This is a genomic window from Hymenobacter psychrophilus (assembly GCF_900107135.1).
Taxonomy (GTDB): Bacteria; Bacteroidota; Bacteroidia; order Cytophagales; family Hymenobacteraceae; genus Hymenobacter; species Hymenobacter psychrophilus.
Genome location: NZ_FNOV01000017.1, coordinates 1 through 55532, shown reverse-complemented (window position 1 = coordinate 55532; position 55532 = coordinate 1). Strand labels below are relative to the sequence as shown.

General features: G+C 62.6%; 53 protein-coding genes (1 of these 53 running past the window's edge). 35 read left to right on the top strand and 18 right to left on the bottom strand.

Going from position 1 to position 55532, the window contains the following annotated elements; translation table 11 throughout:
- The 4 genes from BLW21_RS19195 to BLW21_RS19180 all read right to left on the bottom strand — a co-directional run.
- On the bottom strand, positions 1 to 136 hold the beginning of the coding sequence (locus tag BLW21_RS19195; protein WP_092743439.1) for a DinB family protein. 452 nt of this gene lie to the left of the window's left edge; the window shows 136 of its 588 coding nt (coding positions 1-136); its start codon is at positions 134 to 136; the stop codon falls past the left edge of the window.
- Between the two features lie 190 nt (positions 137 to 326).
- The gene (locus BLW21_RS19190; protein ID WP_092743437.1) at positions 327 to 1310 is read right to left on the bottom strand and encodes a pyruvate dehydrogenase complex E1 component subunit beta; all 984 of its coding nucleotides are present in this window, start codon (positions 1308 to 1310) and stop codon (positions 327 to 329) included.
- A 94-nt stretch (positions 1311 to 1404) separates the two neighbouring features.
- Positions 1405 to 1833 (bottom strand): hypothetical protein, encoded by a 429-nt coding sequence (locus tag BLW21_RS19185; RefSeq protein ID WP_092743436.1) that lies wholly within the window; start codon positions 1831 to 1833, stop codon positions 1405 to 1407.
- A gap of 55 nt (positions 1834 to 1888) precedes the next feature.
- Positions 1889 to 3706, bottom strand: a complete 1818-nt coding sequence (locus tag BLW21_RS19180) for a tetratricopeptide repeat protein (protein WP_139255327.1) — start codon at positions 3704 to 3706, stop codon at positions 1889 to 1891.
- Between the two features lie 161 nt (positions 3707 to 3867).
- Between BLW21_RS19180 and BLW21_RS19175 the strand changes: the two genes are divergently transcribed.
- Complete coding sequence (locus BLW21_RS19175) at positions 3868 to 4086, top strand: PspC domain-containing protein (protein ID WP_092743432.1); 219 nt, start codon at positions 3868 to 3870, stop codon at positions 4084 to 4086.
- Positions 4087 to 4232: 146 nt separating this feature from the next.
- On the opposite strand, the gene BLW21_RS19170 is transcribed toward BLW21_RS19175, so the two are convergent.
- The 4 genes from BLW21_RS19170 to hutH form a co-directional block, all read right to left on the bottom strand.
- On the bottom strand, positions 4233 to 5306 hold the full coding sequence (locus tag BLW21_RS19170; RefSeq protein WP_245711969.1) for a glycosyltransferase family 2 protein: 1074 nt from the start codon (positions 5304 to 5306) through the stop codon (positions 4233 to 4235).
- Positions 5296 to 5631 carry a YbaB/EbfC family nucleoid-associated protein gene (locus BLW21_RS19165; protein WP_092743430.1) on the bottom strand — a complete coding sequence of 112 codons (336 nt, stop codon included), beginning with the start codon at positions 5629 to 5631 and terminating at the stop codon, positions 5296 to 5298. The genes BLW21_RS19170 and BLW21_RS19165 overlap by 11 nt, the downstream gene beginning before the upstream one ends.
- Before the next feature lie 77 nt (positions 5632 to 5708).
- Positions 5709 to 7667 carry a T9SS type B sorting domain-containing protein gene (locus BLW21_RS19160; protein WP_092743428.1) on the bottom strand — a complete coding sequence of 653 codons (1959 nt, stop codon included), beginning with the start codon at positions 7665 to 7667 and terminating at the stop codon, positions 5709 to 5711.
- A gap of 108 nt (positions 7668 to 7775) precedes the next feature.
- Positions 7776 to 9275: a histidine ammonia-lyase gene (gene hutH, locus BLW21_RS19155; RefSeq protein WP_092743426.1), complete on the bottom strand. Its 1500-nt coding sequence runs from the start codon at positions 9273 to 9275 to the stop codon at positions 7776 to 7778.
- Positions 9276 to 9507: 232 nt separating this feature from the next.
- On the opposite strand from hutH, the gene BLW21_RS19150 reads away from it, so the two are divergent.
- On the top strand, positions 9508 to 9702 hold the full coding sequence (locus BLW21_RS19150; RefSeq protein ID WP_092743424.1) for a hypothetical protein: 195 nt from the start codon (positions 9508 to 9510) through the stop codon (positions 9700 to 9702).
- Between the two features lie 102 nt (positions 9703 to 9804).
- Here BLW21_RS19150 and hisS read toward each other — a convergent pair whose 3' ends face one another.
- From hisS to BLW21_RS19135, 3 genes are all read right to left on the bottom strand, one after another.
- The gene (gene hisS, locus BLW21_RS19145) at positions 9805 to 11235 is read right to left on the bottom strand and encodes a histidine--tRNA ligase (protein ID WP_092743422.1); all 1431 of its coding nucleotides are present in this window, start codon (positions 11233 to 11235) and stop codon (positions 9805 to 9807) included.
- Between the two features lie 91 nt (positions 11236 to 11326).
- Entirely contained in the window at positions 11327 to 11689 is a 363-nt protein-coding gene (locus BLW21_RS19140) for an STAS domain-containing protein (protein WP_139255326.1), read from the bottom strand.
- A 147-nt stretch (positions 11690 to 11836) separates the two neighbouring features.
- Positions 11837 to 12493, bottom strand: coding sequence for a TIGR02117 family protein (locus BLW21_RS19135; protein WP_092743418.1), 657 nt, complete (start codon positions 12491 to 12493; stop codon positions 11837 to 11839).
- Between the two features lie 54 nt (positions 12494 to 12547).
- Between BLW21_RS19135 and BLW21_RS19130 the strand changes: the two genes are divergently transcribed.
- From BLW21_RS19130 to BLW21_RS19110, 5 genes are all read left to right on the top strand, one after another.
- Positions 12548 to 12949 (top strand): hypothetical protein, encoded by a 402-nt coding sequence (locus BLW21_RS19130; RefSeq protein ID WP_175471055.1) that lies wholly within the window; start codon positions 12548 to 12550, stop codon positions 12947 to 12949.
- A gap of 138 nt (positions 12950 to 13087) precedes the next feature.
- Positions 13088 to 13873 carry an MbnP family protein gene (locus BLW21_RS19125; protein WP_092743414.1) on the top strand — a complete coding sequence of 262 codons (786 nt, stop codon included), beginning with the start codon at positions 13088 to 13090 and terminating at the stop codon, positions 13871 to 13873.
- A 138-nt stretch (positions 13874 to 14011) separates the two neighbouring features.
- On the top strand, positions 14012 to 15034 hold the full coding sequence (locus tag BLW21_RS19120) for a hypothetical protein (protein WP_092743412.1): 1023 nt from the start codon (positions 14012 to 14014) through the stop codon (positions 15032 to 15034).
- Positions 15035 to 15124: 90 nt separating this feature from the next.
- Positions 15125 to 16255, top strand: a complete 1131-nt coding sequence (locus BLW21_RS19115; RefSeq protein ID WP_092743410.1) for a cytochrome-c peroxidase — start codon at positions 15125 to 15127, stop codon at positions 16253 to 16255.
- A gap of 210 nt (positions 16256 to 16465) precedes the next feature.
- Positions 16466 to 16861, top strand: coding sequence for a hypothetical protein (locus BLW21_RS19110; protein WP_092743408.1), 396 nt, complete (start codon positions 16466 to 16468; stop codon positions 16859 to 16861).
- Between the two features lie 315 nt (positions 16862 to 17176).
- Here BLW21_RS19110 and BLW21_RS19105 read toward each other — a convergent pair whose 3' ends face one another.
- Positions 17177 to 19693, bottom strand: a complete 2517-nt coding sequence (locus BLW21_RS19105) for an outer membrane beta-barrel protein (protein WP_175471054.1) — start codon at positions 19691 to 19693, stop codon at positions 17177 to 17179.
- Between the two features lie 795 nt (positions 19694 to 20488).
- Here BLW21_RS19105 and BLW21_RS19100 point away from each other — a divergent pair.
- The gene (locus BLW21_RS19100) at positions 20489 to 21733 is read left to right on the top strand and encodes an efflux RND transporter periplasmic adaptor subunit (RefSeq protein ID WP_092743404.1); all 1245 of its coding nucleotides are present in this window, start codon (positions 20489 to 20491) and stop codon (positions 21731 to 21733) included.
- A 53-nt stretch (positions 21734 to 21786) separates the two neighbouring features.
- Positions 21787 to 23259, top strand: coding sequence for a TolC family protein (locus BLW21_RS19095; RefSeq protein ID WP_175471053.1), 1473 nt, complete (start codon positions 21787 to 21789; stop codon positions 23257 to 23259).
- A 5-nt stretch (positions 23260 to 23264) separates the two neighbouring features.
- On the opposite strand, the gene BLW21_RS19090 is transcribed toward BLW21_RS19095, so the two are convergent.
- Positions 23265 to 23864: a hypothetical protein gene (locus BLW21_RS19090; RefSeq protein WP_092743400.1), complete on the bottom strand. Its 600-nt coding sequence runs from the start codon at positions 23862 to 23864 to the stop codon at positions 23265 to 23267.
- Between the two features lie 326 nt (positions 23865 to 24190).
- Between BLW21_RS19090 and BLW21_RS19085 the strand changes: the two genes are divergently transcribed.
- The 13 genes from BLW21_RS19085 (at position 24191) to BLW21_RS19025 (ending at position 38682) form a co-directional block, all read left to right on the top strand.
- A complete protein-coding gene (locus BLW21_RS19085) occupies positions 24191 to 24859 on the top strand; it encodes an ABC transporter ATP-binding protein (RefSeq protein WP_092743463.1) in 669 nt (222 codons plus the stop codon).
- Positions 24860 to 24975: 116 nt separating this feature from the next.
- Positions 24976 to 26220: an ABC transporter permease gene (locus tag BLW21_RS19080; protein ID WP_092743398.1), complete on the top strand. Its 1245-nt coding sequence runs from the start codon at positions 24976 to 24978 to the stop codon at positions 26218 to 26220.
- Positions 26217 to 27416 carry an ABC transporter permease gene (locus BLW21_RS19075; RefSeq protein WP_092743396.1) on the top strand — a complete coding sequence of 400 codons (1200 nt, stop codon included), beginning with the start codon at positions 26217 to 26219 and terminating at the stop codon, positions 27414 to 27416. Before BLW21_RS19080 ends, BLW21_RS19075 begins: the two co-directional genes overlap by 4 nt.
- Positions 27417 to 27490: 74 nt before the next feature.
- On the top strand, positions 27491 to 28747 hold the full coding sequence (locus BLW21_RS19070; protein ID WP_139255324.1) for a TonB family protein: 1257 nt from the start codon (positions 27491 to 27493) through the stop codon (positions 28745 to 28747).
- Positions 28748 to 28944: 197 nt separating this feature from the next.
- Positions 28945 to 30195, top strand: a complete 1251-nt coding sequence (locus tag BLW21_RS19065) for an ABC transporter permease (protein ID WP_092743392.1) — start codon at positions 28945 to 28947, stop codon at positions 30193 to 30195.
- Positions 30192 to 31394 carry an FtsX-like permease family protein gene (locus tag BLW21_RS19060; protein ID WP_092743391.1) on the top strand — a complete coding sequence of 401 codons (1203 nt, stop codon included), beginning with the start codon at positions 30192 to 30194 and terminating at the stop codon, positions 31392 to 31394. Before BLW21_RS19065 ends, BLW21_RS19060 begins: the two co-directional genes overlap by 4 nt.
- Positions 31395 to 31487: 93 nt before the next feature.
- The gene (locus BLW21_RS19055; protein WP_245711968.1) at positions 31488 to 32381 is read left to right on the top strand and encodes a DUF5694 domain-containing protein; all 894 of its coding nucleotides are present in this window, start codon (positions 31488 to 31490) and stop codon (positions 32379 to 32381) included.
- A gap of 125 nt (positions 32382 to 32506) precedes the next feature.
- Complete coding sequence (locus BLW21_RS19050; RefSeq protein ID WP_092743389.1) at positions 32507 to 33211, top strand: head GIN domain-containing protein; 705 nt, start codon at positions 32507 to 32509, stop codon at positions 33209 to 33211.
- Between the two features lie 61 nt (positions 33212 to 33272).
- Positions 33273 to 34649 (top strand): sigma-54-dependent transcriptional regulator, encoded by a 1377-nt coding sequence (locus BLW21_RS19045; RefSeq protein ID WP_092743387.1) that lies wholly within the window; start codon positions 33273 to 33275, stop codon positions 34647 to 34649.
- Positions 34650 to 34696: 47 nt separating this feature from the next.
- Positions 34697 to 36169, top strand: coding sequence for a hypothetical protein (locus tag BLW21_RS19040; RefSeq protein WP_092743385.1), 1473 nt, complete (start codon positions 34697 to 34699; stop codon positions 36167 to 36169).
- 26 nt (positions 36170 to 36195) lie between these two features.
- Positions 36196 to 37494 carry a sensor histidine kinase gene (locus BLW21_RS19035; RefSeq protein WP_092743383.1) on the top strand — a complete coding sequence of 433 codons (1299 nt, stop codon included), beginning with the start codon at positions 36196 to 36198 and terminating at the stop codon, positions 37492 to 37494.
- 67 nt (positions 37495 to 37561) lie between these two features.
- A complete protein-coding gene (locus tag BLW21_RS19030; RefSeq protein ID WP_092743381.1) occupies positions 37562 to 37897 on the top strand; it encodes a thioredoxin family protein in 336 nt (111 codons plus the stop codon).
- Positions 37898 to 37923: 26 nt separating this feature from the next.
- Positions 37924 to 38682 (top strand): YdcF family protein, encoded by a 759-nt coding sequence (locus tag BLW21_RS19025; RefSeq protein WP_092743379.1) that lies wholly within the window; start codon positions 37924 to 37926, stop codon positions 38680 to 38682.
- A gap of 59 nt (positions 38683 to 38741) precedes the next feature.
- Here BLW21_RS19025 and BLW21_RS19020 read toward each other — a convergent pair whose 3' ends face one another.
- A complete protein-coding gene (locus BLW21_RS19020; RefSeq protein ID WP_092743377.1) occupies positions 38742 to 40139 on the bottom strand; it encodes an NAD-dependent succinate-semialdehyde dehydrogenase in 1398 nt (465 codons plus the stop codon).
- A 323-nt stretch (positions 40140 to 40462) separates the two neighbouring features.
- Here BLW21_RS19020 and BLW21_RS19015 point away from each other — a divergent pair, with 323 nt between their 5' ends.
- The 7 genes from BLW21_RS19015 (at position 40463) to BLW21_RS18985 (ending at position 45630) form a co-directional block, all read left to right on the top strand.
- Positions 40463 to 41023 carry an RNA polymerase sigma factor gene (locus BLW21_RS19015; protein ID WP_317040246.1) on the top strand — a complete coding sequence of 187 codons (561 nt, stop codon included), beginning with the start codon at positions 40463 to 40465 and terminating at the stop codon, positions 41021 to 41023.
- On the top strand, positions 41023 to 41937 hold the full coding sequence (locus tag BLW21_RS19010) for an anti-sigma factor (RefSeq protein ID WP_092743373.1): 915 nt from the start codon (positions 41023 to 41025) through the stop codon (positions 41935 to 41937). Before BLW21_RS19015 ends, BLW21_RS19010 begins: the two co-directional genes overlap by 1 nt.
- A gap of 126 nt (positions 41938 to 42063) precedes the next feature.
- A complete protein-coding gene (locus BLW21_RS19005) occupies positions 42064 to 42609 on the top strand; it encodes a heme NO-binding domain-containing protein (RefSeq protein ID WP_175471052.1) in 546 nt (181 codons plus the stop codon).
- Between the two features lie 89 nt (positions 42610 to 42698).
- Positions 42699 to 43034: an arsenosugar biosynthesis-associated peroxidase-like protein gene (locus BLW21_RS19000; protein WP_092743369.1), complete on the top strand. Its 336-nt coding sequence runs from the start codon at positions 42699 to 42701 to the stop codon at positions 43032 to 43034.
- A gap of 121 nt (positions 43035 to 43155) precedes the next feature.
- Entirely contained in the window at positions 43156 to 44205 is a 1050-nt protein-coding gene (gene arsS / locus BLW21_RS18995; protein ID WP_092743459.1) for an arsenosugar biosynthesis radical SAM (seleno)protein ArsS, read from the top strand.
- Between the two features lie 99 nt (positions 44206 to 44304).
- On the top strand, positions 44305 to 44892 hold the full coding sequence (locus tag BLW21_RS18990; protein ID WP_175471051.1) for a rhodanese-like domain-containing protein: 588 nt from the start codon (positions 44305 to 44307) through the stop codon (positions 44890 to 44892).
- Between the two features lie 114 nt (positions 44893 to 45006).
- Entirely contained in the window at positions 45007 to 45630 is a 624-nt protein-coding gene (locus BLW21_RS18985; protein ID WP_092743365.1) for a TIGR04282 family arsenosugar biosynthesis glycosyltransferase, read from the top strand.
- Here the strand turns inward: BLW21_RS18985 and BLW21_RS18980 are convergent.
- Positions 45627 to 46985, bottom strand: coding sequence for an MptA/MptB family glycosyltransferase (locus tag BLW21_RS18980; RefSeq protein WP_092743363.1), 1359 nt, complete (start codon positions 46983 to 46985; stop codon positions 45627 to 45629). The two genes, BLW21_RS18985 and BLW21_RS18980, sit on opposite strands and share 4 nt — an antisense overlap.
- A 291-nt stretch (positions 46986 to 47276) precedes the next feature.
- On the opposite strand from BLW21_RS18980, the gene BLW21_RS18975 reads away from it, so the two are divergent.
- From BLW21_RS18975 to BLW21_RS18965, 3 genes are read left to right on the top strand one after another with little or no spacing between them, the layout of a single operon-like run.
- On the top strand, positions 47277 to 48380 hold the full coding sequence (locus tag BLW21_RS18975) for a DUF4932 domain-containing protein (RefSeq protein WP_175471050.1): 1104 nt from the start codon (positions 47277 to 47279) through the stop codon (positions 48378 to 48380).
- Entirely contained in the window at positions 48380 to 49444 is a 1065-nt protein-coding gene (locus BLW21_RS18970) for a sensor histidine kinase (RefSeq protein ID WP_092743360.1), read from the top strand. Before BLW21_RS18975 ends, BLW21_RS18970 begins: the two co-directional genes overlap by 1 nt.
- Positions 49441 to 50175 (top strand): LytR/AlgR family response regulator transcription factor, encoded by a 735-nt coding sequence (locus tag BLW21_RS18965; RefSeq protein WP_092743358.1) that lies wholly within the window; start codon positions 49441 to 49443, stop codon positions 50173 to 50175. The genes BLW21_RS18970 and BLW21_RS18965 overlap by 4 nt, the downstream gene beginning before the upstream one ends.
- A gap of 43 nt (positions 50176 to 50218) precedes the next feature.
- On the opposite strand, the gene BLW21_RS18960 is transcribed toward BLW21_RS18965, so the two are convergent.
- On the bottom strand, positions 50219 to 51709 hold the full coding sequence (locus BLW21_RS18960) for a cellulose synthase family protein (protein WP_175471049.1): 1491 nt from the start codon (positions 51707 to 51709) through the stop codon (positions 50219 to 50221).
- A 169-nt stretch (positions 51710 to 51878) separates the two neighbouring features.
- Complete coding sequence (locus BLW21_RS18955; protein WP_092743356.1) at positions 51879 to 52568, bottom strand: glycosyltransferase family 2 protein; 690 nt, start codon at positions 52566 to 52568, stop codon at positions 51879 to 51881.
- 217 nt (positions 52569 to 52785) lie between these two features.
- Here BLW21_RS18955 and BLW21_RS18950 point away from each other — a divergent pair, with 217 nt between their 5' ends.
- Positions 52786 to 53247, top strand: a complete 462-nt coding sequence (locus tag BLW21_RS18950; protein ID WP_092743455.1) for a peroxiredoxin — start codon at positions 52786 to 52788, stop codon at positions 53245 to 53247.
- 106 nt (positions 53248 to 53353) lie between these two features.
- Positions 53354 to 53665, top strand: a complete 312-nt coding sequence (locus tag BLW21_RS18945; RefSeq protein WP_139255323.1) for a hypothetical protein — start codon at positions 53354 to 53356, stop codon at positions 53663 to 53665.
- 12 nt (positions 53666 to 53677) lie between these two features.
- Here BLW21_RS18945 and BLW21_RS18940 read toward each other — a convergent pair whose 3' ends face one another.
- Positions 53678 to 55054 carry a 4Fe-4S binding protein gene (locus BLW21_RS18940; RefSeq protein WP_092743352.1) on the bottom strand — a complete coding sequence of 459 codons (1377 nt, stop codon included), beginning with the start codon at positions 55052 to 55054 and terminating at the stop codon, positions 53678 to 53680.
- Between the two features lie 171 nt (positions 55055 to 55225).
- On the opposite strand from BLW21_RS18940, the gene BLW21_RS18935 reads away from it, so the two are divergent.
- Positions 55226 to 55532 (top strand): transposase (locus BLW21_RS18935; RefSeq protein WP_139255322.1); only part of this gene is annotated, 307 nt, incomplete at its 3' end.

Genomic DNA, 55532 nt, shown 5'->3' with positions numbered 1-55532 from the left:
GCACCACCTGCGCGGCCGACCACTGCCCCGGTCCCGGCGCCACGGTGGCCCGCTCGCCCAGTGCCTCAACGGTGGTCAGCAGGTGGTTGGTAGCGCGCTCCAGGTGTTCAAGGCGAAGATGCAGACGGTGGTTCATGCGGGAAACGTAGGAGAGGGTAAAGGCACCGCTGGGCGCCCGGCAGAAAAGGTACGCAAAAACCCGCCCGCCGGCCCACTTTGCTTTTGTTGGAGCACAATGCGAAAAGACCCGCTTAAAGCGGGTCTTTTTCGTTTATCCTGAATCAATGCGTCAGAAAATCAGCGCCGGCCCAATCAGCCAGTGCAAATTACCCTTTCACGTACAGCACATCCTTCACGGCCTTCACGGTACGCTCCACGTTGGGCAGCGAGGCTTCGATGAGGGTGGGGGCGTAGGGCAGGGGCACATCCATGCACGTGATGCGGCGGATGGGGGCGTCGAGGTAGTCGAAAGCGCGGTTCTGCACCATGTAGGCCAACTCCGAGCTGATGCTGGCCAGCGGCCAGGCTTCCTCGACAACCACCATGCGGTTGGTTTTCTTCACCGATTCCACCAGCGTGTCGTAGTCGATGGGGCGCACCGAGCGCAGGTCGATTACTTCGGCCTTGATGCCGTCCTGTGCCAACTGGTCGGCGGCTTCGAGGGCAATCTTCATCATCTTGCCGAAGCTGACTATGGTTACTGCGTCACCCTCGCGCACCACGTTGGCTTTGCCAATCGGGATGAGGTATTCCTCCTCGGGCACCTCGCCCTTGTCGCCGTACATCAGTTCCGACTCCATGAAAATCACCGGATCGGGGTCGCGGATGGCGCTTTTGAGCAGGCCTTTGGCGTCGTAAGGCGTCGAGGGAACTACTACCTTCAGGCCGGGGCAGTTGGCGAACCAGTTCTCGAAGTTCTGCGAGTGCTGGCTCGAAAGCATGCCCGCGTTGCCGGTTGGCCCCCGGAATACGATGGGGCAGGAGTACTGCCCACCCGACATCGAGTAGATTTTAGCAGCCGAGTTAATCACCTGATCAATAGCTACCAACGAGAAGTTGAAGGTCATGAACTCGATGATGGGTAGCAGGCCGTTGATGGCCGCGCCCACGCCAATACCAGCGAAGCCCAACTCGGCAATCGGCGTATCAATCACGCGCTCGGCTCCGAACTCGTCGAGCATGCCCTGGCTTACTTTGTAGGCGCCGTTGTACTCGGCCACTTCTTCGCCCATGAGAAACACGCGCTCGTCGCGGCGCATTTCTTCGTTCATGGCTTCACGCAGGGCTTCCCGGAATTGGATGGTCCGCATAATGGGTAGGAAAGTCGAAAGGTTCGGTTCAGAAAAAGCCGGCACTTGTCCGGGGCGTAAAGCTACAACGAGCCGGGCGGTTGGGCAAACCCGTTCAGGATTCCAATTCCAAGCGCACCGTGTCAGCATTCACCTTGATGCCCCACTCACTCTGGAATACCAGTTGTAAATCATATTCGGCGGGTGGATTCTTATCTTCCCAATAGTTGTCGAACTCATGGCGTTCCTCTATAGGAGTGCGACAGATGTCACGCAAGCAGTCGTCTTCGTTAATTGGGTACTCAGGGTCGCGGCCTTTAACGTTAAAATAGTTTACGCCCTCAAAAACCAAACGAACGACTCGACAAGGAGCATTCTTAGCCCATTCGCCCGATGATTTTGCCCATTCCAAAATCAACTTGGCACCCGTAGGCTCATACGTCAGACTAGTGAAATCGAAGTCGTTGTGCAGGTCGGCATACCCATCGGCGTTCCACTCCAAATCAATGCTTTGACCCCCTAAGTTAAAGTTCGCTAGTTTCATATAGGTCGTTTTAATCTGCTAAGGCTGCTTTCCAAACATCAAATTCATTCACCGCTTACCGCAGCGCCTCCAGAAACTTCTTGCCTTTGGCGAACTCGCGGAACTCCAGGTCCTCGACGGCGCGGTTGGCGTAGGTGCGGTCGAGTTGCACGGCGCGGCGCAGGTGCGTGGCGGCGGCCGGCTCGTTGTGCTGGCGGGCGGCCGTTATGGCCAGGCTGTAGTACACCAGCGGGTCCTGCGGATGCAGCGCCAGGGCCTCCTCGTAGATGGCCGCTGCGCCGGGGTAGTTGCCTTTCATAAGGTAGATGAGGGCGCGGTTCATCAGGTTCTGGTAGCTGCGCGGGGCGCTATAGCTCAGGCTGCGTAGGGCCTCATCGGGCTGGCCCATTTCAATTTCGAGGGCGGCTTTGTCGGCGAAGGCCTTGCTAAGCATGGCCGGCGTGCCGCCCAGTTTGATGGCGTAGTCGTAGCTCTGCCGGGCTTCGGGCAGGTCGTGGGCGCGGTGGTAGGCGGTGGCCACGCGGTAGAACAGCTCGGCCGTGGGGTTGCGGTGGGCGGCCAGCGTGAAGTTGACCGCCGCCCGGCGCTGGTAAGCCCGGATTACCTTGGCGTTGGTTTCCTTCTCGGAGCGCATCAATAGCACCGCGCCCAGGTTGTAGTAGGCCTGCCAGGCTCCGGTGTTGGCCACGGCGGTTTCAAAAATGCGTTGCTTTTCGGCCAGCAGGGGCGTAAGCGAAGCCGAGTAGCGCAGTTCCTCGGGCGTGAGGGCGTCGGCTTCGGTTTGCTTTTCCACAATCTTTTTCGAGAGCAGATAAACCTCCGAATCGTAGCGTTTCGGGGCCGAATAGCGCACCGACACTGTGCCGAAGCGCAGCACCGGATAAATGTACTGCTCCAGATAATCGAAGAAGCTGAGCGAATGGAGGCGCTTTTCCTTTTCGGCGTAGGTGCCGGGCGAGTCGTTGATGAGCAGCACCACCGAGTCGATCTGGGCCGGCTTGAGCGCCGACTGCTGCACCTTGCTCAGAAACAGGTCCCAGCGGCGACGGTAGGCCTCGGTTTCGAAGTCGATGTTGCTCACTTTATTGAGGTAGGAGGCCTCGCTGACCCGCTTTTTATAGTAGCCGAGCAGGGCCTGTACGCGCCGGTCGGGCAGGCGCGGGTCGTGGCGGTCGAGCGAATCGGGCGAGTGGCCGGCCACGATCATCACCTTTTCGGTACGCTGGTTGGCCTCGATGAAATCTTCGAGCGCCGCTACATTGGTGCCCAGAAAATTGCGGATTTCAGCCTTGCCGGCATCAAAGTAAAAGGGCAGCACCCGCGTGCCGCTGCGGTCGTTGCTCACAGATTCGGGCAGCAGCGCCAGGGCCGAATCCTGGCGCACCACGAGTTGGCTGGTGGTGAGGATGCCACGGGCTAGCACCATTTCCACGCCCTTCAGGCGCGCGCCGTTGGGTTTGGTCAGGCGGGCATCGGGGCGGGCCAGTAGCTCGCCGGGGTTTTTCTGGGGGGCGTAGGGGAACGTGAACTGCCGCCGGATAACGAGCATGTTCTTCTGCTGCTCATCGTACACGTACTCGCCCGACAGGAACGTGAGGCGGCCCACGGTGTCTTCGCGCAGGCCATTCTGGTAGCGGTAGCTCAGAGCGATATTATAGGCCGCACCCTTGCGCAAGTGGGCAGCGGGCACTTTGGCCGTTACCTCAAAGCGCACCAACTGGCCGTTGCTTTCCAGCACGGTGGGCTGCACGGTAATCGACTGGCCGGTCTGGGCGGCTTTCAGCACTTTGGGCAGGGGCGAGCAGGCTGGCAGCAGGCTGGCGGCTAGTAGCAGGCCGGTGGCTCCGGGCAGAAGGCGCGGAAGATGGGGCATAGGCAACGACTCCGTAGGATCAGAAAATTTTAAACTCAAACGACGAAAGGCGGCCGATCGACGTATCTTGTTGCGGGCTTCTTGCGTAAGTGCTTGACACCGGGGCAAAATCATCGTATATTACTCCAGCCAATCCGTATTACGCCGCTAAAAATACCCTTATGCATCGAATTACCGATTTCATCGAAAAGCAGAGCTTCGGCGTCTGCAAGGCCATCGGCGACCGGGTCGGCTTTTCTAGTAGCAGCGTACGGCTTTCGTTTATATATGCCTCGTTCTTCACCTTCGGCTCGCCTATCGTGCTCTATTTCGCGCTGGCTTTCTGGCGTAACGTGCGCCACGCCCTGCGCCGCCAGCGCAGCACGGTCTGGGATTTGTAATTTGGGAGGTAATACAGGAGAAGTGAGCTAATAGAAGTGAGACTCTCAGGAGCCTGTTTGCCGTGGCAAACGGGCTTTTTTTGTGTTTGAGCCGAGCCTTCAATAATCGGCTCCGCGTATCATTCTCACTTCTCACTTCTCACTTCTCACTTCTCACTTCTCACTTCTAAATCCTTAAACAGACGCTTGCCCTGCGCGAAATAGGCCCACACAAGGCTGCCGGTGTAGGTGCCGACGCGCTCGGATAAGCGCAGGCGGGGCGGAAACTGCCGCCGCCGGCTGTTCCAGTAGCTCAGGCGGCCCACAAAGTGCCAGTGGGCCCGCAACACGGCCCGGAAATCGGCTGTCTGGCCTTGTAGCAGCAGGCGCAGGGCCGCCACCCAGTCGAGGGCTACGCGGCCGATGAGCACGGCGGGCAGCTCGGCCGGGTGGGTGTTGAGGTAGACCAGGGCCAGGCCGTTGCGGAAGTTGAGGTAGGTTTTGCGCGGGTTGGATTTGTGCAGCGTGCCGCCGCCTACATGAAACACCGTGCTGCCGCCCTGGTACCATACCTGCCAGCCCACGTTCTGCAGCCGCCAGCAGAAGTCGATTTCCTCCATGTGGGCAAAAAAGGCCGGTTCCAGCCCGTCTAGCGCATGCCAGGCCTCGGCGCGCACCAGCAGGCAGGCCCCGGTCGCCCAGGCCACCGGCCGGGCGTCATCATACTGGCCGGTGTCGGTTTCAAGGGTATCAAAAAGGCGGCCGCGGCAGAAAGGGTAACCCAGCGAGTCGAGGTAGCCGCCGCCCGCCCCGGCGTACTCGAACAGCTGGCGCGCGGCCGGATCGGAGCTATACTGCCGGATTTTGGGCTGGCAGGCGGCAATGCGCGCGTTGGCCTCCAGCAGCACCCGCTGGGGCGCGAGCCAGCCGGGCGTCACCTCCACATCGGAATTGAGCAGCACGTAATAGCGGAATTCGGGCCCGAGTTGGGCCAGGGCACGGTTGTAGCCCTCGCAGAATCCCAGGTTGCCCCCGTTTTCCAGCACCCGCACCGCCGGAAATTCGGCCCGCACCATAACCACCGAATCATCGGTGGAGGCATTGTCGGCCACGAACACGGTGGCCCCGGCCGAGTGGGCCAGCACTCCGGGCAGGAACTGGCGCAGAAAGTCGCGGCCATTCCAGTTGAGAATGACCACCGCTACATCGGCGCAGGAGCCGGCAGTGGTATCAGAGGCCAAAACCGCCGAGGTCGAGGCCGGGGATGTTGGGGATGAGGCCGGAAGTGGTCTTTTTTAGCTCTTCCTGGGCCTTGGCAGCGGCCTCTTCCATCACTTTGTTCACGGCCGCTACCACTAGGTCGGCCAGCATATCACGGTCCTGGGGCTGGAGCAGGCTGTCGTCGATTTCGAGCTTGAGCAGGCGGCGCTGACCGTTGGCCGTGGCCTTCACCAGCCCGCCCCCCGATTCGGCCGTGGCCGTCAGGTACTGCAACTGGTCCTGGGCCTGCTTCATCTTCTCCTGCAGGTCCTTCATCTTGCCCATCATTCCGGCCATATCAAACATAGTCGCGTCGTCTCAAAAGGTGAAAAATATCTTCCCAAAGATACGCCGGCAGGCCGGAAACGGCCCAGAAGAACTGCTCACCGCAGAATTGTGACGCTGCCGTACTGCCGCACGCGCTGGCCCCGCTGGTCGAGGGCCTCAAACTGCCAGGCGTAGGCCCCGGGCACCGGCACGGCGCCCTTAATGCGCCCGTCCCAGCCGCGGGTGCGGTCGGTGGTTTCAAACACGGTCTGGCCGTTGCGGTCGATGATGGTAAAGCGGAAGCTGTCGAGGAAGCGGCCCTTGAGCTCCAGTACGTCGTTGAGCCCGTCGCCGTTGGGCGTGAAGGCGGTGGGCAGCACCAGCTTTACCGGGCGCGTTACCTCGGCCACGTTGGAGTACGAGGGTTCCACAAGCCCCACCCCGCGGGCCTCAATGCGGTAGCGCACAGTTTGCCGGTTGGGGTCGGGCTGCAGGTCGAGGTAGGTGAGGGCTGCACCCACGGGCACGCTGGAAACCACGGCATTGTCGGCGGCCAGCCCCAGCACTTGGTAGCTCACCGGCGCGGCCGGGTCCGGCCCCGTCACCGTCAGCGCCGACCAGGTAAGGCGGATTTCGGGGCCGTTGGGGTTAGGCACTTCCGCCACGAGCTGCACTATGCACACGCTGGCTCCGGCCGGGGCGCGGTTGCCGCAGGCATCCTGAAACTCGACCGCGTAGCACAGTGGCACGGCCGGGTCGGGCGTCACCAGCGAATCGAGTAGGCGGCGGGCAGGCGTGGCGGCCAGCGGTGCCCCGTTGCGCTGGTAGCGGAGCTGGCCGCCGATGGCCAGCCCCGGCACTTCGGCCCGCAGCTCTACCTGGTTGCGCAGGTTGAAGCCCGCCCACAGCCGCGGCCGGGCCGGCGGGGTGGTAGAAAGAGCCGTCAGGCTGATTTCATTGGAAACCGAGGTGGCCGGCCCGCTACCCAGGCTAACCTGGTAGCGGTAGGTGGTGCCGCAGCTCACGGCCGCGTCGGTGTAGCTGGTGGCGCCGGGCGGCAGCGGCAGCACCACGCTCGTGCTGCCCTCGGTGCGGGTAAGCGTGTAGGTGCCGCTGCCGGCGCTGGTCCAGCTGAGTTGGTTGCTGCCGTTGGTGGCCGCGCCATCAAGCTGCACCGAGCAGATTTCGTTGGATGGCAGGCTGAAAACCGTCGGCTCGCACTGGTCCTGCAGCAGCAACCGGTAGCAGCCCGGCAGCGGGGCCGCGGGCAGTGTGAGGGTGGTGCTGGCGGCCGTTACGGCGGTCAGGTTGCGGTAACCGCCTGGCGCGGCGGCTTCAGCTACCTGCAATTGGTAGAGGTACTCAGGCTGCAGGGCCTCGAACTCCAGTTGCACGGTGCCCTCGGCAGGCCGCGTGAGGCGGCGTACAACCGGCCGTTGCGGGGGGGGCAGCGGCGTAAACGGTTTGGTACTGGTGCCCTCGCACACGCCGACCTGGGCATTACGACCGGTTACGGTAACTGTATTCGGGCCGCCGCTTATCGGGTAGCTGACCGCTACGCCACGTTCGGCCAGCACCGGTGCGCCCGAACCCACCTGCACAAAGTAGGTGGCGTAGCTGGCATCGGTAACAGTAACCTGCACCAGCCCCGGGGAGCAGACACTGAGCTCGAACGTAGGCTGGGGAGTGGCCAGCACCTCGTAGGTTTTGGAGAAAATAATGCCAGGACTATTAGCGTCGACTCCTGGGGTGTTTTGAGTGATAACCAGTGCTCCAACAGCAGCCGGGGTAAAGGTGGTTGTGGTATCGTTGTTGAAGCCAGTGCAGATCGTAGTGGTGCCTTGGCGGTAATAAATCTCAGCCAGTTTGAAATTCTTGCCGCTCCGGTCGCGCAGCCGTACCGGCCGGCCCACGCACAGCAGTTTGGGCAGCAGCTGGCCGGTAGCAGCGTCGTATGCTTCGAAGGCAGCGCCGGCATTGGTTTGCGACACGCACGGCGCCTGAGCATGCGCCGCCGGGCCCGCGAACAGACCGGCCAGCAGCAAAACCCAAAGCAGGAGTGCAGTTTTCGTCATGATAAGCCTAACGCCAAGCGAGCCGGAATATGTGCACGAAGAAAGTGAAATGTAAGCGGAAGCGCAGCTCCCGCTCCAGCCAGTCAACCCACGGGTTGCCGTCGCGGCCTACTCCCAGGTATACGTACGCACGAAATCGGCGGCGGCGGCCAGGTCGGGGTACAGAATCCGGTCGTGGGCTACGAAGGGCACTTTCTCGCGGAAGGCGGCTACCAGCGCCTCCAGCGGCGCCGAGCTACGGGCCGGCCGGCGGAACTCCAGGGCCTGGGCCGCATTCAGCAGCTCGATACCCAGCAGCTGCTCGGCGTTGATGACCACGCGCAGGGCCTTGGTGGCGGCGTTGGCGCCCATGCTCACATGGTCTTCCTGGCCGTTGCTGCTCACCAGGCTGTCCACCGAAGCGGGCGTGCAGAGCTGCTTGTTCTGGCTGACGAGGCCGGCGGCGGCGTACTGCGGAATCATCAACCCGGAGTTGAGGCCCGGCGCGGCTACCAGAAACGGCGGCAGCCCCCGCTGCCCGCTAATAAGCTGGGCCGTGCGCTGCTGCGAGATGCTGCCCAGCTCGGCCACGGCAATGGCCAGCATATCCAGCCCCAACGCCAACGGCTGGCCGTGGAAATTGCCCCCGCTCAAAATGGCGTCGTCTTCGGGGAAAATGATCGGGTTGTCGGTTACGGCGTTGCACTCGATTTCGGTGGTGCGGGCCACGTACTCCAGCGCATCGCGCGAAGCGCCGTGCACCTGGGGCATGCAGCGCAGCGAGTAGGGGTCCTGGACGGCGGTTTTGGGCTGCTGCTGCAGCTCGCTGCCGGCCAGCAGGCCCCGCAGCCGCTCGGCCACCAGCAGCTGCCCAGGGTGGGGGCGCAGGCGGTGCAGGCGCTCATCAAGCGGCTCGCTCAGCCCATCGAACCCCTCCAGCGAGAGGGCCCCGATAACGTCGGCGGCGGCGGCCAGCCGGCGGGCCCGCAGCAGCCCGTGTACGGCGTAGGCCAGCATAAACTGGGTGCCATTGAGCAGCGCCAGCCCTTCTTTGGCCCCCAGCACAATGGGCTCCCAGCTGAACAAACTCAGCGCATCGGCGGCGGTCAGGCGGTAGCCTTCGTAGTTGACTTCGCCCAACCCAAGCAGCGGCAGGCAGAGGTGGGCCAGTGGGGCCAGGTCGCCGCTGGCACCCAGGCTGCCCTGCTCCAGCACCACCGGCAGCATGCCGCGGTTGTAGAAATCGAGCAGGCGCTGCACGGTGGCTACCTGCACGCCGCTGTGGCCGTAGCACAGGCTCTGCACCTTTAGCAGCAGCATCAGCCGCACCAGCTCGGCCGGCACTTCGGGGCCCGTACCACAGGCGTGCGACATCAGCAGGTTCTGCTGCAGCTGCTGGCGCTGTTCGGCCGGAACGGCCTGCCCGCACAACGCCCCGAAGCCAGTATTGATGCCGTACACGGCCGTATCGGGGTCGCGCTCCAGACGCTGGTGCAGGTAGTGGTGGCCGGCTTCGAGTCGCTGGCGGGCTTCGGCGCCGAGTACCACCCGCGCCCGGCTGCGCAGCAACTCGTCGAGCGTGGCTAAATCGAGGAAAGCGGAGGGGGTGAGCTCGTAGTCAGCAGCCATAGGGTGGGGGAGAAGGGCAGGAATTTCAAAAGTACGGAATCTGCCTGCGCAGCCCGGTGGCTATGCTCGCGGAAGCTCCGGCGGCCAAGAGGCCCAGCAGCCCGAACGGGGCCAGCGCGGTGGGTATAAATACGGAGTTGCGCCCGGGTGAAATCCGTATTTTTTGCGCTTGCTTCCAACAGGCAGGTTGCCGATATTTGAAATACCGCTCTGATCCTTACTGACTTACCCTATGGAATACAACCCGAAGTTCGGCCCTGGCGCCCAAACGCCCGCCCAGCGACGCACCGTGTTGATGCGCCTGCAGGACGCTATTCCCAGCCTGCGTACGAAGGCGACACCCTACGCCCGGCAGCTGTACGGTCGCTACGTGGCCGGCGAACTGAGCTGGCCCGAAGTCCGACAGGCCCTTAGTGTGCAGATGTAGTTTATGGCAGGAGAACGTCATTCAGCGCCAAGCGAAGGATATCGCGTGCTAATCAACCAGTCGTGCGAGATTCTTCGCTTGGCGCTGAATGATGTTCTCCCACTACCCACCAACCAACTCTGCCAGCACTTGTTCCAGCGTCAGCGTCTGCTCGGTGCCGGTGGCCAGCGTTTTCAGCTTGAACTGGCCGGCCGCACGCTCCTCGGAGCCCTGCAGCAATACGTACGGAATGCCCTTGCCATCGGCATACTTGAACTGCCGGCCCAGCTTGCCCGACTCGGGGTACAGTTCGGTGGCAATGCCTTCGGCCCGCAGCCGGCGCAGCACGGGCAGCGCCGCTGCCTCGCTTTCGGCATCGAAATTGGCCAGCAGGCAGCGCGTGGTAGCTGCCACCGCCTCTGGGAACAGATTTAGCTCCTCCAGGCAGTCGTAGAGGCGGTCGACGCCGAACGAGAAGCCCACGCCCGATACGCCCGGCAGCCCGAACGCGCCCGTGAGGTTGTCGTAGCGGCCGCCGCCGCTCACGCTGCCCATGTTCACGTTGTTGATCTTGATTTCGAAGATGCAGCCCGTGTAGTAGCTCAGGCCGCGGGCCAGCGTTACGTCGAACTCCAGGTTGTCCCACTTGTCAAAGCCAAAGCCGCGCAGGTAGTCGAGCACCCGGTGCAGGTCCTGCAGGCCTTTGTAGCCGTCGGCGCCGGGTGTGTCGGGCTCTACGGCGGCCGTTACGAAGGCGGCGAGCAGCCGCTCCAGCTTCTCCTCGAACGAGCCGGCCACGCCCAGCAGGGCAAACAGCTTGTCGATGGCCTCGGCCGAGAAGCCGCGTTCGGCCAGCTCCTTTTCCACGCCCTCGCGGCCTATTTTGTCGAGCTTGTCGATGGCCGTGAACAGATCCACCTCGGTGCCCTCGCCGCCCAGAGCCTGGTAAAAGGCGCCCAGCACCCGGCGGTGGTTCAGTTTGATGGTGTGGTCGGTGAGGCCCAGCGTGTTGAGTGCCTCGCTCATCATGAGCACAATTTCAGCCTCGCACAGCAGCGAATCGGTGCCCACCACGTCGGCGTCGCACTGGTAAAACTCGCGGTAGCGGCCACGCTGGGGCCGGTCGGCGCGCCACACCGGCTGAATCTGGTAGCGCTTAAACGGGAACACCAGCGTGCCCCGGTTCATTACTACGTAGCGGGCAAAAGGCACCGTCAGGTCGTAGCGCAGGCCTTTTTCGGCAATTTTGGGCAGCACCGCCCGCGGGCCGGCCAGCAGGTCGGCGGGCGTTACTTCCTCCTTGATAACCTCGCCCTTCTGCTTTTTGAGGAAGTTACCCGAGTTGAGCACCTTAAACAGCAGCTGGTCGCCCTCGTCGCCGTACTTGCCGGTGAGCACGCTCAGGTTTTCCAAGGTTGGGGTTTCGAGCGGGGCGTAGCCGAACTTCTCGAACACGCGGCGTATGACGCCGAAAATATAGTTGCGGCGGGCCACTACGGCTGGGCCAAAGTCGCGGGTGCCTTGCGGGATGCTGGGTTTCTGAACGCTGCTCATCGGGGGCGAGGGAATCGAAATGCGGTGGTACGGGCGCAAAATTCGCGCTTTCCGCCGGACTTTCCCCAGTTCTTCCGCGGCCGGCCGTAAATCAGCTCATTCGGGAAGCCCCAAATTCGATTTCCTCGATGGCATCGAGCACCGAGGCTACCAGCAACGGCTGCGAGTCGGTATCGAGGCGCTGGAAGCGGTGGCGGCTGGCCTGCGGCGTGTGGCACAGAATCAGCTGGCGCGCCTGAGCCCGCAATGCGAAGGCATAGGCCAGCAGCAGCTCTATCACATCGTTACTCAGCGAATCAACCAGGCTCAGGTCGACTACCACGGCGGGCTTGCTGGTGCGGCTGGCCCGATGCAGGGCCCGGGCCAGCATTTCGCTGTCATTGGTGTCGGAAGCTAAATAGGACAGGATAAGCAGGTATGCCTGGGGTAACTCTTCACGCTGAACATCCAACATCTTCCGGTCCTGTCTTAAGCGGTACGACTCCGCTTTCAAGCGAGATTTCGCGGCTGCAAGTTACGACTTCGATGACGATAAAATGTAATTTTAAGGAGATAATTTAATTTAATCGACAAAAAACATCAATTGAACGAGCATTATGGTCTATTCAGCGAGTCTGTTGTGGCGGGCCTGATGCATAACCGACGCGGCCAGTGGCGACTTCAACGGGGCCCTTATCCCGGCCCGGCGCAGGCCCCGGGTAGTCCAGTCGTTGCAGGTGCGCAGGGCGTGGTAGCGGCCCCGGGCCCGGAAGAAGAAATCGGCCGCGCCGTAGCCGGTTGCCTGGCGTAGCGGCTGCCGGCCCACCGAATCGGGGGCGGCCAGCGCGGCCCGCACATGCGCCACCAGCCGCTGGTATTGCGCGGCCGATACCTGCAGCGGCACTACCCAGGCTCCCGAGTCGGGCGCGGTGGGGTAGAAGCTGGCGTGCACCAGTGTTTTGGAGGGGAGCAGGGCCCACACCACGGCCCCGGGGCCGGGCGTGCGCCCGCCCATCGAGCCCAGAAAAAAGCCTTCATTGCCCCAGCCGAATCCTACGTAGCGGTAGCGGCCGAAGCGGGCCGTAAGGGTAGGCTGGTTCAGCTGAGCCAACCAGTTGTGGCCAGTTTGCGGGTCGCGCACGGGTAGCACCAGGTCGGTATGAATCCCGTTCGATACCACGAACACTGGCACGCCGCCCGGCGTTTGCCGGAATTGCCGGTTCACGGGTACTGCGGCCCCGGTCATCAGCAGGAAAATAAACGCTACGAAAGCCGCCATTGGCTAAAGATACGGCGCCATGTGGGACCAATTATACAGTCGCCGGCTGTACATTTGCCGCCGACTCAACCTATCGTGGCCGTGTACCGCCTGCTCGCGTATCTGCTTTGCTCCCTATTGCTGCTCCAAACCCTGGAGCAGGAGCTGCTGGTGGTGAACTATGAGTTGAACCAGGCCCGCATTACGGCCCGCTACTGCGTGAACAAAGCCCGGCCGCAGCTTAAGTGCAACGGCAAGTGCCACCTGGCCAAACAGCTACGCAGCGCTGCTGATGAGGACGAAAAAGTGCCAGCCGGCAGCATCCGGCTTAAATTTGACCTGGTGCCCGCGCCCGCCCACCTCACCCTGACGGCCCCGCGCTACTGGCCGGCCGCCCCCGGCCGCTACGCTGCCCCCGCAGCCTTGCGCTACGCCGATGCTCCCGCCCGCGGCGTGTTCCGCCCGCCACTGGTGTAAACCTGCTTTCGCACCGGCTTCCACCCTTGGAAGCCGCAACGACCGGCAAGCCGCCCCCGTGGGGTGCGGCCCGGACCCGCGTACTGGTACGCGGGCCGGCCGGCAGGTTTATCTCCTTCAGCCTTAGCGTTTCTACTAATGATTTTCTCGCGTTTTGCGGCCCTGGCCGCTTCGCTGGCCCTGGGCACTGTGCTGCTGGGCAGCTGTGATAAAAAAGAAGACCCCGCGGCAGAGCCGCAAAAAAGCGTGTTTTCGGTAGAGCTCGAAAACACCGTGGGTAACCGCAGCCTCCACCTCGATACCGACACTTACACCACTGCGGCCGGCGACCAGTTCACCATCAGTACCTTCAAATACTACCTCTCGAACCTGGAGCTGCTGAAAGCCGATGGCAGCGCTACGGTGCTGCCCGATACCTATTTTCTGGTTGACCAGGCCAAAAAGGAAAGCCAGCAGCTCCAACTGACCGATGTGCCCACCGGCGACTATACTGCCCTGCGCTTTGTGGTGGGCGTAGACAGTGCCCGTACCAAGGCTGGTAATCTGCAGGGCGTGCTCGGCGACGACAACGGCATGTGGTGGGCCTGGAGCAAAGAGTTCATCAACGTGAAGCTGGAAGGCACCTCGCCCCAGTCGCCCAAGGGCGGGCTGGTATTTCATATTGCCGGTTTCAAGGGCGCCAACGGGGCCAATAACACCATCCGCACCGTTACGCTGCCCTTTCCCGGCGGCAGCAAGTTGCTGGTGCGCACCGACCACACTCCCGAAATCCATTTGCAGGTGGATGCGCTGAAGATGTTCAGCGGCCCCACTACCATCCGTTTTGCCACGGTGAACAACTCGATGGGCGGCCCCGCCTCGGTGCAGATTGCCGATAATATTGCCGCCGGTATGTTCTCGGTCGAGCACCTGCACGCCAACTAAAGAAGTGGAATGGTGAAATGGTGAGATAGTGAGTTGGATGTTCGGAGGGCCCCACGGCGAACACGGGACAAGTGGCGCAATCAGGCCCTCGGAAGGTCAAACTCACCATCTCGTTCTCTCACTATGCTACCAGCTCTCATGAAGTACTTCTTCCGACTGCTGCTCGCGGGCCTCCTGATAGGGACGGCCGGGCCGGCCGCGCGCGCCTGCGACATTTGCGGCTGCTTTATGGGCATCACGCCCTACGACAACCAGAGCGGCTTTTCGCTCATGCACCGGTACCGCATCTACAACGGCTACCGGGCGCTGGGCCAGTCGCCCGATTTCCGGCCCGATGGGGCCCGTATCTTCTTCCCCACCCAGCTCAACTCCGACGACGGCTACGCCCACAGCCACCGCGGCGACCCCACCGACTTCGAGGCCTTCCGGGTAGTCGAGCTGCGGGGTAAATACTTCCTCTCGCAGCGCGTGGAGCTAAACGCCTTCGTGCCTTACGTGCTGAATACCTCGCAAATTAATGGCAGCCAGCTGAATGTCAGCGGCGTAGGCGACGTGACGCTGTTTGCCGGCTACCACCTCATCCGGGCCATTGAAACGGCCGGGGTGCAGAGCCGGCTGATAGTGGGCGGCGGCCTGAAACTGCCCACCGGCGAGTACGACCGCCAAACGGCGCAGGGCCGCCGCTACCCGCTGCTCAACCAGGTGGGCACCGGCACCACCGACGGCTTCGTGTACGCCAACTATATTGGCAGCTACCGTGGGGCGGGCCTGAGCGTGAACACCAGCTACCGCCGTACCGCCGAGAACCTGTTTCGCAACGGCCTGGCCCCGAGTACGGCCACGTTTGCCAGCCTGTTTTATCGGGTGCCGCTGGGCGAAAACTGGCAGCTATACCCGTCGGCGCAGTTTTTCTACGAGAAAACAAAGGGCGAGATGCTTGAAGGCCAGCTCACCGGCGAGCACGCCATGAACAACGCCCTGCTCGGCCCCGGCCTCGATGTGTACTACCGGAATTTCTCGCTTAGTACCAGCGTGCAGCTCCCCGTGTACACCGCCACTACCGACCACCCGGCCAGCGCCGGCCGGCTGGTGGTATCGGTAGGCTACAGCTTTGGGCAAACCAAGTACCTGCTGCACAAAAGGCCCGCGGCGGAAAATTGAATTGATAGCTGAAAAACCCCGTCATGCTGCGCCGCATGCGCTGAATGACGGGTTGTTGGAAATAACGCTCTACCTCCTGCCTTTCCGCGCATGAAAACCGCTTTTACCAATTTCGCAACAGGGCTGAACCTGCTGGTTCTGCTAAGCCTGCTACTGACCACGGCTTGCGGCACCGGCGGCAAGACCAACGACCCGGGCCCGGAGCCGTTTGGCGCCCCCACGCCCTACGTGCTGCAGGTGCCGCCGCTGTTTCCGAAGCCGCTGCCCCAGCCCGCCGACAACCCGCTGACGGTGGAAGGCATAGCGCTGGGCCGCCACTTGTTCTATGAAAAGGCGCTGTCCATGGACAACAGCAAGTCGTGCGGCTCGTGCCACCAGCAAAGCAAGGCCTTTACCGATGGGCTGGCGCAGGCCGAGGGCGTGGGCGGCACCCAGCACCCGCGGAGTGCTATGGCCCTGCAGAATCTGCTCTGGGAGCCGCGCCTGACCTGGGACGGGGCCCATACCAGCCTGGAGCAGCAGGCCCGCGTGCCCATCGAAAACCCCCTGGAACTGCACCAGCCGCTGGCCGCTGGCATAACCCGGCTGCAGGCGCTGGCCAAGTATCCCGAGCTGTTCGGCAAAGCCTTCGGCACAAGTGCAGTTGCCGAGGAGCGGGTGCTCAAGGCCCTGGCGCAGTTCCAGCGGACGTTGGTTTCGGGCAACTCGCGCTTCGACCGTTACAACCGCGGCGACCAGGACATCCTGACGCCCGACGAGGTGCGCGGAATGGAGCTGTTCAGTATCCACCCCAACGGCCGCATTCGGGGCGGCAACTGCAGCGACTGCCACGGCGGCCCGCTGCAAACCGACCGCAACTTCCGCAACAACGGCCTCTCCAGCTCCTTTGGTGCCGACCGGGGCCTGGGCGGCCTCACGGGCCGCCCCACCGACAACGGCAAGTTCCGGGTGCCCTCATTGCGCAACATCGCCCTCACGGCCCCCTACATGCACGACGGCCGCCTGGCCACCCTCGAAGACGTGCTCGACCACTACAACGAGCACGTGCAGTTCAGCAGCCCCACCCTCGACCCGCTGATGCGCAACACCACCAACGACCCGCTCCAACTAAGCCCCCACCTCGAACTAACGGCCCAGGAGAAACGGCAAATCGTAGCCTTTTTGAAGACGCTGACAGATGAGGACTTCGTGAAAGACCCCCGGTTTGCGGAACCGCAGTAGCTGCGTCTTTAGCTGCTCGATTTGCCTGCTTTAGCTTCCGGTTGATGACTTATAAGTATGCGGGGAAACTTTCGGGAAGCATACCAGATTTGGCTTGCTTCCCGAAAGTTTGTTGCGTACCTAGTGCCGCTTCCCGAAACTCGCTGCCGTACAGATTTTCGGCAACCCGGATGTTGTGTGCCATTTCTACCGACAATTGAAGTCCAATAAATGATAAAAAGACTAGATCAAGCAATTGAAAAACAAAACGAGCAAGAACTTCAGGCTTGCATCGCAGACCTTTTTAATCAAACCGAACAAATTGATAAAGCATATTATCCAAAAATCGAAAGATTATTGTTGGAAAAATGGCATCATGAACATGAGGACATCATAGGGTTGATTTGGTTGAAAGAATTAAAGGATGACAGATTTATAGACCCCATAATGTTAATTGCTCAACAAGGAGAAATTTACAGATCTTATGATGATGGATTGGAATCTACATTACGAAAATGTGTTCACGTCTTGAAGAAGATAGCGACGGAACTATCAAATTCAGCAATAAAAAAGCTAATCGATACCGGAAATGAGAATGTGAAATATGCATTGGAAAACTATAGATGAAACGGCACACAACACTGGATTTTCTGCTATACTGGCTTTGCGAATAAATCCTGATCGACATAACAAAACTCAGCTTCAGTCCCATCTTTACGTAACACAGATGAACTGCAGAACATATTCTCATTTTTAGTAACTTTAATCAGCGATAGTCCGGTCTGACGGATCACGGAATTCCCTGCCTTCGCAAATACTCAACGTTAACTTCAAAGCACAAAGCCCCTGACGTCAGCACGAACGTCAGGGGCTTTGTGCTTTGAACAGAGTGTCGCGCTTTGGATAGATAAATAGGCGTCGCTGTTCTGCCGTTACTCGCCGCTAGCCCCCAAACCCGCCGCCGCCGGCTGGGGCGGCTTCGATGCGGCCGGCTTTGGCCTTGCTGGCGCCCACGTACCAAGTGAAGCCCAGCCAGGCAACCCGGGTTTCGGGCTTGGTGTAGAGCGTGGACTGCAGCTCGGGCGAGTTGATTTCGGCCCGGCGCACCTGGGTGTTCAGCAGGTCGGAAACGCGGAGCGTGAGGGCGGCGCGGTTCTGCCACAGGCGCTGGCGCAACGCTATTTCGAGGCCGCCGGTGGCCAGCTGCCGGCCCTGGGCCGTGAGGGTGGCCGAGCGGTAGGAGCCGGTCAGCTGCACGTCGAGGGCGGGGGTGGGGCTGAAGTTCTGGTTGAGGCGAGCCGTGCCGGTGAGGGCCTGGCGCGAGCCGGCGTCGGGGGCGTTGGTGTTCAGCTGGGCCCGGTAGAGCGAGCCGTTGGCCTGCACCCGCCACCAGGCCGTAATCGGCTGGCTCCAGGTTAGTTCCAGGCCCACGTTGGTGGTCGAGCCCAGGTTGCGGTAGGTTTCTACCAGCACCAGCCCGGCGGCGGGGTTGCGGTTGGTAGCCACCGTGTCCACGTCGCGCAGGCGCTGGATGGTGTTGTTGGTGAAGCGGCCGAACAGCGTGGTCGTGATTTCGGCCCCGCCGGGCAGGCTCAGCTGGTGGCCCAGCTCCAGGTTGTGGCTGAATTCGGCCCGCAGCTCGGGGTTGCCGAGGCGGTAGAAGCGTGGGTCGAGGTAAAGCGGCACGGCCAGCTGCTGCATAAAGTTGGGCCGGTTGAGGCGGCGGGCGTAGCTGAACGTCAGCTGCTGGGGCTGCTCGGCCGTTTTGGCCGTGTCGCGCTGGCCAAAGCGGCGGCTGAGGCTGGCCGTCGGGAACAGGCCCAGGTAATCGAGGTCGAACTGACCCTGGCCGCCCGCTACGGCCCCGGTTACGCGGGTGTACTCGGTGCGCAGGCCGGCCTGGGCGTTCCAGTGTTTGCCCCAGCCGCGCTGGTAAGTAGCGTAAGCGGCGGGCACCGTCTGGCGGAAATTGTAGGCCAGCGAGCGGGCCGGGTCGCGCACGTAGCCGCCGGGCACATCGGGCTGCTGGCTGAACAAATCGGCCGTGCCGTTGCTGCGCTGCTGCTCTATTTTGAGGCCGGTTTCCACCTTGCCCTTGTTGCCGGGCAGTGGTAGTGTATAGTCGGCCTGGGCGAAGTAGATGTTGGCGTCCACATCCATCTGCTGCCGCCAGCTGGTGAGGGCCCCACTTTCCAGGGTTTGGGTTACCGGAATATCGGCCCGGATGAGCACGGCCCCGCCCACGGCCGTCAGCTCGCGGCCAGGGTGTTTTTCCCAGCCGCGGCGGTAGCTGGCCACGTTTTCAAACACTTTCACATCTACATCGAGCTGCTGCACGCCCCGCTGGGTAGTGGTGGGCTCGCCGGGCCGGGCGGTGCTCAGCAGCTGCTCGGAGCGGTTGGCTTCCTGCTGCCAGTTTGGGTTGAAACTCAGGCTCAGGCTCTGCTCCTTCTTCAGTTCGAGATTGAGGCCCAGGTTGAGGCTGTGCGAAAAGTTGCGCTCCAGGCCGGTGCCATCCTGGCGGGTAGCAATCAGGCCGCTGGACTGGCGGTTGCGGGTTTGTTCACGGTAGGTTTCGTCCTGGCGGTCGTAGCTCAAACTCAGGTTGGCGGGGCCCTGCTTGCGGTTCAGGCTCAGGCTGGCGTTATACTTGTCGCCGGTGCCGCCCAGCAGGCTGGCCGTGCCGTTCACACCGTTTTTGGTTTGCTTTTTCAGGATGATGTTGATGACGCCCGTGCCCTGGGCATCGTACTTGGCCGAGGGATTGGTCATCACCTCGATGCGGGCAATACGGGAGGCCGGAATCTGGTCGAGGCGCAGGCCGGGGCCGCTGTTGGAGCCGCCGCTGGGCTTGCCATCAATGAGAATGGTAAGGTCGGACGAGCCGCGCAAACTCACGCTGCCGCCGGCATCCACGGCCACCGAGGGCACGTTGCGCAGCACATCGGTGGCCATGCCGCCCACGCTGGCCAGGTCTTTCTCTACGTTGATCACGCGTTTGCCCGGCTCATTTTCCACTACGGCCCGCTCACCCGTCACCGTCACGCCCTTCAGCTGCGTCGTGATGGAGGCCAGCCGCAACGTGCCCAGCGCCAGCTCGGGTGCCGCCGCCGTCAGCGTAACGCGTCGGCGCAGGCTCTGGTAGCCCACCGCCGACGATTTGAGTAGGTAGGAGCCCAGGCCCAGCTGGTCGAGCCGGAACGAGCCGTTTTCCAGGGTTTCGGCCCCGGCTACAAAACTCGAATCCTGGGCCCGCAGCAGCACTACGCTGGCAAAGGGCAGGGGCTGGCCGGTGCCTTGCTCCAGCAGGGTGCCGGTTACGCGGCCGGCGGGAGCCGTTGGGGCCGGACCCTGGGCGGCGGCGGTCAGCGAAAACAGGCCGAAAGTGAGGCCGAGAAAGGGCGCAGTGAGGAACCCCAGGCCCCGTGGGGACTGGCTGGAAGGAGGGAAGGAAGTCATGGTAAAGGAGGTTGGGGTCGGAAAAAAAGGCAAGCAGGGGCCGTTTCCGGTGGCCGCGGTTCCGCCGGATGGGCCTGAAGGCCAGTAATTCAGACGTGAGAGGCAGGGGCACCAATCGCCAAAAGAGGCGGGTGCCAGCAAACCGAAACACATGGGGCAGCGGCGGGAAACCGACGTTTCCGACCGGGGCCCACCGCCCGGCCCGGTTGGCGCGAAGGCGGTGTTCGGTGGGGGCCGCGCCGGGCTCCGCTTGAGGAGCAGCCGCGTGGCCAAGAGGTTATCTAATCAACAAGCCAAAGGTAACTAAAGGTACTATGTAACGCAAGGTACTGTTGAAAATAAATTCAACTTCTGCTATGAAGCTGCGGTTGCAGGCATCTGGGTTGGATTTAGCAGCTGCTGTTACGCGGTAGCGGAGCAGCAGCCTGGTAGCTTGGCCCCGGCGCGAGGTGGCAGAGTCCCGGCGGGGCGACACCGATAGCTGAGGCTTTGCGGGGCCACGTTCTACCAATAGGCCGCTCCGCCGAGGCTACTGCAGAACGATAGTCAGCAGTGGTAAAGCAGGCTTCTGGTGGGGTAGATGTTGCTGCTGCGGCAGGCGTTGCCTGGGGTGTTGGGTTTCTTCGTGCTGGTTTGTGCCACTGTGGCGCAACCGTACAAGCTGTCCGGAAATGGACAGCTTTGTTAGTGCCTGGTTAGTAAGAATAATTTGTAATAAATTGATAAGTAATGTTTTGTAGAAATGGCACGGCCGTTGGCTACACTTGGGAGAACCATCCTTCCACCTGTACGAAAATGGACAGAGCCATTTCTTCCTCCACCCAAAACCGCCGCCAGCGCCGCCGCTGGCTGCTGGGCGCGGGGCTGCTGCTGGCGCTGGGCGCGGCCCTGCTGGCCTTCCGCACGGTGCTGCAACCCAGTGTGGAGCGCAACGCCCTGCTGCTGGCCCGCGTGGAGCGTGGCGATGTGGAGGCCTCGCTCACGGCGGCCGGCGTCATCATTCCGGCCCACGAAGCCGTGCTGACCAGCCCCATTGCCAGCACCATCCGGCAGGTGCTGGTGGCCGTGGGCAGCCGGGTGGCGCCGGGCCAGCCAATTGTGGAGCTCGACCGGGAGCTGACGGCTTCGGCGCTGGCTAAGCTGGAGGATGGTCAGCAGCAGAACCGCAACCGTGGTAGCCAGCTCCAGCTAACCCTCGAAAAAGCCCTCTACGACTTGCAGTCCCAGCAGCGGGTGCAGGCCGTTAAAATCAACAGCCTGCAATCGGCCCTGCGCGACGAGCAGTACCTGCTGAAAGTGGGCGGCGGCACGGCCGAGAGTGTGCGCCAGGCCGAGCTGAACCTGCGCGTGGCCCGGCTGGAGCAGCAGCGCCTGACCCAGCAGCTGGCCAACCAGCGGGCCGCCAACGCTGCCGACCGCCGCGAGCTGGGTTTCACGGTGCAGATGCAGCAGCGCAGTATCGCCGAGCTGGCCGGCAAGCTGGCCCAGGCCAACATCAGCAGTCAGCAGCCGGGCGTGCTGACGTGGGTAAATGACGCGCTGGGCACCACCGTGCAGGCCGGCGACGCGCTGGCCCGCGTGGCCGACCTGACCCGGTTTCGGGTGCGGGCCACTATTTCCGATACCTACGCCGACGCCCTGCGCCCCGGTGACCCAGTGGTGGTGCGCATCAACGACCAGGATTTGCGTGGCACCATCAGCACCATCAGCCCGGCCGTGGACAAAGGCACGGTGACCTTTTACGCGACGCTGGCCGAGGACCACCACCCGGCCCTGCGCCCCAACCTGCGTACTGACGTGTTCGTGGTCACCAAGGCGCACCACAACATTGTGCGGGTACGCAACGGCCCTTTTTACCAGGGTGGCAAGGAGCAGCCGGTATTCGTGGTGAGCAACGGCCGCGCCCTGCGCCGCACCGTGCAGTTCGGCGACTCCAACTTCGACTACGTGCAGATAACCGGCGGCCTGCGCCCCGGCGAGGAAATCATCGTCTCCGACATGAAAGACCACCTCGACACCCCCGAACTGACCATCCGATGAAGCAGTTTTTAGCTTTTAGCTGTCAGCTTCTAGCTGTTAGCTTTTTCAGTTCAATGGCTAATGCGCAGCAGTTGGCCCCTATTAAGCAGAAGACAAGTACGGAAGCTAACAGCTATCAGCTGACAGCTAACAGCTCAGAAACGGCGGCTATCAGCTTAGAAGGCGTTATCGACCAGGCGCTGAGCCAGTCGGCGGTGGCGCGGCGGGCGGGCACCAGCCGTGACCAGAGCTACTGGCAGTGGCGGGGCTACCGGGCCAACTACCAGCCCCAGCTGGGCCTGCAGGGCGTATTACCGGGCTACAGCCGGGCCGTTACGCCGGTGGTGCAGCCCGACGGCACCACCGATTTCCGGGCCGTGCGGCTCAACAATTCCAACCTGGCTCTCACGCTCAGCCAGAACATCGGCCTGACGGGCGGGCAGGTGTTTGTGGCTTCAGAAGTGCAGCGGTTTGATGATTTCAACGGGGGGCTGCGGCGCTACAACAACCAGCCGGTGGCCGTGGGATTGGTGCAGCCGGTGGGCCGCTTCAACGAGTTGCGCTGGGTGCGGCGGCTGGAGCCCTTGCGCTACCAGGAAAGCGGCCGGCAGTTTGTGGAGGAGCGCGAAACCATTGCCCAGCGCGTAACAGAGCTGTATTTTGCGGTGCTCAGCCAGCAGGTAAGTGCCCAGGTGGCCGGCCAGAACGTGCAGGCCAACGCCGAGCTGCTACGCCTGGGCCGGGAGCGGTACGGCCTGGGCCGCCTCTCGCAAAGCGACCTGCTGCGGCTCGAACTCAACCTGCTCACGGCCCAGCAGGCCGAAGCCCAGGCACGCCTCGATGCCCAGAATGCGGCCGTGGAGCTGCAGCGCTACACCGGCCTGGCCGCTGAAAGCCTGCGCCTGCAAGTGCCCGCCGCCCCACGGCTGGCAACGGTGCCGCCCGAGCTGGCGCTCAGCCAGGCCCGGCAGAACCGGGCGCTGGTGCTCGGTTTCCGGCGGCGTTTGCTCGAAGCGGAGCGCGAAGTGGCCCGGGCCCGCGGCACTACCGGTTTTCAGGCCACGCTGGCGGCCAACCTGGGCTATATCAACCAGGCCCCCAACCTCTGGGACACCTACGCCGCCCTGCAGCAGCAGCAGCAGGTGAGCCTGAGCTTCGCGGTGCCGCTCGTGGATTGGGGCCGGCGGCAGGCCCTGGTGAAAACGGCCGAGCTGGCCCGCCGGCAGGCCAAGACCGAGGTGCAGCAGGAGCAGGCCACGTTCGCGCAGGAGGTGCAGGTGCAGGCTGCCCAGCTCGGCACGCTGGCCATTCAGCTGGAACTGGCTTCCCGCGCCGATACGCTGGCCCGCCGCCGCTACGCCATTGCCCAGGCCACCTACCAGGTCGGCCGCATCAGTCTCACCGACCTCACCATTGCCACCGCCGAGAAGGACCAGGCCCGGCGTGCCTACATTGGGGCCCTGCGCGCCGCCTGGGTGGCCCACTACCGGCTGCGGGCCCTCACGCTCTACGATTTTGAAAGGGGCGAGGCGCTGGCGGCGGAGTAACCGTTTTAGGGCCCAAACTGCATGGTTTCCAAATTGTAAGTGCGGTGCTTTTCCTGTTTCTGTTCATCTTGAAAACAGATGTCGAGCGTGTACGGGGCCTGCCACTCCACACCGCAATTCCACCAGAGCGAGGAAATACTGCGCCAGTAGGTGTTGATTGGGAAAGGGGAGAAGTCCTCCAGCGCATACCGCTTCAGCAGGTTGCCCTGCACGTCGTAGACGGCCAACACATCGACGCCGTAGCCCATGCTGCTCCAGTTATCAACTGTTACGAGGTAGCGGCCATTAGTCGAAACCAAGGCCGATACTGGGGCTATGCGGTTGATGAGCTGCTTTTCCCACACCTTGATGGTGTCCGACCCCTGCAGGCGAAACATGGTAGCGTGGCAGGGAATAATAACCGTATCGGCCGCCGTGAATTTGTGCCGACGGCGCGGTTTAGTGCCATGGTAAGCGTAGTATTTCGCCGGTATGTGCAACGGAACGACTTCGACAAACCAGCTGCTGTCGGGGCTGTGGTAGCGCGTGGTTTTGGGCAATTCCCAACTATCGGCCGTCGCTACTTGTGCGCTCAGCAGACCCAGCAGGAATAAGAAAACTTTCATTGGGCGGTAAGTTGAGAAGGCCAAATGCTGACCGTTGAATCAGCGCGGGTGATAACGCACATAAGAACGCATTATTTCCGAACAACCCGTCCGAAATCGGACACAATTCCCGCCCTTGCAAATCGCTTGATTATAATTAAATATCTGTGAAATAGTGTGTTATAAAGTTGGTCCGCTGCTTGAATATCCTCCCGTAACTACCCGCTTTCCCTGTTCAAAACCGGACAACTAACGCCTTTAACTTTCGCCTTATGACCAACCTGTTCACCTCGGCCACTGACGCGCCCCAACCCGCAACTGCCCCGGCGGCTGGTATTGGCCGGGCCGTGCTCCAGCTCACCGGCATCGAGAAAGTGTACCAGACCCGCACCATCGAAACGGTGGCCCTCAACCACGTCAACCTCACCATCAACCAGGGCGAATTCGTGTCGGTGATGGGGCCTTCGGGCTGCGGCAAGTCCACGCTGCTCAGCATTATGGGTTTGCTCGACGAGCCCACCAGCGGCACGCTGGAGCTGGATGGCCGGCCCGTGCAGAGCTACTCCGATAAGGAGCTGGCCCGGCTGCGCAACCACAAAATCGGCTTCGTTTTCCAGAGCTACCACCTGATAAACGACCTCTCGGTGCTCGACAACGTGGAGCTGCCGCTGCTGTACCGGGATGGGGTAGGGGGCAAGGAGCGACGCCAACGGGCCTTCGCGGCCCTCGAAAAAGTGGGCCTGGGGGCCCGCACCGGCCACTTCCCGAGTCAGCTTTCGGGCGGGCAGCGCCAACGCGTGGCCATTGCCCGCGCCCTGGCCGGCGAGCCCGAAATCATTCTGGCCGATGAGCCCACCGGCAACCTCGACTCGGTGATGGGCGAGGAAATCATGGACCTGCTGCTGACCCTCAACCGCGAGCAGGGCACTACCATCGTCATGGTTACGCACGACGAGCAGCAGGCGCTGAAAACCCAGCGCCTCATCCGTTTTTTTGATGGCAGCCAGGTGAGTTGAAGGGGAATTAAAAATTAAAAGTGAAAAATTAAAAGGTGAGTTTTTTAGAATTTATGCAGCAATTATAGGAACCCAAATTTTAACTCTTAATTCTCAATTTTTCAATTGAAAAAGCTGTGATTTTCTCTTATCTGAAAATAGCCTGGAAAGTGCTGCTCCGGCGTAAGTTCTTTACGCTTATCAGTTTGGTGGGCATCAGTTTTACGCTGATGATCCTGCTGGTGGGCGTGGCGCTGTACGACCGGTCCGTGGGGGCCTACGTGCCCGAGCTGCACCCCGAGCGGCTGCTGTTTGGCAGCTACATGCAAATGCAGCTGCCGGGCATGGGCGAAATGAAGATGCGGCCCAGCTACTGGCTGATAAACCAGCATCTGCGCAAGCTGGGACCGGGGGTGCAAACGGGCATCAGCGGTGAGGGACAGGCAGTGGCTGCCTACGTGGGGGGGCGCAAGCTGGCGCTGGCCCTCAAACCCACCGATGGCGGCTTCTGGCGGGTGTTGCAGTTCCGATTTCTGGCTGGCCGGCCCTACTCCGACGAGCAGGCCCGCACTGGCGAGGCGGTGGCCGTCATCAGCGCCCGCACGGCCCGGCAGTATTTTGGGCCCGGCCGGCCGGCGGTGGGGCAGCTGCTGGAAGCCAACGAGAAGCGCTACCGGGTAGTGGGGGTGGTGGCCGATGTGCCCACCATGCGCTTCCACGCCTACGCCGACATCTGGGCACCCTACGAGCAAAGTGCGCTGGAACGGCAGCCGGAAATGCCTTTCGGCGAAAGCGAAATGCTCCTGCTGGCTCCCTCGGCCGCGGCCGTGCCGGCCGTGCAGGCCGCGTTGCGCCGGGCCGTGGCAGCCATTCCAATGGATAACAATGAAAGCCATATTTCCTTAACTCCCACTACCCTGGGCGAGTCGGTGGCCGAGCGGCTGCTGGCCCGCTACAACTGGACGACCAGGCCCGTGCAGCTTTTCCGGGCCCTGAGCGCGGGGGCCGTAGCGCTGCTGCTGTTGCTGCCCGCCCTCAACCTGATTAGCATGAACGTGAGCCGGATGCGCGAGCGGGCCAGTGAAATCGGGATTCGCAAGGCCTTTGGGGCCACGGCGGGCATGCTGGCCGGGCAGTTTCTGGTTGAGACGGTGGTTTTGACGCTGCTCGGCGGCCTGTTGGGGCTGCTGCTGGCGGCGGCTCTGCTGCGCGCCCTGAGCAGCGGTTACCTGGCCGCCTACGGTGATTTTCAGCTTAGTCTGGTGGTGTTTGGCTGGGCGCTGGTGGCAACACTGGTGTTCGGATTGCTGTCGGGGGCCTACCCGGCCTGGCGAATGGCCCGGCTTTCGGCCGTGGAAGCCCTTAAACACGCCCGCGCATGATTCGGCACCTGCTCAAACTTATCTGGCGCCGCAAGGCCGCTAACAGCCTGCTGGCCTTAGAGCTGCTACTCACGTTTCTGGTGCTCTTCGGGCTGGGCTGCCTGGTGGCCGGGGTGGGGTTGGCGTTTCGCCAGCCGCCGGGCTTTACCTACAAGCACGTCTGGACGCTGCGCCTGGCCACCAACAACGACACGCTGCCCCAGGAGCCCACGCTGCTGCGGCTGCAACGGCAGCTAAGGCAGCAGCCGGGGGTAGAGGCGGTGAGCCTGGCCATGTACAGCACCCCGTTCAGCGAGTACGTGATGAACAGCACGGCCACCGTGGCCGGCCAGCCGCCGCTGGTAGTAACAGAGGTAGAAACCGACGACCAGTTTGCGGCGCTGCTGAAAATGCCGGTGCTGGAAGGCCGCTGGTTCGACCGCCGCGACGAGGCGGCCGGCCTGCCGCCGGTCATCATCAACCAGGAAATGCGGGAAGCGTTTTTCGGTAATCGGCCGGCGCTGGGCCAGCGCATCAGGCTGCAGCACTCCATGAACGAAAACGAGAAGATGGCGGGCCGGGTGGTGGGCGTAGTGGGCTCGTACCGCCCGGGTGGCGACCTGGCCCCGCCCCAGCCGGTGGTTTTTCGCCGCCGGGTGCCGCCGGCCGATGGCACGCGCATGTTTTCCTACACGCTGCTGGTAAAGGTGAAGCCCGGCGCCGGCGCCGCCCTGGAGCAGCAGTTGGTGCGCACCGTAACGGCCGTTACCAAAACCTGGACCGTGAGTGCCACCCCGCTCACCGACAGCCGCGCCCTGGCCCTGCAAACCAGTCTGGCCCCGCTGCTGGCCGTGGGCATCGTGAGTGCCTTTCTGCTGCTGAACGTGGCCCTGGGGCTATTCGGGATGCTGTGGCAGGCCATCAGCCAGCGCCGCGACGAAATTGGGCTGCGGCGGGCCTTGGGGGCCACGGCTACGGCTATCGGCTGGCAGTTCGTGGCCGAAACGCTGGTGCTTACCACGCTGGCCGTGCTGCCGGGGTTGTTCGTGGCGGCGCAGTTTCCGCTGCTGGGCGTGCTGGGCGTGAGTGCCCACGTGTACCTGCTCGGTATGGCGCTGGCGCTGGTGGTGCTCTACGGTTTCACCCTGCTCTGCACGCTGCAACCCAGCTGGCTGGCCGCCCGCGTGCAGCCCGCCGTGGCGTTGCGCGAAGAGTGAGTGAGCAGGATTTTCTCCGCAGAAATCAAAAGCAGAAGCGCCGTTTCGATATTCCCTGCAACTCCCGCCAGTATATGCGACTTTCCCCCTTCATTACCTTGCTAGCCCTGGCCAGCCAGATGCGCTCTGGCCCCGCTGCCGCTCAGGTGGCACCCGATGTACTGGCTCCTGCCCGGCAGCACTTGCTGCGGGAGGAATACGCGGCGGCCAGTGCCAGCTACCAGCAGGCTTTGCCCCGGGGCGGCAGCGCACGCGACTACTACCAAGCCGCCCGCGCTGCCGCCCGCAATCAGGAGCCAAAGCGCGCCCTGGCCTGGCTGACCCAGGCCGTTGAGAAAGGCTATTTCACCGAAGACCAGCTCTGCACCGAGGAGGATTTTGCTTCCCTGGCTGCTCGCCCGACCTGGCCGCGCCTGCTTGCCAGCGCCCGCACCAAACAGCAGCGCCACGAGGCCCCGTTCGCCCCAAAACTGGTGGCGTTGCTGAAACAAATTCGCTACCACGACCAACACTACCGGCAAGAGGCCACGGCGGCCGAACGCAAATACGGGCTGAATGCTCCGCAGATGATAGAAGCTATGGCTGCGCAGACCCGTATAGACCAGGGACTTAGTCGGCAGGTCGACAGCCTGCTGGCCATTCATGGCTATCCGGGCCGGTCATTGGTGGGGGAGTATCAGAAGAACGTGGCCTTCTTCGTGGTTCAGCACAACCCCGACGAAAAGTACCGGCCAATGCTGATGGCGGCAGCCGACAAGCAGGAGCTGTCGTGGTCGGCGCTGGCCCTGCTTATCGACCGCCTGAACGGGGAGGCGGGCCAGCCGCAGGTGTACGGCTCGCAGCTGGGTGCGGTGGTGAACGGGCACTACACGTTGCTTCCGATTGAGGACGAGCCCAACGTGAATGTGCGCCGGACCAAAGTGGGGCTGGAGCCGCTGGAAGAGTATTTACACCGGTATAAACTCGCCTATCAGGTACCTACCGCAACGCTCAACCCCAATCCGGCCGAGCTGTACACCCCGCTCCTCACCGCCCGGCCTTCGGGTGTGGAGCTGATTGGCAGCTACGAGGCCCTCAGGGCCCGGCTGCAGTATCCGGCGGCAGCGGCGGCCCGGCAGGTGCAGGGCAACGTGACCCTGGAGTTGGTGGTGGATAAAGCTGGATTCCCGCAGCATATAGCGGTAGTGAAGGGCCTGGGCTACGGCTGCGACGAGGAGGCCGTGCGGGTAATGCAGACGGCCCGCTACCAGAACCTGGCCGGACAGGACCATGCAATCCGCGTGAGTCTGCCTTTTCCGTATTCCCCCGCTGAAAATAAAGAGGAAAAATAATCAAGCGGTCAGCAGCTTTACGTAATTAAATTAAGTAGAATATTATTGAAATGCTTATTATTTTTTTGTTGTCGTTGATTATGGTGATTAAAAATTAAAATGAAATTTAGTTGGATATAAAATAAATAATGAAGCAATAAAATTATTTTTTTAATGCATGAATTGGCACCTCGTGCCAGTCGTTAACTGTAAGACCGATGTTTCTTTCCTACCTGAAAATTGCCTGGAAGGTGCTGCTGCGGCGCAAGTTTTTCACCTTCATCAGCCTGTTCGGCATCTCATTTACCCTCATGATGCTGGTGGTGCTGTACGCGCTGTTTGATAACGCCGTGGGCCCGGCCCGGCCCGAGCTGCGTACCGACCGGCTGCTGTTCATCAACCGCATGATACTGCGCGGACCCCAGTCGCAGAGTGCTTCCAGTGTGGGCTACGACTTTCTCAACCGCTACGTCCGGACTTTGCGCACGCCGGAAAAGGTGGCGGTGAGCGAGCGGGGCTCCATCAACATTACGCTGTACGTGGGGAAGCAAGTGGTGAAAGTGGACCGCTGCTACACCGATGGCAACTACTGGTCGGTGCTCGACTTCGACTTCGTGGCCGGCCGGCCCTACAACGGGGCCGAGGTGCGCGACGCGGCCCACGTGCTCGTGCTCAACGAAACGGTGGCCCGCCGCAGTTTCGGGTCGGCGGCCGCCGCCGTGGGCCGGGCCGTGCAGCTCGAAGGCCAGCCCTACCAAGTGCTGGGCGTGGTGCGCGACGTCCCCACCTCGCGCGAGCTGACCTACGCCGAGTGCTGGCTGCCCGTAACCACCACTACCGCCGACCTGCGCGACCCCAGCTACATGGGCGACTACCAGGCCATCGTGCTGGCCCGCCAGGCCGCCGATGTGCCCGCCATTCAAGCCGAGTACCAGCAGGTGCTGGCCCGCCTGCCCATCCCCGAGCCCGAGCAGTACCGGGAAATCAAGTCCTACGCCCGCACGCTGCTGGCCCACTACATGGCCAACCACAACAACGCCGCCGGACAAGACGGCGACGCGGCCAGCTTCTGGCGGCAGTGGGTGGGGTTGGGGCTACTGTTTATGCTGCTGCCGGCCCTCAATCTGGTCAATATCAACGTGAGCCGCACGCTGGAGCGGGCCGCCGAAATTGGGGTGCGCAAGGCCTTTGGGGCCACGGCCGGCACGCTTATCCGGCAGTTTCTGGTCGAAAACCTCTTCCTGACGCTGCTGGGCGGGCTGCTGGGGCTGGCGCTGGCGGCGCTGGTGCTGTACTCGCTCAACGAGAGCCACTTCATCCCCTACGCCCATTTAGGGCTGAATGGGCGCGTATTTGGCGTAGGACTGCTGCTGGCCCTGCTGTTCGGAGTGCTGTCGGGCGTGTACCCGGCCTACAAAATGTCGAAACTACCGGCCAACCAGGCCCTGAAAGGAGGAATTGCCTTATGATTCGCCACCTGTTTACGCTGATGTGGAACCGCCGCCGGGCCAACGCCCTGCTGGTCGTCGAGATATTTCTGGCCTTTGTGGTGCTGTTTGCCGTCGGTACCATTGGCACCAACCTGTGGGCCAACTACCGGCAGCCGCTGGGCTTCGAGTATGCCGAGGTGTGGCAGCTCAACTTCACGACCGGCGCCCAGCCCCGGGCCGAGCAATTTGGCACCTCGCGCCAACTCATGGCCCAAATCAGGGCCAACCCACAGGTGGCGGGCGCGGCCCTGACGGCCGCCAACACGCCCTTCTCGTTCAACGACAGCCAGACCCGGCTGGATTTTGTTGACCCGCGCGACTCGACCCGGCGGCCCATTGGGCCCATTAACGCCTACGTGGTGGGGCCGGAGCTACGCGAGGTAATGGGGCTGGAATTGGTGGCCGGCCGCTGGTTCGGCCCGGCCGACGCGGTGGCCGGCAGCCAGCTGCCGGTAGTAATTGACGAGCGGATGCAGCGGGCCATGTACCCCGATGGCACTTCTGCGCTGGGTGGCCAGCTGGGGGGGCGCGACGAGCCAACCAGGCGCGTGGTTGGTGTGGTGCGGGCCTACCGCACCGATGGCGAGCTGCAGGAACCGCTGCCCTCCATCTTCCAGGCCATTCAGCCGGAAGACACGCTGTTTCTGGCCCAGTCGGTGCTGCTACGCGTGAAGCCGGGCAGCGGGGCGGCCCTCGAAAAGCAACTCACCGACGACGTGCGCCGCATCGGGCCCGGCTGGTCGGGCACCATCCGCACCCTCTCGGAGATGCATACCGTGCAGATGAAGACGCGCCTGACCAAGCCGTTGCTGCTGGGGGCCATGAGCGTGTTTCTGCTGCTGAATGTGGCGCTGGGGCTGTTCGGCGTGCTGTGGCTCAACATCAGCCGGCGGCGGGGCGAGCTGGGCGTGCGCCGGGCAATGGGAGCCACGGCCGGTGGCATCAGCCGGCAGGTGCTGGGCGAAATCCTGGTCGTGACTACCTTCGGGCTGGTGCTGGGGCTGCTGGTGGCGGTGCAGTTTCCGCTGCTTTCGGTGCAGAACGTGCGGCCCGAGGTTTACTTTACGGCCATGCTGCTGGCGGCCGGGGCGCTTTACTTGCTGGCTACAGTGTGCGCGCTGTACCCGAGCCGGCTGGCCGCCGGCATCCGGCCGGCCGTGGCCCTGCGCGAGGAGTAAGACATTTTCACTTGCCGAAAGCAGGCAAAATGGGCCCGTTGCCTGGTCCTGCCAAATCATGTTTATTCGCTGTTCCTGATGTTCTGTAACTCCTTGCCTCGTCTTTTTGCAACCTGGCTCGTACTGGGCCTGCCGCTTGTGGGCGCGGCGCAAAGTGCCCAAACTGCCAAAATTCAGGTGATGGTAGTAGGCTCCGACCACCTCAGTCAGCTCTATAACAAGCAGCCCGAATCGGATGTCTTCAGCCCCAAAAAGCAGGCGGAGCTGGCCAAGGTACGGGTGCAACTGGCCAAATTCCGGCCCGACGTTATTCTGGTGGAAGCCGAAGCCAAGGAGCAGCCGCAACTAGACAGCCTGTACGCGCTGTACCGGCAAGGCAGCCTGCGGCTGGAAGACCTGCCAACCGGCCGGAGCGAGCGGTACCAGATTGGTTTCAAGCTGGCCCACCAGCTCGGGCTGCCCAGCCCCAAAGGCGTGGATTACTACGCCGCCACCTCGCAAAGCCTGCTGAGTAGCGGCACCAATATCGAAGCCTTTACCCAAGATCTGCGGTTGCTCCAGACGACGGTCCGGCCGCTGAAAGCCCTGGTGCAGAAGGACAGTCTTTCGCTGTACGACTACCTGGCACTGGCCAACCAGCCCGCCCTGGTGGGGCTAATGCACCGTATGCAGTTCAATACACCGGCGCTGGTAATGAACGGCAGTTTTTCGGCCAGCGGCACCAATACCAATGATTTAGGCAGCGTCGATACCGAGTATATCGGGGCCCATTACATCACGTTGTTCTACAACCGCAACCTCAAAATCTATTCGAATATCCTGCGGGCCCAGCAGCAAACCCAGGGCAAACGGGTAATGGCCTTATTTGGCGTGGCCCACGTGGGGGTGCTGGAAGAATTGCTGGCCGTTAATCCGGCCTACGAGGTGGTACACGCTGCCAACTATCTAAAAACCAACAAAATGAAGCTCCTGCGCCCGCATAAATAGGGCCGGTTATCAACCTCCCCCTGCCTCCGCGAACCTGCGCGAGAAAACAACGTCCGAACACCCAGGCAACTAAATACAGCTACCAAACATCTGCCGCTTTATCTGCCATCTTTACCCCCTTTCCTATGAGAAACATCCTCTCCATCTTCGCCCTGTGGCTGCTGGCCCTGGTGCCCGCCCTGGCCCAATCAACCACCGAAACCCGCAAGCTGGCTTCCTTCCAGGCCATTGAGGTCAGCAACGGTATCGAACTGAACCTGACGGCCGGCCCGGCCCAGCGGGTAGAGGCCACGGCCGAAACGGCGGAACTGCTGGCCCGTCTCAAAACCGAAGTCCGTAACGGTGTGCTCGTGGTGTCCTTCGAGCGGGAGCAGAGCGAGCAGTTCGGCCGCAAGAGCTCGGTCCGCAACCTGCGGGTGGAAGTATCGGCCCCCGTCATCAGTAAGCTCGACGGCAGCAGCGGCGCCCAACTCACCGTGCCTGGCCCCTACGCTACCGATAAGCTGGCCGTTGATCTGTCGTCGGGGGCGTCGCTGGTAGCCGATTTCCGGGCCGCCGCGCTGTACCTTGATTTAACTAGCGGCAGCGTAGCCACACTCACCGGGCAAGTAGAAATGTTACAGGTGCACGTCACAAGCGGGGGCGTATTCAAGGGCCGTACCTTACAAGTAGCTACCTGCGAGGCCGCGGCAACCAGCGGCGGAAATATTGCCGTGAACGTGCAAAAAAATCTCGTGGCCAGTGCTACGAGCGGGGGCGGCATCAGCTACAGCGGTTCACCCAACGTAAGCAAAAGCACCAGCAGCGGCGGCAGCGTCCGGAGCCGGTAGCTGCTTTTAAGGGCGACGAGAACAGTCCGTAGAAGGCCTGGGGCCTAGCTAAACACCAACTATGATTTTACTCGTTGACGACGATGTAGCCGTCCGCACCTCGCTGGGCCTGCTGCTGAAGCAAGCCGGCTACCAGACCCAGGCCGTGCCTGGCGCGGCCGAGGCCCTGGCCGCTGCCGAAGCCACGCCGCCCCGGCTGGTGCTGCTGGATATGAACTTCGCGCTCGAAACCAGTGGGGCCGATGGATTACGGCTGCTGACCGAGTTTAAGCGGCGCTGGCCCGCGCTGCCGGTGGTGCTGCTGACGGGTTGGGGCAGTATTGCGCTGGCCGTGGAGGGCATGAAGGCCGGGGCCGCCGAGTTTCTGACCAAGCCCTGGAGCAACGAGCATCTGCTGAGCACCATCAAAACGGTGCTGGCCCTGCACGCGCCCGCACCCGCCGCCGAAAGCGTCCTGAACCGCCGCCAGCTCGATGCCCGCCACGATTTTGCTGCCATTGTCGGGCAGGATGCGGGCCTGTTGCACGTACTGCGGCAGGTGGGCCAGGTGGCGGCCACCGACGCCTCGGTGCTCATTGAGGGCGAGTCGGGCACGGGTAAGGAGCTGATTGCCGAGGCCCTGCACCGCAACAGTGCCCGCCGCCGCCAGCCGTTTGTGAAGGTGAACCTGGGCGGTATTTCGGCTTCGCTGTTTGAAAGCGAGCTGTTTGGCCACCGCCGCGGGGCTTTCACCGATGCCAAAGCCGACCGCGTGGGCCGGTTCGAGCTGGCCCAGGGCGGTACCATTTTTCTGGATGAAATCGGCGAGCTGGACCTGTCGTCGCAAGTAAAGCTGCTGCGGGTGCTCCAAGACCGCACCTACGAAGTGCTCGGCGACAGCAAGCCCCGCCGCCTCGACATTCGGGTGGTATGCGCCACCAACCGGCGGCTGGCCGAGGAGGTGCGGGCCGGCCGCTTCCGCGAAGACCTGTTCTACCGCATCAATCTGCTGACACTGCGCCTGCCCGCTTTGCGTGAGCGGCCCCAGGATATTGGCCTGCTGGTGCGCCATTTTGTGGAGCAGCTGCGTACCACCTACCAGCGCCCGGCGCTGCAGGTGGGCACCCGCGCGCTGCACTGGCTGCAGGAGCAGCCGCTGCCCGGCAACATCCGCGAACTGAAAAACGCGGTGGAGCGCGCCGTGCTGATTTCAGGCCACGACGAGCTGCTGCCCGAAGATTTCCAGGCTCAGACGGCCTCACTATCCCCTTCGTCTGCAGTGGCCCATGAGCTGCCTGCCCCCGGCACCATGACCCTGGAAGAGCTGGAAGAACAAATGATTCGGCAGAGCCTGGCGCATTATGAGGGCAATATCAGCCGCGTGGCCCGGGCGCTGGGCCTGAGCCGCGGGGCGCTGTATCGGCGGCTGGAGAAATACAGTATTCCTTTTGATGCGTAAAGCGTCGCTGCCGGAATGCACACCAACTCCCCTTACTTCTTAGCCTCATGAAGTACCTGCAGTTTCTCTGGTGCCTGCTCGTGGCCGGGTCTGCCTGGGCGCAGGGCCCCGCCGTTGGCCTGGTTGCTTCCGGCTCCGGTCCGGCCGTTAGCGTCGAAGTCGGCCAGGTGCATAGCCTGGTGCGGTTTGTGGAGACGCTGGCGGGGGGTAGCGGGGGCCATGCGGGCTCCCGGCGGGCTTTCGAGAAAAGCCGGTTCAACACGCCTGCTGCCCGCCGCTGGCTGCGCCACTACCAGAGCCTCGATTACGAGCCTGGCTTCGACCGGGAGGGCTACCCGACGGGCCGGCTGGGGAGCGTGGGCTCCACTGTGCCAGCCTACCTGGCCGCCAGCGCCGATGCCCAGGACCTGGCCGACTTGCAGCGCCGCACCGTGGGCCTGCTGCCCAACGAGGTGCTGGTGAGCCTCGACAGCGTGTACCGTTACTTCCTGCCCGCCTTCGATACGCTGGCCTGGCAGCCCCACGCCGCCGAGCTGCGGCAGCTGCGCACGGCCTACGCGCAGTACGTAGGCCAGCAGCAGCTGATGCGCAAGTTTGGCCAGCTCCGCACTTTCTATGGCAGCGTGTGGCCCGATGCCTTGCCCTACCGCATCCAACTCAATCCGCAATTAGATGCGGGCAATGATTTTACCAACCACGCCTGGGTGAGCGGCAACCTGGTGCTGCTCGACTGCCACCCGGCTTCGCGCGACTTTGTGGGCGGCTCGGCCGTCGTATTTCACGAGATGAGCCACTCGCTCTCGGCACAACAGCAGCGGGGCTTGCAGCAGCAGCTGGAGCGCTGGTATTTGGGCAGTGCATCGCCCAACCGCCGCTACGCTTATAACCTGATGGAGGAGGCGCTGGCCACGGTGGCCGGCGAGTGGATTTATGCCCAGCAAACCGGCCGGCCCGAAACCGGCGAATGGTACAATGACGACTACATCAACCGCTACGCCCACGCCCTTTACCCATTGATGACGGGCTACGTGGAGCGCGGCCAGCCCATCGACAGCCTCTTCGTGCAGCAGGCCATCAGTGCCTTCGACCAGGTTTTTCCGCGGGCGGCCACCGAATATGTCAACCTGTTTCGCAACGTGCTTTACTGGACCAATGCCGCAGATTATAACGCTGCCATCCTGGCATTTCGCAACCAGTTCAGGAGCAACTACACCCGCACCCTGACCCCCATTCTGGCCTCATCTGAAGGCGCGAAAATGGCCCAAAGCGGCGAGTCGCTCCCCGTTATTATCGTAACGCGGGAGCACAAGGCCACGCTCAGGTACCTGCGCCAACAGCTGCCGGCGCTGCAGGCGGTACGCCTGCGGCCGGAGCAGAATTTCGTGCTGAGTATCCTTGGCCCGAACGGACCGGTTATTCTGGTGAACATGCACGAGGAAAAGCAGTTGAGCGCTGCGGCCGAACGACTAAGGCAGCAGGGGCACCTGGAGGCAAAACGGCCGCTGTTGCTGTTAAAATAACTGCCTGGTGGCTTCCGCTTCTGCCTATGTCCCTGCGTCTTAAGTTCATTCTCTTTGTCGTGCTGATTCACACGGTGCTTATTGCGCTGGCGGCGCAGTTTCGCACCACCAATGCTGCGCTGTTCGTGGTGTTGGAAGTCGTGCTGCTGGTCAGTATCTGGCTCACGGTGCAGCTGTACCGGGGCTTCGTGCGGCCGTTCGAGCTGATTGCGGCGGGCACGGCGGCCATGCAGGCCCAGGATTTCTCGCTCAAGTTCGTGCCCGTGGGCCAGCGTGAGATGGACCAGCTCATTGAGGTGTACAACCAGATGCTCGATGCGCTACGCCGCGAACGGGTGAGCCAGCACGAGAAAAGCCACCTGCTCGAACGTCTCATTCAGGCCTCGCCGGCGGGGGTGCTGTTGCTCTCGTTTGAGGGCGAGATGGTGGGCGTGAACCCGGCCGCCGAGCGGCTGCTGGGCCGGCCCGCGGCCGAGCTGCTGGGCCAGCGCCCCGCCGCGTTGCCCGGCGAGTGGGGCGCGGCGTTGGGTCGCCTGCGCGAAACCGAGCCCCAGGTGGTGCGCCTCTCGGGCCTGCAAACTTACCGCGCCAGCTGCTCGCACTTTCTGGACAGAGGCTTTTCGCGCCGGTTCATTGTGCTCGAAGAACTGACCCGCGAGCTGATGCAGCAGGAAAAGCAGGCCTACGAGCAGCTTATCCGCATGATGTCGCACGAAGTCAACAACTCCATCGGGGCCATCAACTCGCTGCTGCACAGCTTTAAGCACTACGCCCCCCAGCTCACGGCCGCCGACCAGCCCGATTTCCGCGAGGCGCTCGACGTTTCCATCCAGCGCAACACCAACCTGGTCGAGTTCACGGCCGGCTTTGCCCACCTCGTGCGCCTGCCGCCTCCGCGCCCCCAACCCACCGACGTGCATGCGCTGCTGCGCCACTTAGCCCGGCTGCTGCACCTGCCCGCCCAGGCCCGCCACATCAGCTGGCACTCGGCGCTGGCCGAAGGGCCGCTGCGTATCAACCTCGATGCCCAGCAGCTGGAACAGGTGCTGCTGAACATCGGCAAAAATGCCCTTGAAGCCTGCCCCGAAAACGGCAACGTGTGGGTGCGCACAACGTTGCAGCCGCCCGGCCTGGTTATCGAAAACGATGGCCCCGGCCTGAGCCCCGAAGTGCAGCGCCGCCTGTTCACGCCCTTCTTCAGCACCAAGCGCGACGGCCAGGGCATCGGCCTGCTGCTCACCCGCGACATTCTGCTTCAGCACGGCTTCCGCTTCAGCCTGGAAACCGGCCAGAATGGCCGGACGGCCTTTACGGTGTGGTTTTGAAGTGGCAGCATAAGTGGTGCTCCTGTCTCGCCACTTCATTCCCTTATCCCCCTGTTATCTTTACGGCATGAAAGTCATTGACACCAACGACGAAGGCCTGCGCACGCTGATTCATGATTATCCGCGGGTGATTGCCAAGTTTACGGCGGAGGATTGCGCTATTTGTAAGCTGCTGGCCCCGCCTTTTATCAACTTTGCGCTCGAAGAAGAGTACCAAAACACGCTGTTTCTGCGCCTGGATGTAAACGAAAACCCGGTGGCCCGCAAGCTGATGGAAACCCGCGTGGCCCCTTTCTTCGTGTCGTACTGCCGCGGCCGCCTCTCCGAGTGCGACACCCTGACGACCGAGGAAGGAGTGAAGGCCATGCTCCAAAGCCTGCAAACCTGTACCGATACCCAATAAGGTAAAGCGCACCTTCGCTGCGGCTGATGTTCTTTCTTCTCTCCAAACTTCTCGACTTCCTGCTTTCGCCCGCCCTCTGGATAACGGGCCTGCTGCTGGCTGGTTTGCTGTGGCGGAAGCGCCAACTGCTGTGGGCCGCTACGGGGCTGCTGCTGTTTTTCACCAATTCGTTTCTGGCCAACGAGGCGCTCTTGGCCTGGGAGCGGCCGCCCGTTACGCTCCAACAACTCGGTACCGGCTATGACGCTGGTATCCTGCTCACGGGCATCACCGACGTGCACAAGTCGCCCCACGACCGGGTATACCTGAGCGCGGGCGCCGACCGGCTGGTGCATACACTCTGGCTCTATCGGGCCGGCCGCATTCGCCACATCATCATATCGGGCGGTTCGGGCGCCGCCTTCGATTCGGTCGCCCACACCGAGGCTGCCGACCTTGGTACTCTGTTGCGCCTGGCCGGGGTACCCTCGCGGCACATTCTGCTGGAAACCCGCAGCCGCAATACCCGCGAAAATGCCGTGTTCACCCAGGAGTTACTGGCACAGCATCCCGAAATCCGGCGCACGGTGCTCATCACGTCGGCTTTCCACATGCGCCGGGCGGCGGGCTGCTTTGCCAAAGCCGGTCTGCATCCGGCGCCCTTCCCGGCGGCCTACTATTCCGTCGACCGCCGCTACACGCCCGCGTCCCTGCTGCTGCCTTCCGAAGAGCCCCTGCGCCTGTGGGGCGTGCTGCTGCACGAAATGGCCGGCTACGTGGTGTATAAGGTGCTGGGGTATTTGTGAGTGAACAAGGGGATGCGCGAACGTACAACACCTTCTGTGTTGTACGTTCGCGCATTCTGCTATTCCACCTTCTTATCCTGCGTAGCCTCTTCCTGAGCAATCCAGATGGATTTCTGGTTGACGAACTCGCGGATGCCCAGGTGCGACAGCTCGCGGCCATAACCCGATTTCTTGATGCCGCCGAAGGGCATTTCGGGGGCCGACTTGACGAGGCTGTTGACAAACACAGCCCCGGCCTGTACCTGGCGGGCCAGTTGCTCGCCGCGCTTCACGTCGCGGGTCCAGACGGAGCCGCCCAGGCCGAAGCGCGAGTCGTTGGCCAGTCGGATGGCGTCTTCGGCGTCGCGGGCTTCAAGCACCAGGGCCACGGGGCCGAAGAACTCCTCGGAGTAGGCGCGCTGGCCGGGTTGCACATTGCTCAGGATAACGGGCGCAAAGTGGGCACTGCCGCCTTTGGGCTGCCCGCCCGCTAACTCGATTTTGGCGCCCTGCTTTACGGAATCTTCTACCTGTTCGGTTAGTTCGTCGGCCAGGTCGGGGCGGGCCAGCGGGCCGTAGTCGGTACCCTCGGCCAGCGGGTCGCCGTAGCGCAAAGCCTGCAGGTGCCCCTTCAGCAGGGCAATGAACTCCTTGATAACCGGCTTTTCGACGATGAAGCGCTTGGCCGCAATGCAGCTCTGGCCGGCATTAATCATGCGGGCCTGGGCGGCGGTTTTGGCGGCCAGCGGCAGGTTGGCATCGGCCAGCACTACGAAGGCGTCGGAGCCACCCAGCTCCAGCACGGTTTTTTTGATGTGGTGGCCGGCGGTAGCGGCAACGGCAGCCCCGGCCGGCTCCGAGCCGGTCAGCGTCACGGCCACCACGCGGTCATCGGCAATCAGCTGCTCCACCAAATCGGAGCCGATGAGCAGCGTGCGGAAGGTGGCCGGCGGAAAACCCGCATCGTGGAAGATTTTTTCGAGCGCCAGTGCGCACTGCGGCACGTTAGAAGCGTGCTTGAGCAGGCCCACGTTGCCGGCCATCAGGGCGGGAGCGGCAAAGCGCACCACCTGCCAGAACGGGAAGTTCCAGGGCATTACGGCCAGCACGGCGCCCAGCGGCTCGTAGGCAATGTAGCTGCGTTGCGCCTCGGTTTCAATAGCTTCATCGGCCAGAAATCCGGCGGCCCGGTCGGCGTAGAAGTCGCAGCACAGGGCGCATTTGTTGGCCTCGGCGCGGCCATCGGCCAGGGGTTTGCCCATTTCCACGGCCATGAGACGGGCCAGCTCATCGGCCCGCTCGCGCAATAAGTCGGCGGCCCGGTGCATTAACTTGGTGCGGTGGGCAAAGTCGGTGGTACGCCAGGTGGCGAAGGCTGTGTGCGCTTCGGCTAGGATGCGCTCGGTTTTGTCCCAGCTGAAGGCGTCGAACTGCCGCTCGGTGCGGCCGGTGTACGGATTTACGGATGCTATAGGCATGTAAGCAGAACAGTAGAGTGGGGGAGGAGAAGGCCAGCCGCCGCAAGAAAGCGGGCCGGTGCGGGTAAAATCAAATGTGGTAAGGTGTTGATAAGTAGGCGAATGACATGCGAAGCTACCAGCGGTTATACGCAGCCCGTGACCCAGGCAGATAGGCAACTTCACGGGCGGGCGGGGCGTATTGCTACTAAAACAAAGCCCAGCCGTGCGGGTATAGTACTTTTTAAGCCTTCGGGCCGTCAAAGTATCGGTTTATACCGTACTTTCGTTTCATCTGCCGGACAGGCTGTGCTACGCCTTTCCACCTCCCTTAGTTGCTGCTCGTGTCTGCTTCTCCCCCCGACTCTGTTGCCCTGGAAACCGAACTGCTGCTCGTGCAACGCCTGCGCGACCGGGATGAAGGGGCCATGACCATATTTTACGATAAGTACGCAGCCGCCCTCTACGGCGTGATTCTGCGCATCGTGAAGAAAGAAGAAACCGCCGAAGACGTGCTGCAGGAGGCGATGGTAAAAATCTGGCACTCCTTTTCCTCCTACGACGCCGGCAAAGGCCGTTTATTCACTTGGGTGATGAATGTGAGTCGCAATCTGGCCATCGATAAAATCCGCTCTAAGCAGTACCGCGTAGGTAGTCGCACGCAACCGCTGGAGGATAGCTCCGCGGCCATGCGTCTGGCCGCCGATTCATCTTTCCGGCCCGAACACATTGGTTTGCAGGAAATGACGCGGCAACTGAATCCGGACCAGCGCCAGATTGTCGACCTGCTTTATTTCGGCGGATTTACGCAAAGCGAAGTGGCAGAAGAACTCAACCTGCCCCTGGGAACGGTAAAAACCCGTGCCCGGGCGGCCATCAAAGTACTCTCTAAACTAGTCCGATAATGGAGGACGTGCAGCACTACATCGAATCGGGCATCCTCGAAGAATACGCCTTAGGCGTACTCAGCGCCGATGAACGCGCCGAAGTCGAGCGCGTGGCCCGGCAGGAACCGGCCGTGAGCCGCGAACTAGCCGCCGTCATTAACGGCCTCGATATCTACGCCGAAGCCCATGCCCTGGCACCGCCCGTCGGGATGCGCGAACGGGTTCTGCAGGCCTGGGAGAATTCCATCCGCGAAACCGGCCCTGCTACTACGTCCACCACGCCATCTGCACCGGTGGCGCCGGTAGGAGCGGCGCCGCACATGGCCGTAGCGCCCGCCGAGCCGGCCACCACTATGCCCGCCGCCGATGGTGGCGCCGTAGTGCGGCAGTTGCCCGCCGCCACCGATGCCGGGCGTATCCGCTGGCTGGTAGCGGCCTCCGTGGCGCTGCTGCTGATTAGCGGACTGGGCAACTATCTGCTCTATAATCGTTTGCAAAAAACCGAGAATTCGCTGGAGCTGGCCCAGGCCGAGCAGTCGCGCTACGCCACCACCCAACAAGCGGCCCTGAACGAGCGCGACCAGCAGTTGTCCATTCTGCGCAACCAGGCTTTCCGGTCCGTCGACCTGAAGGGCACGCCCAAAGCGCCCGACGCGCTGGCCCGCGTGTACTACAACGCCACCACCAAGGCCGTGTACGTAGATGTGCGCAACCTGCCCGAGCTGCCCGAAGGCAAGCAATACCAACTCTGGGCCCTCGATAATGGCCAGCCCGTAGATGCTGGTATGTTGAACACGGCTACGGCCACCGGCGATAGTATCCAGCAGATGAAAAACATTGCCAGCGCCCAGGCCTTTGCCCTGACGGTAGAGGACATCGGTGGCAAGCCTGCGCCCACCATGAGCACGCTCACCGTGATTGGTAATATTTAAGTCGGGCTAAAAAGTAAAAGATAAAAGGCCGGAGCCGATTTTCGTAGTTTGTTTGTTACTTGTCAGTAAACAGACGCTACGGATCAGCTTCGGCCTTTTATCTTTTACTTTTTAAGTTGTTTCGCCTTGCACGGTACCATTTTCACGCTGCTTAAGCGTTATGTTCAGACCCAGTACGACCATAGTACCTGGGTGCGGCTACTGGAGGCTGCGGGCCTTTCGGCGGCCAACTTCGACCACAAAAGCGTGTACCCCGACGAGCACATGTACCGCCTTATCGGCGAGGCCGCTACCATGACCGGCCTCTCGGCCGACGAACTGCATGAGAAGTTCGGGGAGTACCTGGTGCCTGACCTGATGTACATGTACCAGAAGCTGCTCGACCCCAACTGGACGACGCTCGATATGCTGGAACACACCGAAAACACCATGCACCGGCAGGTGCGGGCCGAGCACACCGAAAATAATCCGCCCGTGCTCAGTGTCACGCGCCTCTCGCCCGACGAGCTGTTCATCGACTACGTGTCGGCCCGGCGGATGGGGGCGCTGGCCGTGGGCATTGTGCGCGGCGTGGCCAGCTACTACAACGAAGCCGACTGCATCGACGTGGAGCCAACGACCAGCGAAGACGGTGAGCACGTGCGCATCCGGGTGCGCCGCCTTAGTGTCTGAGGCGGCAGCCCGGCCCGCCGGGCGGTATGGGCAGGCGTTGTATCTTGAGAACCTTGTCTTATTGTCCACTTCTATTTTGCGCCTTCCGCATGGATTCAACCTACTACAACCCCGCCGATCTGGCCAAATTCGGCAACATCACCGAGTGGCAGCCCGAAATGGGCAACAAGTTCTTCGCCTACTACGCCGAGGTTTTTAAGGAAGGTGCCCTGACCGAGCGCGAGAAAGCCCTGATTGCGTTGGCCGTGGCCCACGCCGTACAGTGCCCGTACTGCATCGATGCCTACACCACCGACTCGCTCCAAAAGGGTGCCGACGAAGCCCAGATGATGGAAGCCGTGCACGTAGCCGCCGCCATCAAGGGCGGCGCCGCCCTCGTGCATGGCGTCCAGATGATGAACAAGGCCAAGGAGATGAGCATGTAGGAAGAAATATGGTGAATGTGAGAAATGCATTGCGCGTGGAAGGTCGAAATGGCCAAGCCACACGGCATCATTTAGCTTCGCCTTAGCCACATTCAACACATTTTACATAGCTACCACATTGATCAAATCTCTCCAGGCCCGCAACGCCCCGTTGGCCGATACCGGCTACCAGCTTACCGTGCTTACCGAAGCTGAGGCGGCGGGGGCGCGGCTGCCGGCGTTCGGGCAGAAGCTGCGCGAAACCGGTCTGTTGCCGCTGCGGCCCACGGCCTTGCAAACCATGCAAATCAACGTGGGGCGCATGTGCAACCAGGTCTGCAAGCACTGCCACGTAGATGCCGGGCCCGACCGCAAGGAAATCATGACCCGCGAAACCATGCAGCTTTGCCTAGATGCGCTGGCCCAAACCGACATTGCGGTGGTGGACCTGACGGGCGGAGCACCCGAGATGAACCCCGATTTCCGCTGGCTGGTGGAGCAGATTTCGGCGCTGGGCCGCCGCACCATTGTGCGCTGCAACCTCACCATCATCGTGGCCAACAAACAGTACCACGACCTGCCGGAGTTCTTTGCTCGTCATCAGGTGCTGGTGGTGTCGTCGCTGCCGCATTTTTCGGCCGGCCGCACCGATGCCCAGCGGGGCGAGGGCGTGTTCGAAAAGTCGATTCGGGCGCTGAAAATGCTGAATTCCGTAGGTTACGGGCAGCCGGAGTCGGGCCTGCTGCTGGATTTGGTGTACAACCCTTCGGGGGCCTTTTTGCCCGGCTCGCAGGCGGGGCTGGAGCGCGAGTTCAAGCAGCGGCTGGGGCGCGAGTTCGGTATCGTTTTCAATAGCCTGCTTACCATCACCAACCTGCCGGTAAGCCGGTTTCTGGACTACCTGCTCGAAAGCGGCAACTACGAAAAATATATGCAGCAGCTCGTGGACGCCTATAACCCCACGGCAGCAGCTAACGTGATGTGCCGCAGCACGCTAAGCATCGGCTGGGACGGCCAGCTCTACGACTGCGACTTCAACCAGCAGCTTGATTTGCTGGTGGGCGGGGCGGCTCCCAAACACATCCGCGACTTCGACGAGGCTCGGCTGCACGACCGCAACATCGTCATCAACCAGCACTGCTACGGCTGCACGGCCGGGGCCGGCTCCAGCTGCGGCGGGGCCACCACGTAGGCCGGAGCAGGTGGCTGTCAGCGGCTTGCAATGAACTGTCGGGCCCTGGTCGCTCGTTCTGCTACTGCCCACCGGCAACCGATAAATCACGCGACATTTATGAAACGAGCTACTTTCCTGGTCACCCATTTACTGCGCGGCCGTTGGCTGCTGGCGCTCGGACTACTGTTTTTGGTGGCCGGTACCAGCGCCTGCGGCCAGCAGCGCGCTACCCCCGAACGCTCCATGACGGCTTACGACCGGATGCTGGGCCTGCTCTACAAGGGCACCGTATCCACCATTCAGCCCACCGAGCTGGCTACGCTGCTGCACGAAGCCCCGGCCACCGGTGGCGGTAGCGTGCTGTTGCTCGATACCCGCACCCCGGCCGAGTACAAAGTCAGCCACCTGCGCGGGGCCCGCTTCGTCGACTTCGAGAACTTCCGCAGGCTGGAGCTGAAAGACGTGGCCCGCACCCGGCCGGTGGTAGTGTACTGCACTGTGGGCGCCCGCAGCGAGCAAGTGGGCAGCTGGCTGCGCGAGCAGGGTTTCCGCGATGTGCGCAACCTCTACGGCGGTATTTTTCAGTGGATGAATGACGGCCAAACCGTTGTGAATGCCCAGGGCCCCACCACCGATGTGCATCCGTACTCGGTGCTCTGGCGCCCCTGGCTGAAAACGGGCAATCCGGTGTACGAGGCGAAGTAGAACCTGGGTAAACAACAGCGTGGTCGGGTTTCGGCCGGTTGCGACCAGAGGCAGCCCGACCGCTTCTTATGCTTTATCTTGGCGGCAGTAACACCCCCTTAACTTCGTTTCTGCTTGAACTCGCTTATCATCTTTGCCCGCCATCCGGAGCTGGGACGCGTAAAAACCCGGCTGGCGGCCGGCATTGGCAACGAGGCCGCCTTGGAAGCCTACCGGGCGCTGCTGGCCCATACCCGCGCCGTGGTGGCCCCATTAGCCGTGCATAAAACGGCCTGGCTGGTAGGCGACAACGCGCCGGCCGCCGCCGCCGACTGGGCCGGCTTCGAGCAGCGCCCCCAACCGGCCGGCGACCTGGGCCAGAAGATGCAGGCCGCCTTCGCTTACGATTTCGCGCGCCCTGTCGAGGCCGCCGTGATTATCGGTACCGACTGCCCGGGCCTGACGCCGGGGCACCTGACGGCGGCCTTTGCGGCTCTGCGCACCCACGATGTGGTGCTGGGGCCGGCCGTTGACGGCGGGTATTATTTGCTGGGCATGAAGCGGCTGCACCCGGAGTTCTTCGCCAACAAGCCCTGGAGCACGGCTACTGTGCGGGCCGAAACCCTCGCCGATGCTGCCCGGCTGGGCCTGCAAGTGCACCTGCTGCCCGAGTTGCAGGACCTCGACACCGTGGATGATTTGCGCGCCTGGCAGCAAAAATCGGCTTCGGCCACTGGCCCCGCGCTGCCCCGCGTTTAAGCGTGCCGCGCTGGCCTGGACTGCACTTCCGGCTGCGGCCCGCTGAGGCGGCCCTGGCGGAAATCGAGCAGTAGCACGGCCAGCACCACGGTGTACTCCAGCGCTACCAGCCCGAGGCTTTCGGTGTAGGCCGTGGTGCGGTAGGCGGCGTACGACAGCACTACCATTCCCGACCATACCAACGCGTAACGGGCCCGCGTAAAAACGCTCAGTAGCACCAGCGGCGTGAGGTACCAGGGATGCACGGTGGTGGCCAGCAGAAAGTACAGCGTGAGCAGCAGCAGCAGCGCCCGCGGCAGCGTGGCCCAGGTAGGGCGCCGCTCGGTAGCGGCCAGCAGCAGTCCGCCCGTGGCCGTGAGCAGCGCCAGTGCCGGGCCGAGCAGCGCAATCTGGTTATAGCCCGAAACCCACTGCCCGACGGCCCGCACCAGGTAATAGACGCTGGCATTGAACTCGAAGCTGCGGAAGTACAGGTTGAGGCTGCGGCCGATATTTTCGATCAGCTCCAGACTCAGAAACGGAACAAATAGCCCCGCCAAAACTACGCCCAGCACCAGCCCGAAGCGGAGCAGCTGCGGCCACAGTAGGCGGCGCAGCAGTAGCGGCAGTACTAGCAGCGGCAGCAGCTTGGTAGCCACGGCCAGCGCCAGTGCCCCGCCGCCCGCCGCCGTCCGGCCCCGCGCCAGCAGCCAGAGCATCAGTAGCACAAAGCAGCCCACCAGCCCCTCGAAGTGCAGGTTGCCAGTCAGCTCCACAACAACCAGCGGGTTGAGCAGGTACCACAGCGCCCGCTCGGGAGGCTGCCCAAACCGCCGCAGCAGCGCCAGCAGCAGCCCGGCCGTGGCCGCTTCGGCCAGCAGCAACAGCACCCGCAGCGCCACCACAAAGCCGCGCTCCGAAGCCGGGAATAGCCCCGCCGCCAGCCCAAACACTGCCTGGTCGACGGGGGGGTACACCGAGTAGTAGTGAGGCGAGTTGAGGCGGGGGTAAATGGTTGCTAGTTGTTGGTTGTTGGTTGTTAGTTCAGAGGAAGCTGGTTTGTCGGGGCCGGCCAGCTCGTCGGGGCGGTGGCGGTAGGGGTTGTGGCCCTGGCTCAGCAGCAGGCCGTCCCAGCGGAAGCGGTGGTAGTCGTCGGAGAGGGCGGGCAGGGCCGGCAGCCAGAGCAGGCGCAGCAGCAGGGCCGCCAGTAGCCCCTGGCGCAGCAGCAGGGCCGTTTTCAGCAGCCACCAGTACAGTCCGAATGCCAATGCCAATAGCCCCACTAGCGGCCCGAACGCCGGCCGCGGCGTGGCGTAGGCCAGCAGCCCATAGGCGGCGGCGCTGAGCAGCAAACCAATAAAATGGGTGGGTTTCATGGCGGGGAATCTGGAAATCTGCGCGTGCTTACTTACCGGGTGTTCGGTGCTGCCTGGGGTAAAGCTGCCGGGAAACGGCGAAGCGTTGCCGGCTACCCAGGATTATAAAGGTAGAAGTAGCGCCGGGGTTACGCTTGGGCTTGGAGTCGGAAGCCCGGACAATAGCGCGTTGGTCACCGAAAAAGGGCAGTTGGTCAATCCGGGTTGGGCGAATGAAGGACGGCAGCTTCTTTTGAAGCATCAACCTACTCGAGGATGCACAGCAGACTACTCAATCCCCAGCAAGCCGCCATGAAAACGCTACTCGCCTTTTTGCTCACCCTTTTAACCGGCAACGCCCTCGTTGCCCAGCCTCGCACTACAGTCGCTCCACCATCGGCCGACCAGCTTACGGTGACGGTCCATCCCGGTATTGAGCTGTTCACGGTGGTGCAGATGCTGGCCGGTAAGTATCATCCGATGCCCAACAAATCGGCTTATGCCAAAGAAGCCGAGGCCTATTTTACCCCGTTCGCCAACCACCCGGCGGTGCAGTATGCCCGGCAGCTGAAAAAGGTGTACCCCGACCTGCCCGAGTTGGGCTACTGCCTCGATAATTTTCCGGCCGTGCGCATTCATTATCCGGCGCAAACCGATTGGTACAGCATGAACGGTAAGGATTCGATTCAGACGTATATGCGGCTCTGTAAGCAGTTTTTCGACGACAGCCACTTCTGGGCCTTTTACCAGCAGCACCGGGCCGATTACGCTGCCTGGGCCCAGCCTGTGCGGGCCTATATCGCCAGCGAAAACCTCATTGGCAAGCTCGATTCGCTGTACCGCTTTCGCGGGCAGGCCCCGAACTGGACCATCTGCCTGGACCCGCTCAACAGCTGGGGGGCGCACGCCATCATGCCCAAAAACCTTAACCCGCGCTACGCCGACCGGGTCGTGTACAGCGTGGGCTTCCTCAACCGCGAATCCACCGACACGAGCGTACCTGCCTTCAGCCTCGGTGCCGAGTCGGCTGTGACGGTTTGGCACGAGGGGAGCCACATCTACACCAAAGCCCTTCAGCAGCAGCATAAAGCCGCTATTGGCAAGCTGGCCTACCTGTTCAACCGAAACGATGCAGGCATGAAACACAACAACATCGACGATTGGGCACATTGCTTCGACGAGAACCTGGTGCGCGGTGTGGTCATTGCCCTGTTCCGGCAGTACCAGTCGCCGAAGGAAGCCCGCAAACAGGCCGCCCACGAAGTAATCGGTGATTTCCAGTATGCGGGCGACATTGCCGATGTAATTTCGGCGCGGTATAGCGGCCAGCGCACCTACCCGGATTTCGAGCAGTTTTTTCCCGAAATTCTCGCGTACTTGGCCCGCAAATACCCCACCGCTGAATCGACCAACTAATGCTTGCTGCCCGGCCGCGCACCTTTCCCGAATGGCCCGTTCACCTGCTCATCTGGGTACTGCTGCTGGTAAAAGACGTGCTGGCGATGCACGCCGCGCCGGCCGCCATGCCGCCCGGAACGGCGGAGGCAACGTACTGGCTGCTGAGCCTGGGTTACCTGCTGATTAGGGCGGCGGCATTCTACCTGCCCGTGTGGCTGGTGGCCCGGCCGCTGCTGGCGAGTACGCTCGGCTGGCAGCCTTTCGTTCGGGCCGCCGCTGGGTTGCTGCTGGCCCTGCTGCTCATTACGGGGCTGCGCTACGGGCTGGAATTTCACGTGTTCAAGCCGCTGCTCGGCTTCGATAACTACGAGCAAAACACGGCTTTCACAGCGCAGTGGTTTATTGAGAACAGTGTCCGGTTTCATTTCGACGACGTGCTGTACGGGCTGCTGTACGCCGTTATCCGGCACAACCTGCTGGCAGAGCGGCGGCGGCGCGAAACCCAGCAGGCCCACACCACGGCCGAGCTGACGTTTCTTCGCTCGCAGCTGAATCCGCACTTTCTGTTCAACACCATCAACGACATTTACGCGCTGGTATACCAGAAGTCGGACGCCGCGCCGGGGGCCCTGCTGAAACTCTCGGAGCTGCTGCGATACATGCTGCACGAAGCCCACCACGACCGGGTGCTGCTGAGCCGCGAGCTGGACTACCTGAACGGGCTGATTGAGCTGCAACGCATCGGTACGAAAGACAACCTGCACCTAAACTACCAGCTTCGGGGCCCGCTGAACGGGCAGCTGATTGCGCCCATGCTGCTGGTATCATTCGTGGAAAACGCGTTCAAACACGGCGTCCTGGCTGATGCCACGCAACCAGTTACGCTGCAGCTCGACCTAAGCGCCACGACCCTGGATTTCTGCCTGCACAACACGAAAAACGAGCAGCAGAAAGACCAGCTCGGCGGTATCGGGCTGGCCAACGTGCGGCGGCGGCTGGCGCTGCTGTACCCGGCCCGGCACACGCTGCGGATTGCCGACACGCCCACCGATTTTCAGGTTACGCTCCACCTCGACTTATGACCGACCCGATTCGCTGCCTGCTGGTAGATGACAAACCGCTGGCCCTCGACATCCTGACCGATTACGTGGCCAAGGTGCCATTTCTGGAGCTGGCCGGCAGCAGCCAAAACCCGGTGGAAGCCCTGCATTGGGTGGGGGAGCGGCGCGTGGACCTGATTTTTCTCGATATCCAGATGCCGCAGCTAACGGGCCTGCAGTTTCTGCAGGCCCTGGACCGGCGCGCCCAGGTGGTGCTAACCACCGCCTACACCGAGTATGCGCTGGCGGGTTTCGAGCACGACGTGATTGATTACCTGCTCAAACCTATTCCCTTCGAGCGTTTCTACCAGGCCGTGCAGAAGGCACAGCGGCGGTTGCGCCCGGCCCCGGCTTTGGAGCCAGCTCCGGCGCCGGAACCGGCAGAGACACCCCGTCCCTACCTTTTCGTCAAGACGGAACACCGGATGCAGCGGATCGACCTGGCCGATGTGCTCTACTTGGAAGGCTTACAGAACTACGTGCTTATCCATACGCTGACGGAAAAAATTATTGCCCGCCAAACGCTTACTAGTCTGGAAGCGAGCCTGCCCGCTGCGGAGTTCGTGCGCGTGCATAAGTCGTTCATCGTTTCGCTGGCCCACACGCACACCGTAGAGCGGAGCCGGATTTTTATGCAGGTAGCCGCCGCCGGTTCCCCCGCAATAATTCCGGTTGGCGATACGTACCGAAGTGCTTTCTATGACCGGCTGTAACCTGGTTTGATAAGCATAACAATCAGTCTTTTAGAACCGCCGTTTACGCGTGGCGCAGCGAGTAGTAGAACACCAGCCCATAGCCGGTAGCCAGCAGCAGGTGGGTGGGCAGCAGGCCGTACTCGTGCAGATAAATACCGGCCCCGATGCCGAACAGGAAGTAGGCGGCCAGCAGGCCTTCGAGCAAAGTGAGGCCGCCCAGCAGCCGGCTGGTGCGGTAGCGCCGGCCGCGCCAGCTGCCCGAGCCGGCTGCTTTGCTGGCCCCGGCGCCCAGCTTGGGCGTGCGAATAAAGGCGCTGCGCTGGCCCAGCAGCCCCAGCAGCACAGCCCGGCTGTTGTGCAGACTCAGGCCCATCGAAAACGCCAGAAACAGCAGCAGCTGCCCCGCAAACCCCGCCGGGGCCGGCCGCCGCCGGGCCGCCTGCTGCCAGGCCGTGCGGAAGTAGAACGTGAGCGGCAGCAGCGTAAGCAGGAAAAAGGAGGCCAGGTAGAACACCGGCCGCAGCTGCTCGGCCCCCAAAGCCCGCACAAACAGCAGCGGCACGCTCAGTACGGCCATCAGCAAAATAGCCACGAACACGGCGCTGTTGAGCAAATGAAACGTGGCGTGCAAACGGGTGCTGAGCGGGTGGGCCGAGCGCCATACCTGCGCCAGGTGCTTGCGGGCCGTTTCGGCCGCGCCCTTGGTCCAGCGAAACTGCTGCGACTTGAGCGCGTCCATCGTGATGGGCAACTCGGCGGGGGCCGCCACCTGGGGCAGGTAGTGGAAGTGCCAGCCCCGCAGCTGGGCCCGGTAGCTCAGGTCGAGGTCTTCGGTGAGCGTGTCGGCGTGCCAGCCGCCGGCATCCGCTATGCAGGTGCGCCGCCAGATACCGCCCGTGCCGTTGAAGTTCAGGAAGTGCCCGCCCGCCTGCCGGCCCACCTGCTCCACGAAAAAGTGCGCATTCAGCCCGAAGGCCTGCAGCTCGGTCAGCAGCGAGTAGTCTTCGTTGAGGTGGCCCCAGCGCGTTTGTACCACCCCGGTACGGGCGCTGTCGGGCCCGAAAAAGTGCGGTACCGTCTGGCGTAAAAAGTTGGGCTCGGGCAGGAAATCGGCGTCGAAAATGGCCACCAGCTCGCCCTCGCTGCGGCTGAGGCCGTAGGCCAGGGCGCCGGCCTTGAAACCGCTGCGCTCGGTCCGCCGCTCGTGGGTGATGTGCAGGCCCCGGGCGGCGTGGTGCTGCACGCGGGCCGCGGCCAGGGCCACGGTTTCATCGGTCGAATCGTCGAGCACCTGCACGTGCAGGCGGTCGGCGGGGTAGTTGAGGGCGGCGCAGGCATCAATGAGGCGCTCGACTACGAACGGCTCGTTGTAGAGCGGCAGCTGCACCGTCAGGAGCGGCCACTCGGCGGGGGCCGGCGGGGTGGGCGGCGGGGACGTGGCGTACACGCGGCGGGCCAGCCGCGTCAGCTGCCATTGCGTGAGGCTGAACCCCAGCAGCAGCAGCAGGCACAGGCCGTACACCGTTATCAACAGAACTTGCAGAGCGAGCATTAGGGGTGAGCAGGTGATGGGGCAGGGGGCCTTGAAGAAGAGAACGTCATTCTGAGCAGCGCGAAGAATCTCGCGTGCAATGCTAGTTCTTTAATGTAGGAATTACTTTGGCACGCGAGATTCTTCGCGCTGCTCAGAATGACGTTCTTGTTTCCAGCACTTCCCCACCTCACAAATACCGAAAAATCGTCCACAGAATCTTGTAGCCCGCGCCGAGGGTGCCTTTCACGGTGCCCGACACTTTGCTCACGCCGATGCGGCGGCGGTAGCGCACGGGCACTTCCGTGGAGCGCAGCCCGAGCTTGGCGGCCTTGAGTTGCATTTCCACCGTCCAGCCGTAGGTGGTGTCCTGCATGCCGATACGTTGCAGGGCCTCGCGCCGGATTGCCCGGAAGGGGCCCAGGTCGGTGAACCGGGCGCCGTAGAACCAGCGCAGCAGCGTAGTGGCCAGCCAGTTGCCGAACAGCTGCTGGGGCATCATCGAGCCGGATTCCCGCTCGCCCAACGCCCGCGAGCCAATCACCAGATCGGCCTCGCCGCGGATGATGGGCTGCACCAGGGCCGTCATGTCGGCCGGGTAGTCGGAGTAGTCGCCGTCGAGAAACACGATGATATCGGCCTGCTCGGCGGCGGGGCGGGCGAAGGCGTGGGCCATGCCGGCCAGGCAGGCGTGGCCGTAGCCGGGGCGGGGCTCGCGCAGCACGGTGGCCCCGGCTGCGGCCGCTACGGCCCCCGTCTGGTCGCCCGAGTTGTTGTCGACCACGATAACCTCACGCACCAACCCGGCCGGAATTTCGGCCAGCACCCGGCCAATGGATTGCTCCTCGTTGAAGGCGGGAATGATAACGTCGATGCGCATGCGGGGGGTGGGGAGGAGGAGGGCGGCAACAGCCGGCCGGTACCAAAAGCGGTGCAAAGATGCACAGTTGCGTTGGGTTGCAAGGAAACCAGCGCCGGGCCGGGCCAGCATGGGCCGGGTGGCGGTGTGGTTTTGGCGTATTTTTGCCGCGGCCCGTATACAGGCCGATTTTCGGCGCAACTCCGCGCCCCACTACCGGGCCTTGGGCCCTCATGCTATGCTCCAGATTGGCGACCAAGCCCCCGATTTCACCCTGCCCACCGCTACCGGCGACACGTTTCGGCTGCATGACTTGCGCGGCCAGCGCAGCGTAGTGCTCTATTTCTACCCCCGCGACAACACGCCCGGCTGCACCACGCAGGCCTGCTCGTTCCGCGACGAATACCAGGATTTCCAGGACCTAGGAGCCGAAGTAGTCGGCGTCAGCTCCGACTCGGAAGCCTCGCACCAGCAGTTCGCCAACAAGCACCGCCTGCCCTTCCCGCTGCTCGCCGACACCGACGGCCAGGTGCGCAAGCTCTACGAAGTGCCCCGCGCGTTGCTGGGCCTGCTGCCCGGCCGCGTCACGTTCGTCATCGACCAGCAGGGCGTCATCCAGTACATCTTCAACTCGCTGAGCAACGCCGCCGACCACGTGAGCAAAACCAAGGAAGTGCTGGCCAAGCTGGCGAGAAGCTAAGCCGAATGCATGGCCGGGCCGGTGCCTGCTCAGTGCAACCGCCAGCCAGCCTAGTGCGTCCTGTCAGAAACCAAATAGCACTGCTATGAAAACCTGTCTATTATTGATGGCAATCAGTACGATGGGCGCCGTGTCCGCCGCTGCCCAAACTGCGCCTGCCGCGCCCGGCCTCGGCCTGAGCCACCGTATGCCGGGGCAGGCCGCGCCCTCATACCAGCATCCGACCATGCAAACCCAGGTGTACCGGGTAGGCCCCAGCCCTGGCGCAACCAGCTACCAAACCCGGCCCAACGCACTGCGCGTAGCCGTGCCCGATACCACCACCGACCGCCGCATGCCCCAGCTGGTGCTGCCCGCCCCGGCCCCCGATAGTCGGGACATCGTGCCGCTGCCGCCCCAGCGCCGGGTGCGGGGGTAGTGGCTGGCTAGCTTAGCTCAGAATCCGCAGCGAGTCGGCCGAAATCAGCTGGGAGCCCTGGTAGCGGTTGTCGCGGGGGCCGTTTTCGAGGTTGAGCACGCCGCGGGGGCAGGCCGTCGAGCACATGCCGCAGCCCACACAGGAGGCCCGGATGATGGGCTCGCCACGCTGGGCGTACTGCTTCACATCGATGCCCATTTCGCAGACGTTGGAGCAGTTGCCGCAGCTGATGCACTGGGCGCCGTTGGTGGTGATGCGGAAGCGCGAGAAGTGCTTCTGCAGCAAACCCAGGTAAGCGGCCATGGGGCAGCCGAACCGGCACCACACCCGCGCCCCCATCAAGGGGTAAAAACCCACCCCGATGATGCCCGAAAACACCGAGCCGATGGCAAAACCGTAGGCCTTGCTCAGGGGCTGGGTGATACCCTGCAGGGCCGGCACCGCGCCCGAAGCGCCCACCCACAGCAGGGCCGTGAGCAGCACGATTATCACCAGCACGGTGTAAATGATGCGCACTTCCCATTTCCAGGCGGTGCGGCTTTTGTCGGAGAGCTGGCGGTACGGGTCGCCGGCGGTTTCGGCCAGCCCGCCGCAGCCGCACACCCACGAGCAGTACCAGCGCTTGCCGAAAAAGTAGGTGAGCACGGGCACGCCCACGAAGGAAATAACGGCCGTCCAGAACACCATGAACACGCCCAGCGCTGGCCCGCCATCCTTCAGCAGGTAGCCCACGGTGTCGGGAAACAGGTAGTCCTGCTTGAGGGGCCAGAAGTAGCTGAAGTAGAACTCGGGCCGCTGAAACGCCAGCAGCAGCCCCGGCAGCAGAAACGCAAACCCGAGCTGAAAGAACATCAGCGAGCCGGTGCGGATGAGGTGATAGGGCGAGTGGCGGTACTTCAGCAGCCCGCGCACGCCCATCACCAGAATGGCCAGCGTGTAGAACGTGCCGTAGAGAAACCACTGGTCGGAGGGCTTGTGGCGCAACGCCTGGCTGGCGGGGTCGAGGGCGTGCACGAGCTGGTTGAGCGGCCCGAAATTGCCCTGGTCGTCGGGGCTGCTGAACCAGTAGAGGATGACGTAGAAGCCCGTGAGCACGATGCCCGTCACCCAGGCCACGGCCCCGCGGCTGGTGCTGGCCCGCAGCCAGAGGTTGTGGTTGTACACGCCGGGCGGCTTCTGGCCGTATTTCCAGCCGGCCCAGCCCAGCGTACCGACGCTGATGAGGCCCAGCGCCGCGTAAAAGGCGGTGTGCGCCCGGTAGGCATCCGCGTCGAAGGTGGCCGGCAGCAGCAGCAGCAGCCCCAGGGCCACCAGGGTCAGCAGCAGCTTTTCGGTGCCCGCCACCTCGGGCAGGGGTGCATCGGCGGTTATGGGTTGGGCGGTAGTCATTTTCAGGTTTTAAACGAACGTCATTCTGAGCGCAGCGAAGAATCTCGCGTGCTGAAGTGGTGGTAGTGGCCAAGCGTAAGGATTACTTTGGCACGCGAGATTCTTCGCGCTGCTCAGAATGACAGTTCTTTTACTAGAGCCTGTTATGAACTGGTGGCGTAATTTGGGGGTATGGCACAGCGAAGTAGTTACCCCAGCGACGTGACGGATGACGAATGGACATTTGTGGCGCCCTATCTGGCCCTGGTGTGTGAGGACGCGCCGCAACGGCAGCACGCGCTCCGGGCCGTGTTCAACGCCCTACGCTACCTGGTTAAAACGGGCTGCGGCTGGCGCTATCTGCCCCACGACCTGCCGCCCTGGCCGGCGGTCTACCAGCAATGGGCACGCTGGCGCGATAACCGCTGTTTTGAGCATATGATGGCCGATTTGCGCGAGTTGGCCCGCGTGCTGGCCGGACGTGAGGCCGAGCCCACGG

Excerpts from the sequence above, each read along its gene's own strand:
- BLW21_RS18960 (WP_175471049.1), bottom strand. The coding sequence starts at position 51,709 with ATGCTCGCTCTGCAAGTTCTGTTGATAACGGTGTACGGCCTGTGCCTG.
- BLW21_RS19165 (WP_092743430.1), bottom strand. The coding sequence starts at position 5,631 with ATGTTTGATATGGCCGGAATGATGGGCAAGATGAAGGACCTGCAGGAG.
- BLW21_RS19160 (WP_092743428.1), bottom strand. The coding sequence starts at position 7,667 with ATGACGAAAACTGCACTCCTGCTTTGGGTTTTGCTGCTGGCCGGTCTG.
- BLW21_RS18975 (WP_175471050.1), top strand. The coding sequence starts at position 47,277 with ATGAAAACGCTACTCGCCTTTTTGCTCACCCTTTTAACCGGCAACGCC.
- BLW21_RS19105 (WP_175471054.1), bottom strand. The coding sequence starts at position 19,693 with ATGACTTCCTTCCCTCCTTCCAGCCAGTCCCCACGGGGCCTGGGGTTC.
- BLW21_RS19000 (WP_092743369.1), top strand. The coding sequence starts at position 42,699 with ATGGATTCAACCTACTACAACCCCGCCGATCTGGCCAAATTCGGCAAC.
- BLW21_RS19180 (WP_139255327.1), bottom strand. The coding sequence starts at position 3,706 with ATGCCCCATCTTCCGCGCCTTCTGCCCGGAGCCACCGGCCTGCTACTA.
- BLW21_RS18945 (WP_139255323.1), top strand. The coding sequence starts at position 53,354 with ATGGCAATCAGTACGATGGGCGCCGTGTCCGCCGCTGCCCAAACTGCG.
- BLW21_RS19090 (WP_092743400.1), bottom strand. The coding sequence starts at position 23,864 with ATGAAAGTTTTCTTATTCCTGCTGGGTCTGCTGAGCGCACAAGTAGCG.
- BLW21_RS18955 (WP_092743356.1), bottom strand. The coding sequence starts at position 52,568 with ATGCGCATCGACGTTATCATTCCCGCCTTCAACGAGGAGCAATCCATT.
- BLW21_RS19025 (WP_092743379.1), top strand. The coding sequence starts at position 37,924 with ATGTTCTTTCTTCTCTCCAAACTTCTCGACTTCCTGCTTTCGCCCGCC.
- BLW21_RS18990 (WP_175471051.1), top strand. The coding sequence starts at position 44,305 with ATGAAACGAGCTACTTTCCTGGTCACCCATTTACTGCGCGGCCGTTGG.
- BLW21_RS19065 (WP_092743392.1), top strand. The coding sequence starts at position 28,945 with ATGTTTCTTTCCTACCTGAAAATTGCCTGGAAGGTGCTGCTGCGGCGC.
- BLW21_RS19060 (WP_092743391.1), top strand. The coding sequence starts at position 30,192 with ATGATTCGCCACCTGTTTACGCTGATGTGGAACCGCCGCCGGGCCAAC.
- BLW21_RS19040 (WP_092743385.1), top strand. The coding sequence starts at position 34,697 with ATGAAGTACCTGCAGTTTCTCTGGTGCCTGCTCGTGGCCGGGTCTGCC.
- BLW21_RS19045 (WP_092743387.1), top strand. The coding sequence starts at position 33,273 with ATGATTTTACTCGTTGACGACGATGTAGCCGTCCGCACCTCGCTGGGC.
- BLW21_RS19125 (WP_092743414.1), top strand. The coding sequence starts at position 13,088 with ATGATTTTCTCGCGTTTTGCGGCCCTGGCCGCTTCGCTGGCCCTGGGC.
- BLW21_RS18970 (WP_092743360.1), top strand. The coding sequence starts at position 48,380 with ATGCTTGCTGCCCGGCCGCGCACCTTTCCCGAATGGCCCGTTCACCTG.
- BLW21_RS19095 (WP_175471053.1), top strand. The coding sequence starts at position 21,787 with ATGGCTAATGCGCAGCAGTTGGCCCCTATTAAGCAGAAGACAAGTACG.
- BLW21_RS19175 (WP_092743432.1), top strand. The coding sequence starts at position 3,868 with ATGCATCGAATTACCGATTTCATCGAAAAGCAGAGCTTCGGCGTCTGC.
- BLW21_RS19100 (WP_092743404.1), top strand. The coding sequence starts at position 20,489 with ATGGACAGAGCCATTTCTTCCTCCACCCAAAACCGCCGCCAGCGCCGC.
- BLW21_RS19115 (WP_092743410.1), top strand. The coding sequence starts at position 15,125 with ATGAAAACCGCTTTTACCAATTTCGCAACAGGGCTGAACCTGCTGGTT.
- BLW21_RS18940 (WP_092743352.1), bottom strand. The coding sequence starts at position 55,054 with ATGACTACCGCCCAACCCATAACCGCCGATGCACCCCTGCCCGAGGTG.
- BLW21_RS19035 (WP_092743383.1), top strand. The coding sequence starts at position 36,196 with ATGTCCCTGCGTCTTAAGTTCATTCTCTTTGTCGTGCTGATTCACACG.
- BLW21_RS19010 (WP_092743373.1), top strand. The coding sequence starts at position 41,023 with ATGGAGGACGTGCAGCACTACATCGAATCGGGCATCCTCGAAGAATAC.
- BLW21_RS19070 (WP_139255324.1), top strand. The coding sequence starts at position 27,491 with ATGCGACTTTCCCCCTTCATTACCTTGCTAGCCCTGGCCAGCCAGATG.
- BLW21_RS19110 (WP_092743408.1), top strand. The coding sequence starts at position 16,466 with ATGATAAAAAGACTAGATCAAGCAATTGAAAAACAAAACGAGCAAGAA.
- BLW21_RS19120 (WP_092743412.1), top strand. The coding sequence starts at position 14,012 with ATGAAGTACTTCTTCCGACTGCTGCTCGCGGGCCTCCTGATAGGGACG.
- BLW21_RS19020 (WP_092743377.1), bottom strand. The coding sequence starts at position 40,139 with ATGCCTATAGCATCCGTAAATCCGTACACCGGCCGCACCGAGCGGCAG.
- BLW21_RS19050 (WP_092743389.1), top strand. The coding sequence starts at position 32,507 with ATGAGAAACATCCTCTCCATCTTCGCCCTGTGGCTGCTGGCCCTGGTG.
- BLW21_RS19075 (WP_092743396.1), top strand. The coding sequence starts at position 26,217 with ATGATTCGGCACCTGCTCAAACTTATCTGGCGCCGCAAGGCCGCTAAC.
- BLW21_RS19185 (WP_092743436.1), bottom strand. The coding sequence starts at position 1,833 with ATGAAACTAGCGAACTTTAACTTAGGGGGTCAAAGCATTGATTTGGAG.
- BLW21_RS19030 (WP_092743381.1), top strand. The coding sequence starts at position 37,562 with ATGAAAGTCATTGACACCAACGACGAAGGCCTGCGCACGCTGATTCAT.
- BLW21_RS19150 (WP_092743424.1), top strand. The coding sequence starts at position 9,508 with ATGGAATACAACCCGAAGTTCGGCCCTGGCGCCCAAACGCCCGCCCAG.
- hutH (WP_092743426.1), bottom strand. The coding sequence starts at position 9,275 with ATGGCTGCTGACTACGAGCTCACCCCCTCCGCTTTCCTCGATTTAGCC.
- BLW21_RS19135 (WP_092743418.1), bottom strand. The coding sequence starts at position 12,493 with ATGGCGGCTTTCGTAGCGTTTATTTTCCTGCTGATGACCGGGGCCGCA.
- BLW21_RS18980 (WP_092743363.1), bottom strand. The coding sequence starts at position 46,985 with ATGAAACCCACCCATTTTATTGGTTTGCTGCTCAGCGCCGCCGCCTAT.
- BLW21_RS19140 (WP_139255326.1), bottom strand. The coding sequence starts at position 11,689 with ATGTTGGATGTTCAGCGTGAAGAGTTACCCCAGGCATACCTGCTTATC.
- BLW21_RS18950 (WP_092743455.1), top strand. The coding sequence starts at position 52,786 with ATGCTCCAGATTGGCGACCAAGCCCCCGATTTCACCCTGCCCACCGCT.
- BLW21_RS19190 (WP_092743437.1), bottom strand. The coding sequence starts at position 1,310 with ATGCGGACCATCCAATTCCGGGAAGCCCTGCGTGAAGCCATGAACGAA.
- hisS (WP_092743422.1), bottom strand. The coding sequence starts at position 11,235 with ATGAGCAGCGTTCAGAAACCCAGCATCCCGCAAGGCACCCGCGACTTT.
- BLW21_RS18965 (WP_092743358.1), top strand. The coding sequence starts at position 49,441 with ATGACCGACCCGATTCGCTGCCTGCTGGTAGATGACAAACCGCTGGCC.